The 57,671-nt window shown below is 57.2% G+C and carries 56 protein-coding genes (1 of these 56 running past the window's edge); 39 read left to right on the forward strand and 17 right to left on the reverse strand.

From position 1 onward, the window contains the following. Positions 1 to 7: 7 nt before the first annotated feature. Positions 8 to 1,015 carry a DUF1646 family protein gene (locus tag C772_RS00005; protein ID WP_008296406.1) on the reverse strand — a complete coding sequence of 336 codons (1,008 nt, stop codon included), beginning with the start codon at positions 1,013 to 1,015 and terminating at the stop codon, positions 8 to 10. 139 nt (positions 1,016 to 1,154) lie between these two features. On the opposite strand from C772_RS00005, the gene C772_RS00010 reads away from it, so the two are divergent. The 5 genes from C772_RS00010 (at position 1,155) to rbsK (ending at position 5,566) form a co-directional block, all read left to right on the forward strand. Further along, positions 1,155 to 1,709: a chromate transporter gene (locus tag C772_RS00010; RefSeq protein WP_008296407.1), complete on the forward strand. Its 555-nt coding sequence runs from the start codon at positions 1,155 to 1,157 to the stop codon at positions 1,707 to 1,709. Further along, entirely contained in the window at positions 1,709 to 2,242 is a 534-nt protein-coding gene (locus C772_RS00015) for a chromate transporter (RefSeq protein ID WP_035001025.1), read from the forward strand. The genes C772_RS00010 and C772_RS00015 overlap by 1 nt, the downstream gene beginning before the upstream one ends. A 35-nt stretch (positions 2,243 to 2,277) precedes the next feature. Further along, the gene (locus tag C772_RS00020; RefSeq protein WP_008296409.1) at positions 2,278 to 3,900 is read left to right on the forward strand and encodes a gamma-glutamyltransferase family protein; all 1,623 of its coding nucleotides are present in this window, start codon (positions 2,278 to 2,280) and stop codon (positions 3,898 to 3,900) included. Positions 3,901 to 4,134: 234 nt separating this feature from the next. Next, a complete protein-coding gene (locus C772_RS00025) occupies positions 4,135 to 4,497 on the forward strand; it encodes a SpoIIAA family protein (protein WP_008296411.1) in 363 nt (120 codons plus the stop codon). A gap of 190 nt (positions 4,498 to 4,687) precedes the next feature. Beyond that, positions 4,688 to 5,566 (forward strand): ribokinase, encoded by an 879-nt coding sequence (gene rbsK / locus C772_RS00030; protein WP_008296412.1) that lies wholly within the window; start codon positions 4,688 to 4,690, stop codon positions 5,564 to 5,566. A 40-nt stretch (positions 5,567 to 5,606) separates the two neighbouring features. Here the strand turns inward: rbsK and C772_RS00035 are convergent, their stop codons facing one another. Beyond that, complete coding sequence (locus C772_RS00035; RefSeq protein ID WP_008296413.1) at positions 5,607 to 6,083, reverse strand: GNAT family N-acetyltransferase; 477 nt, start codon at positions 6,081 to 6,083, stop codon at positions 5,607 to 5,609. Positions 6,084 to 6,223: 140 nt separating this feature from the next. Here C772_RS00035 and C772_RS00040 point away from each other — a divergent pair, with 140 nt between their 5' ends. Together C772_RS00040 and C772_RS00045 are read left to right on the forward strand one after the other, a co-directional pair. Next, complete coding sequence (locus C772_RS00040) at positions 6,224 to 7,144, forward strand: patatin-like phospholipase family protein (RefSeq protein WP_008296414.1); 921 nt, start codon at positions 6,224 to 6,226, stop codon at positions 7,142 to 7,144. Between the two features lie 153 nt (positions 7,145 to 7,297). Continuing rightward, positions 7,298 to 8,689 (forward strand): YfcC family protein, encoded by a 1,392-nt coding sequence (locus C772_RS00045; protein WP_008296415.1) that lies wholly within the window; start codon positions 7,298 to 7,300, stop codon positions 8,687 to 8,689. A 57-nt stretch (positions 8,690 to 8,746) separates the two neighbouring features. Here C772_RS00045 and ggt read toward each other — a convergent pair whose 3' ends face one another. Together ggt and C772_RS00055 are read right to left on the reverse strand one after the other, a co-directional pair. Further along, entirely contained in the window at positions 8,747 to 10,489 is a 1,743-nt protein-coding gene (gene ggt / locus C772_RS00050; protein ID WP_051059380.1) for a gamma-glutamyltransferase, read from the reverse strand. A 303-nt stretch (positions 10,490 to 10,792) separates the two neighbouring features. Then, entirely contained in the window at positions 10,793 to 11,698 is a 906-nt protein-coding gene (locus tag C772_RS00055; RefSeq protein ID WP_008296417.1) for a glycerophosphodiester phosphodiesterase family protein, read from the reverse strand. 159 nt (positions 11,699 to 11,857) lie between these two features. Here C772_RS00055 and C772_RS00060 point away from each other — a divergent pair, with 159 nt between their 5' ends. The 29 genes from C772_RS00060 to C772_RS00200 all read left to right on the forward strand — a co-directional run bounded on the left by C772_RS00060 (position 11,858) and on the right by C772_RS00200 (position 43,350). Next, positions 11,858 to 12,988, forward strand: a complete 1,131-nt coding sequence (locus tag C772_RS00060; protein ID WP_008296418.1) for an ABC transporter ATP-binding protein — start codon at positions 11,858 to 11,860, stop codon at positions 12,986 to 12,988. Next, a complete protein-coding gene (locus tag C772_RS00065; protein WP_008296419.1) occupies positions 12,985 to 13,917 on the forward strand; it encodes a carbohydrate ABC transporter permease in 933 nt (310 codons plus the stop codon). Before C772_RS00060 ends, C772_RS00065 begins: the two co-directional genes overlap by 4 nt. Before the next feature lie 2 nt (positions 13,918 to 13,919). Then, entirely contained in the window at positions 13,920 to 14,732 is an 813-nt protein-coding gene (locus C772_RS00070) for a carbohydrate ABC transporter permease (RefSeq protein ID WP_035000964.1), read from the forward strand. 40 nt (positions 14,733 to 14,772) lie between these two features. Then, positions 14,773 to 16,155, forward strand: coding sequence for an ABC transporter substrate-binding protein (locus tag C772_RS00075; protein WP_035001029.1), 1,383 nt, complete (start codon positions 14,773 to 14,775; stop codon positions 16,153 to 16,155). 128 nt (positions 16,156 to 16,283) lie between these two features. Beyond that, positions 16,284 to 19,499, forward strand: coding sequence for a BTAD domain-containing putative transcriptional regulator (locus C772_RS00080; RefSeq protein ID WP_008296422.1), 3,216 nt, complete (start codon positions 16,284 to 16,286; stop codon positions 19,497 to 19,499). 728 nt (positions 19,500 to 20,227) lie between these two features. Next, on the forward strand, positions 20,228 to 21,391 hold the full coding sequence (locus C772_RS00085) for a substrate-binding domain-containing protein (protein ID WP_407637178.1): 1,164 nt from the start codon (positions 20,228 to 20,230) through the stop codon (positions 21,389 to 21,391). Positions 21,392 to 21,503: 112 nt separating this feature from the next. Next, complete coding sequence (locus tag C772_RS00090) at positions 21,504 to 22,277, forward strand: ABC transporter ATP-binding protein (RefSeq protein ID WP_008296424.1); 774 nt, start codon at positions 21,504 to 21,506, stop codon at positions 22,275 to 22,277. Further along, a complete protein-coding gene (locus C772_RS00095; RefSeq protein ID WP_008296425.1) occupies positions 22,255 to 22,962 on the forward strand; it encodes an ABC transporter ATP-binding protein in 708 nt (235 codons plus the stop codon). The genes C772_RS00090 and C772_RS00095 overlap by 23 nt, the downstream gene beginning before the upstream one ends. Before the next feature lie 15 nt (positions 22,963 to 22,977). Further along, positions 22,978 to 23,841: a branched-chain amino acid ABC transporter permease gene (locus C772_RS00100; protein WP_008296426.1), complete on the forward strand. Its 864-nt coding sequence runs from the start codon at positions 22,978 to 22,980 to the stop codon at positions 23,839 to 23,841. 3 nt (positions 23,842 to 23,844) lie between these two features. Then, a complete protein-coding gene (locus C772_RS00105; protein WP_008296427.1) occupies positions 23,845 to 24,867 on the forward strand; it encodes a branched-chain amino acid ABC transporter permease in 1,023 nt (340 codons plus the stop codon). Positions 24,868 to 24,879: 12 nt separating this feature from the next. Then, on the forward strand, positions 24,880 to 25,890 hold the full coding sequence (locus tag C772_RS00110) for a 3-oxoacyl-ACP synthase (protein ID WP_008296428.1): 1,011 nt from the start codon (positions 24,880 to 24,882) through the stop codon (positions 25,888 to 25,890). Positions 25,891 to 25,906: 16 nt separating this feature from the next. Then, the gene (phaZ, locus tag C772_RS00115; RefSeq protein ID WP_008296429.1) at positions 25,907 to 26,815 is read left to right on the forward strand and encodes an intracellular short-chain-length polyhydroxyalkanoate depolymerase; all 909 of its coding nucleotides are present in this window, start codon (positions 25,907 to 25,909) and stop codon (positions 26,813 to 26,815) included. Then, positions 26,805 to 27,545 (forward strand): 3-oxoacyl-ACP reductase FabG, encoded by a 741-nt coding sequence (fabG, locus tag C772_RS00120; RefSeq protein ID WP_008296430.1) that lies wholly within the window; start codon positions 26,805 to 26,807, stop codon positions 27,543 to 27,545. Before phaZ ends, fabG begins: the two co-directional genes overlap by 11 nt. 18 nt (positions 27,546 to 27,563) lie before the next feature. Further along, on the forward strand, positions 27,564 to 29,078 hold the full coding sequence (locus C772_RS00125) for an acyl-CoA synthetase (protein ID WP_008296431.1): 1,515 nt from the start codon (positions 27,564 to 27,566) through the stop codon (positions 29,076 to 29,078). A 296-nt stretch (positions 29,079 to 29,374) separates the two neighbouring features. Then, positions 29,375 to 30,211 carry a PHP domain-containing protein gene (locus C772_RS00130; RefSeq protein WP_008296432.1) on the forward strand — a complete coding sequence of 279 codons (837 nt, stop codon included), beginning with the start codon at positions 29,375 to 29,377 and terminating at the stop codon, positions 30,209 to 30,211. After that, a complete protein-coding gene (locus tag C772_RS00135; RefSeq protein ID WP_008296433.1) occupies positions 30,208 to 31,029 on the forward strand; it encodes a sugar phosphate isomerase/epimerase family protein in 822 nt (273 codons plus the stop codon). Before C772_RS00130 ends, C772_RS00135 begins: the two co-directional genes overlap by 4 nt. Beyond that, entirely contained in the window at positions 31,007 to 31,774 is a 768-nt protein-coding gene (surE, locus tag C772_RS00140; protein ID WP_008296434.1) for a 5'/3'-nucleotidase SurE, read from the forward strand. Before C772_RS00135 ends, surE begins: the two co-directional genes overlap by 23 nt. Next, entirely contained in the window at positions 31,771 to 32,802 is a 1,032-nt protein-coding gene (locus C772_RS00145; RefSeq protein ID WP_008296435.1) for an ABC transporter substrate-binding protein, read from the forward strand. The genes surE and C772_RS00145 overlap by 4 nt, the downstream gene beginning before the upstream one ends. Positions 32,803 to 32,815: 13 nt before the next feature. Further along, the gene (locus tag C772_RS00150; protein WP_008296436.1) at positions 32,816 to 34,513 is read left to right on the forward strand and encodes an ABC transporter permease; all 1,698 of its coding nucleotides are present in this window, start codon (positions 32,816 to 32,818) and stop codon (positions 34,511 to 34,513) included. Next, on the forward strand, positions 34,510 to 35,586 hold the full coding sequence (locus tag C772_RS00155) for an ABC transporter ATP-binding protein (RefSeq protein WP_008296437.1): 1,077 nt from the start codon (positions 34,510 to 34,512) through the stop codon (positions 35,584 to 35,586). Before C772_RS00150 ends, C772_RS00155 begins: the two co-directional genes overlap by 4 nt. A 155-nt stretch (positions 35,587 to 35,741) precedes the next feature. After that, a complete protein-coding gene (locus tag C772_RS00160; RefSeq protein WP_008296438.1) occupies positions 35,742 to 37,247 on the forward strand; it encodes a class I adenylate-forming enzyme family protein in 1,506 nt (501 codons plus the stop codon). Between the two features lie 496 nt (positions 37,248 to 37,743). Then, the gene (locus tag C772_RS00165; RefSeq protein ID WP_008296439.1) at positions 37,744 to 38,046 is read left to right on the forward strand and encodes an urease subunit gamma; all 303 of its coding nucleotides are present in this window, start codon (positions 37,744 to 37,746) and stop codon (positions 38,044 to 38,046) included. Between the two features lie 22 nt (positions 38,047 to 38,068). Then, on the forward strand, positions 38,069 to 38,392 hold the full coding sequence (locus tag C772_RS00170) for an urease subunit beta (RefSeq protein WP_008296440.1): 324 nt from the start codon (positions 38,069 to 38,071) through the stop codon (positions 38,390 to 38,392). Continuing rightward, positions 38,389 to 40,101, forward strand: a complete 1,713-nt coding sequence (gene ureC, locus C772_RS00175) for an urease subunit alpha (protein ID WP_008296441.1) — start codon at positions 38,389 to 38,391, stop codon at positions 40,099 to 40,101. Before C772_RS00170 ends, ureC begins: the two co-directional genes overlap by 4 nt. A gap of 11 nt (positions 40,102 to 40,112) precedes the next feature. Next, a complete protein-coding gene (gene ureE / locus C772_RS00180) occupies positions 40,113 to 40,568 on the forward strand; it encodes an urease accessory protein UreE (protein WP_008296442.1) in 456 nt (151 codons plus the stop codon). Continuing rightward, the gene (locus C772_RS00185) at positions 40,561 to 41,247 is read left to right on the forward strand and encodes an urease accessory protein UreF (RefSeq protein ID WP_008296443.1); all 687 of its coding nucleotides are present in this window, start codon (positions 40,561 to 40,563) and stop codon (positions 41,245 to 41,247) included. Before ureE ends, C772_RS00185 begins: the two co-directional genes overlap by 8 nt. Before the next feature lie 56 nt (positions 41,248 to 41,303). Continuing rightward, a complete protein-coding gene (gene ureG / locus C772_RS00190; protein ID WP_008296444.1) occupies positions 41,304 to 41,915 on the forward strand; it encodes an urease accessory protein UreG in 612 nt (203 codons plus the stop codon). A 2-nt stretch (positions 41,916 to 41,917) separates the two neighbouring features. Then, positions 41,918 to 42,748, forward strand: a complete 831-nt coding sequence (locus tag C772_RS00195) for an urease accessory protein UreD (protein ID WP_035001043.1) — start codon at positions 41,918 to 41,920, stop codon at positions 42,746 to 42,748. 107 nt (positions 42,749 to 42,855) lie between these two features. Next, on the forward strand, positions 42,856 to 43,350 hold the full coding sequence (locus C772_RS00200; protein ID WP_008296446.1) for a hypothetical protein: 495 nt from the start codon (positions 42,856 to 42,858) through the stop codon (positions 43,348 to 43,350). A 155-nt stretch (positions 43,351 to 43,505) separates the two neighbouring features. On the opposite strand, the gene C772_RS00205 is transcribed toward C772_RS00200, so the two are convergent. From C772_RS00205 to C772_RS00260, 12 genes are all read right to left on the reverse strand, one after another. Further along, complete coding sequence (locus tag C772_RS00205) at positions 43,506 to 45,083, reverse strand: ABC transporter substrate-binding protein (protein ID WP_008296447.1); 1,578 nt, start codon at positions 45,081 to 45,083, stop codon at positions 43,506 to 43,508. Then, positions 45,080 to 46,654 (reverse strand): ATP-binding cassette domain-containing protein, encoded by a 1,575-nt coding sequence (locus C772_RS00210; RefSeq protein WP_008296448.1) that lies wholly within the window; start codon positions 46,652 to 46,654, stop codon positions 45,080 to 45,082. The genes C772_RS00205 and C772_RS00210 overlap by 4 nt, the downstream gene beginning before the upstream one ends. Further along, positions 46,635 to 47,483, reverse strand: a complete 849-nt coding sequence (locus C772_RS00215; protein WP_035000965.1) for an ABC transporter permease — start codon at positions 47,481 to 47,483, stop codon at positions 46,635 to 46,637. Before C772_RS00215 ends, C772_RS00210 begins: the two co-directional genes overlap by 20 nt. Then, positions 47,483 to 48,445, reverse strand: coding sequence for an ABC transporter permease (locus C772_RS00220; protein ID WP_008296450.1), 963 nt, complete (start codon positions 48,443 to 48,445; stop codon positions 47,483 to 47,485). The genes C772_RS00215 and C772_RS00220 overlap by 1 nt, the downstream gene beginning before the upstream one ends. A gap of 137 nt (positions 48,446 to 48,582) precedes the next feature. Continuing rightward, entirely contained in the window at positions 48,583 to 49,206 is a 624-nt protein-coding gene (hisIE, locus tag C772_RS00225) for a bifunctional phosphoribosyl-AMP cyclohydrolase/phosphoribosyl-ATP diphosphatase HisIE (protein WP_008296451.1), read from the reverse strand. Further along, positions 49,196 to 49,984 carry an imidazole glycerol phosphate synthase subunit HisF gene (gene hisF, locus C772_RS00230; protein ID WP_008296452.1) on the reverse strand — a complete coding sequence of 263 codons (789 nt, stop codon included), beginning with the start codon at positions 49,982 to 49,984 and terminating at the stop codon, positions 49,196 to 49,198. Before hisF ends, hisIE begins: the two co-directional genes overlap by 11 nt. 101 nt (positions 49,985 to 50,085) lie before the next feature. Then, positions 50,086 to 50,790, reverse strand: a complete 705-nt coding sequence (locus C772_RS00235) for a HisA/HisF-related TIM barrel protein (protein ID WP_008296453.1) — start codon at positions 50,788 to 50,790, stop codon at positions 50,086 to 50,088. After that, a complete protein-coding gene (gene hisH, locus C772_RS00240) occupies positions 50,787 to 51,434 on the reverse strand; it encodes an imidazole glycerol phosphate synthase subunit HisH (protein WP_008296454.1) in 648 nt (215 codons plus the stop codon). The genes C772_RS00235 and hisH overlap by 4 nt, the downstream gene beginning before the upstream one ends. Then, on the reverse strand, positions 51,431 to 52,003 hold the full coding sequence (gene hisB, locus C772_RS00245; RefSeq protein WP_008296455.1) for an imidazoleglycerol-phosphate dehydratase HisB: 573 nt from the start codon (positions 52,001 to 52,003) through the stop codon (positions 51,431 to 51,433). Before hisB ends, hisH begins: the two co-directional genes overlap by 4 nt. Then, complete coding sequence (gene hisD, locus C772_RS00250; protein ID WP_008296456.1) at positions 52,003 to 53,250, reverse strand: histidinol dehydrogenase; 1,248 nt, start codon at positions 53,248 to 53,250, stop codon at positions 52,003 to 52,005. Before hisD ends, hisB begins: the two co-directional genes overlap by 1 nt. Beyond that, the gene (hisG, locus tag C772_RS00255) at positions 53,251 to 53,853 is read right to left on the reverse strand and encodes an ATP phosphoribosyltransferase (protein ID WP_008296457.1); all 603 of its coding nucleotides are present in this window, start codon (positions 53,851 to 53,853) and stop codon (positions 53,251 to 53,253) included. Positions 53,854 to 53,913: 60 nt separating this feature from the next. After that, positions 53,914 to 54,741 (reverse strand): ATP phosphoribosyltransferase regulatory subunit, encoded by an 828-nt coding sequence (locus C772_RS00260; RefSeq protein WP_008296458.1) that lies wholly within the window; start codon positions 54,739 to 54,741, stop codon positions 53,914 to 53,916. Positions 54,742 to 54,839: 98 nt separating this feature from the next. On the opposite strand from C772_RS00260, the gene hisJ reads away from it, so the two are divergent. After that, positions 54,840 to 55,616 carry a histidinol-phosphatase HisJ gene (hisJ, locus tag C772_RS00265; RefSeq protein ID WP_008296459.1) on the forward strand — a complete coding sequence of 259 codons (777 nt, stop codon included), beginning with the start codon at positions 54,840 to 54,842 and terminating at the stop codon, positions 55,614 to 55,616. Between the two features lie 52 nt (positions 55,617 to 55,668). On the opposite strand, the gene hisC is transcribed toward hisJ, so the two are convergent. Beyond that, positions 55,669 to 56,730, reverse strand: coding sequence for a histidinol-phosphate transaminase (gene hisC / locus C772_RS00270; protein ID WP_008296460.1), 1,062 nt, complete (start codon positions 56,728 to 56,730; stop codon positions 55,669 to 55,671). A 116-nt stretch (positions 56,731 to 56,846) separates the two neighbouring features. On the opposite strand from hisC, the gene C772_RS00275 reads away from it, so the two are divergent. Beyond that, entirely contained in the window at positions 56,847 to 57,281 is a 435-nt protein-coding gene (locus tag C772_RS00275; protein ID WP_008296461.1) for a hypothetical protein, read from the forward strand. Between the two features lie 259 nt (positions 57,282 to 57,540). Continuing rightward, positions 57,541 to 57,671: the 5' portion of a class I SAM-dependent DNA methyltransferase gene (locus tag C772_RS00280; RefSeq protein ID WP_008296462.1), read on the forward strand. Its footprint extends 511 nt past the window's final position; only the first 131 of its 642 coding nucleotides appear in the window; the start codon lies at positions 57,541 to 57,543; the stop codon falls past the right edge of the window.

A 57,671-nucleotide genomic window follows, 5' to 3' on the forward strand; every position in this document is an offset into this window, starting at 1 on the left:
GTTTTTATTACCAGATTCCAATGATGTAGTACACAACAAGCGCCACCAGCCCGACCGGTACACCGAACCTGGCCCATTCGCCGCTGGTGATCCGGAGTTTGCCTGCGGAGATGATGTTCGGGATGTTCCCGGGGATCAGCATCCCTCCGCTGATGAGGAGGCCGAGAAGGATTGCCCGGATGGCATCATACTGCATGAGCGGACTGATCTCGGCGGCAGCCAGCGTGGCGTTGTCGAGGACGGCGGACAGCATATTCATCCAGTAGAGCGTGCCCGGTGCGACATCGGTGAGATGCTCGCGGATCAGCGGTTCAAATCCGGCGCCAAGCATTGTCAATGCCATGATGAACACATACACTTTGAACGAGCGGGTGAAGATCGACGATACCGGCTCGGGCGGCGGAGGAGTGCCGCCCGCCTCTTTTTCCGGCGGGTCGACCCAGACGGCCGCGAGAATTCCGAACATCAGGATGGCAGTGAGAACGTCCAGGCCGATCAGATTAAAGAGAAACGAAAACTCGGCATCCAGCTTCTGCACCGTGATGGTGGAGAGGGGCTCGCCGATCGGGGTGAGTGCGGCACCGAGCCCGATCGAATAGCATGCCAGGATGACGAGCCTGATTTCGGAACGCCGGGCAAGCCCCAATGTGCCGGTCACCGTGACGAGCACAAGTGCCGCGATGATGGCGGTGATGACGCTCGAGACGAGCCCAAGCAGGATGACAAGCAGCGTATAAAGAAGCCGGTCAGGCATCACTTTCCGGAGCAAGCGGATGCCGCCCGTAAGCTGCCGGTAAAACAGGCGGAAGACGATGCCGGCGACAAGCACGGTCAGCGTGATCGGCAGCGGATCGGCAAAGGCCTGTCCGAGCAGTTCGCGATTCATCATGCCGCCTGTGATCGCCGCGGCGATTCCCATGACGAGGAGGAACAGTTCCAGCTGCCGCTCGATGGGCTTTACGGCAAACGGCAGGACAAGGACAAGCAGGAGAATGATCAGGAGGCCGGTGGTCACGTCGATTGCTCCTTTGCTTCAGGCTATTTGCCATCTTATGAAGCGGAGCGGAAGGACATGTCCGCATAAATCGACACTCCCATGTTCCGATTGCTCTGATTTTTCGTTATACTAAATACTAGTTTTGAGAAATGAGTTGATGCTGCACATGAATAAAGATCTGTTCATTGCGTTTTTCCGGGCCGGGATGCTCGGTTATGGGGGCGGCCTTTCCGCCATCCCGCTTATGAAAAGGGAAGTCGTGGACCGGTACAAATGGATGGACGACGATGAATTCTCGGACGTTCTGGCGCTGGCGAACACGCTCCCCGGACCGGTCAACACCAAGCTGTCCGGCTATATCGGCTGGCGGCTGAACCGCTGGCCGGGGATGCTGACGAGCCTGGCTGCAACGGTCCTGCCGACCGCTTTCCTGATGGTCGTTTTGCTGACGCTGCTGAATGCATTCAAGGACAAGCCGTGGGTACAGGGGATGGCAAGAGGGGTCATCCCGATCGCGGGTGTCATGATTGGGGTGCTGGCAATCGACTTCCTGAAAAAAGCAGGCGTCGGCCTCGGATGGCCGCTGACCGTGGTCCTTGTTGTGGCGAGCCTTGCGCTCACTGAGTTCGCGGGTGTCCATCCGGCGATCATCATCGCCGTCCTGATTCTGTCCGCCTTTATCCCATGGAAGAGGAAGGGGGATGCGTCATGATGCTTTACTGGCAGGTTTTCTGGGCGCACTTTACATCCAACCTTCTCGGCTACGGCGGCGGGCCCGCAACGATTCCGCTCCTGCAGCACGAGGTGGTCGACCGGTACGGCTGGATGACCAACGGGGAATTCAGCGAAATCGTGGCGCTCGGCAACGGGCTTCCCGGGCCGATTGCGACGAAGATGGCCGCGTATATCGGCTACGACGTCGCCGGAATTCCGGGTGCTTTCATTGCGCTGTTCGCAACTGTCGCCCCGTCACTGATCCTCATGGTCGTGCTTCTCGGCATCCTCATGCGGCACAAGGACGCGCCACAGGTCAAGCGGCTGACGAAAGTCGTCCGCCCGACAATTGCCGTGCTACTCGGCGTAATGACGTATGATTTCTTCTTCGACTCGTTCACCGGATCGGGCTGGATCCACACACTCATCCTGATCGTCGCAGGCTACGTCCTGCTCGAGGTCCGCAAAGTCAGCCCGACCTGGGTCGTCCTCGGCGCGCTTCTCTACGGCGCCATCTTCCTCGGCGGCTGATTCATCTGCATAATTCAAGAAGGGGGAAATGATCCATGGATTACTTGTATCATCCGTTCCGCTCACAGCGGCATACGGTATTCGCGAAAAATGGTGTGGTAGCCACAAGCCAGCCGCTTGCGGCACAGGCAGGAATTGAAATCATGCGTCGCGGAGGCAATGCGATTGATGCTGCCATCGCCTCAGCCGCGGCACTGACCGTTGTCGAGCCGACCAGCAACGGCATCGGCGGGGATGCGTTCGCACTCATCTGGACGGAAGGCAAGCTGCACGGGCTGAACGCCTCCGGCCCGGCGTCAAAGGCTGCAACCGCCGATAAGGTCAAGGCGCTCGGACACGAGAAGATGCCGGTATTCGGCGCCGTCCCGGTGACCGTCCCGGGTGCGCCTTCCGCCTGGGCGGAAGTGTCCCGCAGGTTCGGGAAACTGAGCCTATCGGAGACACTCGAGCCCGCGGTGCGGCTGGCGGAGGAAGGCTATCCGCTTACGCCGATCCTCGGAAAGTACTGGGAAGTGGCCTACAACAAGTTCAAGAACCTTTCCGAAGGCAGCGAAGAAGAGCGGAAAGCCTTCGAGGCATGGTTTGACACATTCGCCCCGGACGGCCGTCCGCCGAAGACCGGCGAGATGTGGCGTTCCCCCGGGCATGCCGACACGCTCCGGCAAATCGGAGAGACGGACGGCAGAGCATTCTACGAAGGCCCACTCGCGGAACAGATTGCCGATGCAGTGCAGGCTCACGGCGGATTCTTGAGCAAGGAAGATCTCGCAGCCTATCAGCCTGAATGGGTGGAGCCGGTGTCTGCGACCTATCGCGGCTACGACGTCTGGGAAATTCCCCCGAACGGCCAGGGCATGGTCGCCCTCATGGCGATGAACATCCACTCGGCAACCGGCAAGCAGCCGGTTTATGGGGAAGCCGAAACGCTCCACCGCCAGATCGAGGCGATGAAGCTGGCGTTCACCGACGGCAAGGCGTTCATCACCCAGCCCGACGACATGCCGGTCGAAACGGCGCACCTTCTGTCAACGGAATATGCGGAAAAACGGGCAGCCGTCATCGGCGACCGGGCGATCGATCCGGAGCCGTACGAGCTGCCGAAGGGCGGCACGGTCTATCTGGCTGCGGCCGACGGGGAAGGCAATATGGTGTCCTTTATCCAGTCCAATTACATGGGCTTCGGATCCGGGATCGTCGTGCCGGACACGGGCATCGCGCTCCAGAACCGCGGCGCCGACTTCTCGCTTGACCCGGAACACCCGAACTACCTGAAGCCGGGCAAGAAGACGTATCATACGATCATTCCCGGCTTCCTCACGAAAGACGGCGAGGCGGTCGGCCCGTTCGGCGTCATGGGCGGCTACATGCAGCCCCAGGGCCACTTCCAGGTGATCTCGAACACGGTCGACTTCGGGCTGAACCCGCAGGCTGCGCTTGACCAGCCGCGCTGGCAGTGGGTCGGCGGCAAGACCGTCCAGGTGGAACCGGACTTCCCGCTCCATCTGGCACAGGCTCTCCAGCGGAAAGGCCACGACATCCAGATCGCGACAGACTCCGGCGGCTTCGGCCGCGGCCAGATTATCTGGCGCAACCCGGAAACCGGCGTGCTTGAAGCCGGAACCGAATCCCGGACCGACGGCTCGATTGCTGTTTGGTAATTAATTTGATGAATGAGATGAACGCCGGCAATCCGCCGGCGTTTTTAATTGGGACGGAAAAGGGCTGCAGCGGCATTGAGCGGCACCCGAGGGGGAAATGAGGGCACTCGGTCCGCATTCTGGCGCATTCATCATTGCAGTGGATGCACCCGAATCGCCTCAGCACAATCTGGAGATTAGCGAAAGGAGGGGAAGGGAAGAAAAGGGGAAACGGAACATTCGGGAGGAGATCAGGTGCTGACATTCACAACGAGCATGGATGAACGGACCATCGCATTGAAGTTCGACGGAAGACTGACAAAAGAAGATGCATTGAAACTGAACGAAGTGATTGCAAGGAAATACGAAGAAGAGGGTTCTTTTAATATCTTCGCGGAGGTCGGTACGGTCGACCTCGCTTCCATTCCCGATGCGCTCAGAGGCGTTCAATTCGATATAAAACGCCTGATGAGCTTCAATAAAGTTGCCCTTATGAGCGAGCAGAACTGGCTCCAGTTTGCCGAGGGACTCGGGATGGGCGAAATCGCCAGGCTGAAGACGAGGCATTTCAATCCGGGTGAGTACGACGCGGCGTGGGAGTGGCTGGGAGACGAATAATGTGTGGTGGAGCAGCTGCAGCTAATTTGCAGCCGCTCTGCTTTATTCCGATTTGCGTCGGCACCGGTTCATTTCGCGACTGCAACAGTCGAATTCGCGACCGCAACTGCTGATTTCACGACCACGACAGTTTCAACCGGACATCCGATTCTGGTACGCTAAGAAAAAGTGGAGTAGAGAAGGTGTCATGATGATTACAGTGGTCGGCAGCATCAATATGGATCTTGTGGTGGGGACGGAGCGGTTTCCGAAACAGGGGGAGACGGTACTCGGAAATCTGCATACGACAGTCCCCGGAGGCAAGGGGGCCAATCAGGCGGTTGCGGCCTCGCGCCTCGGCGGCAAAGTCGCCATAATCGGGGCGGTCGGCACGGATCCGTTCGGGGATGAACTCGCCGCAAACCTGGAGAACGAAGGGATCGACGTCAGCGGCGTAAAGCGGGTGGAAGGCCCGAGCGGCATTGCGAATATCCTGCTTTCGGAAGGCGACAACCGGATCATCGTCGTGCCGGGTGCCAATCATGGATTGACGCCTGAGGATATCGGAAACTGCGAACAAGTTATCGGTTCAAGCAATCTGATCGTCCTGCAGCTGGAGATTCCGATTCCGTCCGTTCTCCGCACACTCGAAATCGCCCACAGAAACCGTGTTCCGGTCATCCTGAATCCCGCGCCGGCAGACGGCTTCAGTGATGAATTCCTCCAATACGAGCCGATACTCACGCCCAACGAGAGTGAAGCGGCGATGATGTTCGGTGAGAACTGGGAACGGGCGCTTGAAGCGCATCCGAACCGGCTGATCGTAACGCTCGGCCAAAACGGAGCCCGCTATTATGACGGAGAACGTCATGTCCGGGTACCGGGCATCCGGGCAGAAGCAGTCGATACGACCGGAGCCGGCGACACGTTCAACGGCGCCCTCGCTGTTGCCCTGGCGGAAGAGATGCCGATGGAAGACGCCATCCGCTTCGCCAACGCGGCTGCCTCGCTGTCCGTCGAACAGTTCGGTGCCCAGGGCGGCATGCCGGGGCGCAGGAAAACGACGGAGCGGATGAAGGACCATGCATAACCAAAAGGAGGCGGCACAGGAAATCCTGTGCCGCCTCTTTCTATAGTTCTTTTATATACCACGTATCCATCGTCCCGTGCTCGGATCCGTCAAGCGGCCGCTCCAGCTTACGGAAGCCGAGCCGCTCATAGATCCGATTGGCCACCCGGAGTTTTTCCATCGTTTCAAGGTAGCAGTGCGCATAATGCTCCTTCGCAAAGCCGAGTGCGGTTTCCATCAGCTGCTTTGACATACCCTGTCCCTGGGCTTCCGGTTTGATATACAGCTTCTGCAGCTCGCACACGCCCTCATGCTCCCCGAACGGTGCTATCCCGACGCCGCCCAGAACTTCGCCATGTTCGTCAACAACCACCCAGTATTTCGAGTCCGGCAGCTTCCGGTAATAGTCCGACAAACTGCTCAGCTGCGGATCAAAATAGGCGGTACCGGGTATGTCGAGCCCGAACGACTCCAGCGAGCGTTTGATGATTCTCTCGATGGCCGGGTTGTCTTTTGCTTCGATTTCACGGATATTCATGGATTCATCCCTCATTTTCCTGTCCTGTTTCCAATCTATCTGCTTTATTGACAACATGCAAGGCGGTTTCCGGTTCGGTTCTAATCCCGCCTCCGCATACTTACCTTATAAGAAAGACTTCCGGGAAAGGGGCGGGAGAAATGAGGGTGGATGGCGTGTTCTCGGGAGGCGGGCTCAAGGGGCTTGCGCTTGTCGGGGCTTATGAGGAACTGGAGAAGCAAGGGCTGACGTTCCGGAGGATTGCGGGCACGAGCGCGGGATCGATCCTTGCCGCGTTCATCGCGGCGGGGTTCACATCAAGGGAAATCGCGGATCTGCTTGCCGAACAGGATTTCAGCGAGCTGCTTGACCGGCGGGCCTCCCTTGTGCCGACGCGCTTCATGAAGTGGCTGAATCTGTATTGGCGGATGGGGCTTTACCAGGGGAAGGCACTCGAGGACTGGTTCACGGACCGGCTTCTCGAAAAACAGGTGTATACGTTCGGAGATCTGGAGCCGGGCAGGCTGAAGCTGGTGGCTTCGGACCTGACAAACGGCAAAATGCTTGTGCTTCCTGACGATCTGGAAAAGTACGGGATTCCGGCGGAGACGTTCCCGGTCGCCCGGGCACTCCGGATGAGCTGCGGGATTCCGTACTTTTTCGAGCCGGTCCGGCTTTTCACTTCAGGTGGCGAGGCGATTGTCGTTGACGGAGGGGTCCTGAGCAACTTCCCGATGTGGATCTTTGACGATGAAAAAGGAAAACGGGAACGTCCGGTGATCGGGCTGAAACTGAGCCGCAGCCAGGAGGAGCGGCAGCCGCACCAAATCCATAACGCGCTCGACCTGTTCGAAGCGCTTTTCTCGACGATGAAAAATGCCCACGATGAGCGGTACATCTCGAGGGAGCATGCCCGTGATGTCGTCTTCATCCCCATGGACGATGTGAAGGCGACCGACTTTGACATGGACAGGGAACAGATGGAGGCGCTAATGGAAAGGGGCCGGGACAGGACCCGTCTGTTCCTCAAAACTTGGCGTCATACATCCGTTCCGGGCCGGGCATCCGTGCGGGTGGTGTAAAAAATAACCAATCAAGACGGACGGCAAATGTGATGCGGTCCGTCTTCTATTTATGTCGGGGGAATATAGAAACTAGTTTGAAATGAATAAGAAATATGTTTATACTCATAAATATTCATTTTTATTGACATCGGAGAGGAGACAAAAGGGGAAATGGAAGAAAGTCATAAGAAAAAACGTTGGGAAATGCCTGATACATATGTCATCCTGTTCGCCGTCCTATTATTGGCGGTGGCTTTGACCTATATCGTACCGGCCGGTTCATTTGAGCGGGAAACCGTGGAGGGCGTCGAGCGGGTCGTTTCGGGGACCTACAGCCAGACGGAAGGGAATCCGGCGGGCTTTATGGATCTGTTCCTTGCGCTGCAGCAGGGGATGGTGGAGTCGGCGGACCTGATCTTCCTGGTGCTGTTTGCGGGCGGTGCCTTTGAAATCATTGAACGGAGCGGTGCCATCCGGGGTGGGATTCTCCGTGCGGTCAATGTGACCAGGGGGAAGGAGTTCTGGCTGATTGCGCTTATTTCCATCCTGTTCGCGCTTGGCGGGGCAGTCGGGGCAGTCGCAAACTCCGTCATTCCGTTTGTCGCAATCGGGCTGATCATCGCACGCGCCCTGAAGCTGGATGCGCTGGTCGCCGTTGCGATCACGTTCGGTGCGACATTCGCCGGATTTAATGTCGGCTTCCTGAACCCTTATACAGTCGGGGTGGCGCAGACAATAGCCGACGTTCCGCTGTTTTCCGGGATGGGGCTGCGAATCCTTGCGTTTGTCCTGATTGTCGGCGTGACGATCTGGTATACATGGAGGTATGCCAAGGGTGTTTTGAATGATCCGTCGAAAAGCTTGATCGGTGTCCTCGAAGATCAGAGCCAGGACGGATCTTTGGACGCGCCTTTTACAGGCAGACATAAGCTGATTTTGTCGTTCGCAGGAATCGCACTGGCGTTCTTTGTTTTTGCGACCATCAAGATGGGCTGGACAATCAATCATATGGCCGCATTCTTCATCTTTATCGGACTGGTTTCGGGTATCATTGCCGGGATGAACTATAATCAGCTGACCATGGCATTTATGGAAGGCTGCAAAAACCTGGTGTACGGCGCCCTGATCATCGGGGTGGCCAGGGCGATCCTGATCGTCATGGAGAATGCTTACATACTGGACACCCTTGTCCATGCTTTGTCGGTTCCGCTGGAAACACTGCCCCCGGTATTGGCCGCGCTCGGAATGTTCGCAGCAAACGGCGCCCTGAATTTCCTCGTGCCTTCCGGAAGCGGACAGGCGATGATCGCCATGCCAATCCTGACGCCGCTTGCCGACATGCTGGGCATCACCCGGCAAGTTGCGGTCCAGGCTTTCCAGTTTGGAGACGGATTCACCAACAGTATCTTCCCGACATCCGGACCGCTCATGGCCAGCCTGGCCGTCGCAGGTGTTGCATGGGTCAAGTGGTTTAAGTGGATGCTGCCGCTGTTCGGCATATGGGTACTGATCGCCGTCGTCATGCTAAGTGTCGGGGTTCTCATGAACTGGGGGCCCATCTGAATAGCAGGGAAGAACATAAAAGCCGGGCCGCCTCATCAGGCAGTCCGGCTTCAACTATTAGTGCTGGCCTTTCTTTTTCCCTTTTAGTTCGATTCCCGCTGCGGATCCGCTCCGGCTGGAGTCTGCGACGCCGAGGAAGGTGCCGTTCTCGTGGTCGATCCGGATGCTCTGGACGTTGCCGATCGTGACCGGAGCCTGTCCGAATCGGTGGCCCATGCTGTTGAGGTGAGCCCGGACATCTGCAGGCATGCCGTCTTCATAGCGGTACGAAGTGAGGCTGTTCGTGTAGATGCGCGGCTCCTCGACGGCGGACTTCAGGTCCATGTCATACTCGATGGCATAAAGAATGGTCTGGAGGACCGATGTGATGATTGTCGGGCCGCCCGGCGAGCCGACGGTGAGGACCGGCTTTCCGTCTTCATAGACGATTGTCGGTGTCATCGAGCTGAGCGGGCGCTTATAAGGCTGAACTTCGTTGGCACCGCCCGGAATTGCGTCAAAGTCGGTGAGTTCATTGTTCAGCACGATGCCGTAGCCCGGCACCATGATGCCCGAGCCGAAAAGCTGCTCGATCGTCGTTGTATAGGAAACAACGTTTCCGTATTTGTCGGCGACGGTGAAGTGGGTTGTCTCGCCGTACTGCGTATTTTCAGGCTGGGCAACTGCTGCGGTCGGCGTTCCCTGGGATTCATACTTCCAAGGGTCGCCTGCAGCAGGCGCCGGATTTACCCGGTCCAATGAGATCAGCGCACGGCGCTCCTCGATATAGCGAGGGTCCAGCAGGCCGTTCACCGGTACATCGACGAACTCCGGATCACCGGCATACACTGCCCGGTCGGCATAGGCCAGGTGCATCGTTTCGGCGAGCAGATGGTACTTTTCCCAAGCCTTCACGTCGTACTGCGACAGGTCAAAGCCATCCAGGATACCGAGCATCTGCAACAGGAACACCCCGCCGGAGCTTGGCGGCGGCATGCTGGCGATGTCATAGCCTTTGTATTTGCCCCAGATCGGCTCGTCAATGGTCACGTCATAGCGTGCAAGGTCATCCCGAGTCATCGAGCCCCCGAATTCCTGGACGGTTTCAGCAATGGCATCAGCGACCGGCCCTTCGTAAAAGACATCGGACCCCTTGGAGCGGATCAGCTTCAGAGTCTTGGCCAGGTCGTCCTGCACGAGCAGTTCGCCTTCTCCGAGCGGCTCTCCGCTTTCATCAAAGAACACTTCCTGCGCAGCGGAGCGCTTCAGCTTTTCTTCATTGTCCTCGATGGCATCCGCAAGGACCGGGTCGATGGCGAAGCCGTGATCGGCGAGTTTGATTGCCGGCCCGATCAGCGATTCAAGCGGACGGGAGCCCCACCGGTCAAGTGCTTCCTCGAGGCCTTTCAACGTACCCGGCACCCCGACGGATGTTCCGTGCATCACCCGCTCGGAAAACGGGATCGGATTACCGTTCTCATCCAGGAACATATCCGGTGTCGCGCCTCCCGGGGCCCGTTCACGGCTGTTCACAATTGTCGTGTCTCCGGTCGCCCCGTCATGGACCATCATGAATCCGCCGCCCCCGATGCCGGACATCATCGGCTCGGTCACGTTCAATGCGAACTGGATGGCGACCGCGGCATCAATTGCGTTGCCGCCCTTTTTCAGCACATCCCGGCCGATCTCTGTCGCCAGCGGGTGGGCAGTCGCCACCATCCCGCCGTTCGCTTCCGCGACTTCCGGAAAGCTGTCGTAGTCAATTTCCCCCTGCGGCTTTGCGTTTGCCGTCACCGGAAAGCTGCCGGCGATCAAGGTCATCCCCAGCACAAATGCAGGCCATTTCTTCTTTAACACAAACAAACCCCTCCCCCTGAACTGTACTTGGTCGTTCTTATCCACTATAGAAAAGGGGATAGGGACCTGCAATCGGATATCAGAAAATTGAATCATCCGTCATGCTGTCCGCGTGCTTTGCTAAAGCTTTAGGCCCTGCAGGACAGGGGCGTCGGCACCAGAGAACAAGCAATTAACTGGGAGGGGAAAGGCGGGAGAAATTACAGGCAAGAGCTGTGGCAGATACATGCTGAAAATGCCGGACATCCGCCCGGCATAATACGTCACTTATTCAAGACTGATTCGCCGGGAAACGTCAGGCCGGTCGGTAAATACCCCGTCGGCTCCGATGGCGATCAGTCTCCGGATATCCTGTTCTTCGTTTACCGTGAAGACATGGACATCTAGCTCCCTCCCCTTTACCTTTTCGATGAACCCGGCATGCGCGGAATCGGCCGGGATGCCGATTCCGGATGCATAACCCCGCAGTTGTTCCAGCTCTTCGGAAGAAAGGTCTGCATTCTCCTTGAATGAGTAAAGTTGGATCAGCGGAATATCCGGGCGCATTTCGTGCAGGCGCATCAGGGATTCCTTGTTAAAGGATTGCAGGATCACCGGCGGGAGCTGACGCTGTCCGCTGCTTTCAGTGATGCCATATTGCTCGAGTTCGCTGATTACGGCTTGCTCCATCCCGGCGCCTTCAGGGGGATCCTTCAGCTCAATGTAGTAATTGACCGAGGTTCCGAATCGCATGAGTACGTCCCGAAGTTCCGGGATGGTGAGTTGCTCGTAGGAGGCTTGGGCAAGCTCCGGGTTTTCCTCATTGAATGCGACTCCGGCGGACACTTTTTTCAGCTCATCCATCGACATGTCGCTCACTTTGCCGGAACCTCCCGTGATGCGCTGCAGCTCCTGATCATGAATCACCGCCAGACGTCCGTCCTTTGTCATCCGGAGATCGAGCTCGATATAGTCGGCCCCCATCTCATCGGCCAGGATGTAGGCAGGCAGGGTATGCTCCGGGCGGTAGGCGGAAGCGCCGCGGTGGGCGATTGTGAGGAACCGGTCCTCAGGAAGCGGCGCAGGCTCTGCCTGGCTGAAGCTGCCGGTCGCCGGCAGAAGTTCCTTTTCCGGAGAGCATGCAGCAAGGACGAAAAGGAGAACCGCGGATAGGAGGAGGGAGCGTCTGTTCATGGGCGGGTTCCGCCTTTCCTGTTTTCTTTCAATGTACCGGACCGGAAACGCCAAATCCATCCCGAAAACCATTGTTTTTCCATTATGGTTCCGGTACGATTAAATTAACTGATTTAAATAAAGATTCTGAGTACGGTTTGTCTAAGGGGGACTGCCTGCTTGAAGAAAGTAGAACTGATCGACGTATCCAAATCCTACGATCGGCAGAAGGATGTCATCTCGAACATCAATGTGACCATCGAGCCGGGTGAGTTTTTCGTGCTGGTCGGGCCGTCGGGATGCGGAAAAAGCACGATGCTGCGCATGATCGCAGGTCTCGAAGAAATCACAGGCGGGACTCTGAAAATCGGGGAGAAGACCGCAAATCGCCTGCCCCCGAGCAAGCGCGACCTGTCGATGGTGTTCCAGAATTATGCGCTTTACCCGCATCTGAACGTCGAGGACAACATCACGTTCGGCCTCGATGTGAAAAAAGTGCCAAAGGCGGAGCGGAAGAAGCGGGCGCATGAAACCGCGGAAATGCTTGGCCTGACCGATTACCTGAAAAGGAAGCCGCGGGAGCTTTCCGGGGGCCAGAGGCAGCGTGTGGCGCTGGCGCGTGCCATCGTGAGCGAAGCACCGATCTGTCTCATGGATGAGCCGCTTTCCAATCTGGATGCCAAACTGCGCGCCCATATGCGTTCGGAGATCCGGCGTATCCAGAAGCGCCTCGGCATCACGATGATCTATGTGACGCATGACCAGGTCGAGGCGATGACGATGGGGGACCGGATCATGATCCTTCACGACGGGAAGATCCAGCAGGTCGGGAGCCCGATCGATATCTACAACCATCCTGCAAATCCGTTCGTGGCGACATTCATCGGATCGCCGCCGATGAACCTTGCGGGAGCGGATGTCAGGAAGGAAGAAAATGTTCTGATGCTGACCAATGGAACGCAAATCGCCATGCCCGAAGGGTCGCTTGATGAGATTGCGGAAAAACGGGTGACGCTCGGCATCCGTCCGGAGTTTCTCATGCCGCCTGAAACCGGCATTGGGCTCCCGGTGTTCGAGGCTGAGGTCACCAATGTCGAGGTACTCGGGCACGAAACCGTCTTTTCTTTCATTGCAGGCGAGGGGGAATGGACGGCCAAGTGGAACGGCCAGTGGCAGATCGGGACCGGTGACCGGATTCCGATCGCCGTCGACACCGGTTCCGCCTGCTTGTTTAGCTTGGAAGACGGCCGTCTGATCAGGAAGGCGGCAGACCGGCAGCGTGCGGTACGGAAGGAAGGTGCTGCGCTGTGAGTACACTCCGGGAAGATGCTGCACCCGTCGAAGTTATAAAGCCACCCGGAGTATGGACCCGCACGAGACGCGGCAGGACAGCAATCCTGTACCTGCTGCCGTCAATCATCCTCTTTGGCGTCTTTGTCTTTTATCCGATGTTCCGCACAATCTACCTGAGCTTTTTCCTGACCGATCAGCGGGGGGAGGCTGCCGTCTTTGTCGGACTCGACAACTACCGTTACCTGCTGGAGTCCGCGGCGTTCCTTAACAGTGCAAAAGCGACGATCCTGTTCGTCCTCTATACGGTGCCCGCAGGTGTGATCCTCGCCCTGTTCCTGGCGCTGATTGCCAATGAGAAGCTGAAGGGGATCGGATTTTTCCGGACGATCTATTCGTCGACGATGGGCGTGTCGGTAGCCGCGGCCTCGGTCGTCTGGCTGTTCATGTTCCATCCGAGCATCGGGATGTTCAACCGGTTCCTGGCACTGTTTGATATCGGGCAGATCCAATGGCTATTGGATCCGGACTGGGCGCTTTTTTCTGTCGCCATCTCGACCATCTGGATGAACACCGGATTCAGCTTCCTCATTCTTCTCGGGGGATTACAGAACATCAACGAGCATCTTTATGAAAGTGCAAAGATAGACGGCGCCGGTTACTTTTATCAGCTGAGGCGGATCACGCTGCCGATGCTGTCGCCGACCCTGTTCTTCATCATTACAATCTCGCTGATCAATGCCTTCCAGTCATTCGGGCAGATCGACATCCTGACAAAGGGCGGGCCCGCACAGTCGACCAATCTGATCGTTTATTCCATCTACCGCGAGGCATTCGTGAATTATCAGTTCGGGACGGCGAGCGCGCAGGCGGTATTCCTGTTTTTATGCATCCTGGTCGTGACGATCCTGCAGTTCCGATTTGGTGAAAGGAAGGTGCATTACCAGTGACGATGAGCCTTCCGAAAAAAATGATCTTCTATACGCTCCTGACCATTTCGGCAGTTGTGCTGTTTTTCCCGATTGCCTATGCGTTCCTGATCAGCTTCATGACGGGACCCGAACTCATGCAGGGGAGATTCCTGCCGGAGTCATTCCATCTGGACAACTACATCAAGGTGTTTGACCGGCTGCCGCTCCTCAACTATCTTCTGAACAGCTTCATCGTATCGGCGGGGGTCATGCTCGGCCAGCTGGCGGTCTGTTCGCTCGCGGCCTATGCCTTTGTCTTTATCCCGTTCAAGGGCCGGGATTTCGTGTTCTTCCTGTTTATCTCAACGATGATGATCCCCTGGGAAGCAACGATGATCCCGAATTTCTTCATCATCCAGAACCTCAACTGGCTGAACACGTACCAGGGACTGACTCTGCCGTTTTTTGCGCTCGCATTTGGTACATTCTTGCTGCGCCAGCACTTCAAGACCATTCCCAAAGAGCTTCATGAGGCGGCACAGGTTGCGGGACTCGGCCCTTTTGCGTTTTTCCGGCGTGTGGTCCTGCCGGTATCCAAGACGAGTCTCGTGACACTTGGCGCGTACGGATTCCTCACCACGTGGAACATGTACCTCTGGCCGCTCCTCGTCACGACTAACGATTCGGTCCGCACGGTCCAGATCGGGCTCAAGCAGCTCCAGTCCCAGGAAGTCGCAACCGATTGGGGGGTGGTGATGGCAGGAGTCATCGTCGTGATCATTCCGACCCTTTTACTGCTGTTCCTCGGACAGAAGCAGCTGCAGAAGGGACTCACACAGGGTGCGCTCAAGTAAGGATTCATTCATTCTAAAGGGGAAGAGGGATGAGAAATTGATGAAGAAGTGGCGGTTTGGCTTATTGATGGTGGCGGCATTTGTCATGCTGATGCTGGCGGGGTGTACGAACAGTGACCCGGATGCTGCACCTGAGGCGGATGCGGATACGGGCACCCAGGAAGTAGGCGAGCAGCAGGAAGCGGCCGTGAATGAAGAAGGAAAAGTGGAAATCGAGTTCTGGCACGCAATGTCCGGCGGAGGACAGGAATCACTCGATGCCATCGCCCAAGGATTCAACGAATCCCAGGATAAATATGTGGTTAATCCTGAATTTCAGGGCACCTATGAGGAACTCCTCACGAAGCTCCGAAGCATCGGAGGCACGAAAGATGCGCCTGCTCTCATGCAGGTATTTGAAATCGGAACAAAGTACATGATCGACAGCGGCTACATCGAGCCGGTCCAGAAATTCATCGATGAGGACAGCTATGATATCTCCCAGCTTGAGGAAAACATCCTGAACTACTACATGGTGGACGGCGAGCTCTACTCGATGCCGTTCAACTCGTCGACTCCGGTCCTCCTCTACAACAAGGACGCATTCCGTGAGGCGGGCCTGGACCCGGAAAAGGCCCCTGAAACGTTCGCGGACGTGATCGCTGCCTCTTCGAAGCTGAAGACCGATGAGATGTACGGCTTCTCGATGCTGACGTACGGCTGGTTCTTTGAGGAACTGCTCGCGACACAGGGTGGCCTCTATGTAAACGAAGAAAACGGACGCGCGGGCAATGCGACCGAAGCCGTCTTTAACGGTCCGGAAGGGCTCAACGTCTTCCGCTTCCTCGATACGATGAACAAGGAAGGCACGTTCGGCAACTTCGGAACGAACTGGGATGACATCCGTGCGGCATTCTCGTCAGGTAAAGTCGCGATGTACATGGATTCGTCTGCAGGCGTGGCCAATGCAATCGAATCATCGCCGTTTGAAGTCGGTGCCGCGTACATCCCGCATGCCGATGAAGTCAAACGCCATGGCGTCATCATCGGCGGCGCCTCCCTGTGGATGTCCAAGGGAATCGCCGATGAAGAACAGCAGGCGGCATGGGAGTTTATGAAGTACCTCACGACGCCGGAAGTCCAGGCGAAATGGCACCTCGACACCGGCTACTTCGCCATCAACCCGGCTGCCTATGAGGAAGATATTGTAAAGGAAAAGTGGGCTGAATATCCTCAGTTCCAGGTAACGGTCGACCAGCTCCAGGACACGGAGCCATCCGTCGCTACGCAGGGCGCGCTCATCTCGGTCTTCCCGGAATCCCGCCAGCAGATCGTCACCGCATTGGAGAATCTTTACCAGGGAGCCGATCCGCAGCAGGTCCTCGATGAGGCGGTCGAAGGCACCAACCGTGCGATTGAAATTGCAAACCAGACCAGTCAGTAAGCAGGCAATCAAGCCGGTCCTTTCCGAAGGGCCGGCTTGATGCGTTTACACTGCCAAAAAAGATGTCATTTAATTCAAATAATTCTTATGGTACGATGAAAGGACCAAGACGAAAGGGGGAGGAGCGAATGTCGCAGCAGGAACTGATCATGACCAAGCTGATTGCTCCGGTGCCGCCGTCATCCTATATGCCGCGGGCCGGGCTGAACCGCGCGTTCCGGCGGGGGCTGGATGCACAGACGATGATTGTCCACAGCGGAGCGGGCTATGGAAAAAGCTCGGGACTGGCCAGGTTTTTTGCGGACCATCCGATCCGGTATTCCTGGTACACGGTTTCTTCCGAGGACGATGACCTGCTTCCTTTCCTGCGGCATCTGTTCCGGAGCATCCAGCTGGCCAATCCGTCATTCGATCCGGAAGCGGCCTTTGGCGGCAACGAGCCTGCTCCGGGAAGGGCCGTGGCCGGCATCCCGGGGGCGTTTGTCAATGAGCTGATGAAGATCCGGGAACCGTTCGCCATCGTCATCGACGACTTCCACCATGTCGACCATGTGTTTGAAATTGATTTCTTCATGGAGAAGGTTCTGGAATTTCTCCCTCCGCAGATCCGGATGGTCGTCGCCTCCCGGATGAAACCGAAATGGTCGGTACTGCCGAGGCTTAAGCTGTCGGGGCGCCTTTACGAAGTGGGAGAAGAGATCTTCCGTTTCTCGCGTGATGAGATCGAAGTATACTTTGAAGATTACTTCGGGCGCAGGCTCGATTCAGCGGTGGCGGACCAGATCCTGACGCTTACGGAAGGGTGGGCAATCGCCGTCCGGCTCATGGCGGATCAGATCCGGGACGGTCAGGAACGGGAGGAACCGGTCCTGAAGCCGGCTCTGGCCGATCTGTTTTCCTATCTGTCGGAGGATGTCTTTAACCTGATGCCTGCCGATGACCAGGAGGCTCTTCTTGAGTTCAGTATTTTCCCCGCATTTTCGGATTCGCTGATCCGGGCGTTTTACGGAAAGTTGCAGGCGGAGAAGCTGGAAAAGCTGTCCGGCCGGCATGTGTTCATCCAGCCGCTCGGCTCCGGTTCGTATCGGTTCCACGCATTGTTCCAGCAGTTCCTGGAGGATAAATGGAAGGATAGCCGTCCGGACAGATTTGAAGAACTGCAGAAGAAAGCTGCCCATTTCTGTGCGGATCGCGGTGATACGACGCAGGCGCTGAACCATGCGGAAAAGTCGGGAGACCCGATTTTCTTCGCGCGATTTCTTGACGCCCATGCTCACGAAGTGGTGAAGGAAGGCAAGTTCGACTGGCTGCTCGACCGGCTGAAAACGATGCCTGCCCAGGTGAAGGAAGCGTGGTACGGCCTTTATTACCATGAAGGAGAATGTTTCAGGTACCGGGCGTTTTATGAGAAGGCGAAGCAGTCATATATGCGCTGCGCCGCATTGGCCGAACGGGAGGGTGACCGTCTGATGGTCAGCCGGGCCCATGCGGGTATCGCACATATCTATCTCGACACCATCCAGCCGGGCCGTGCCGAACCGTATCTCCGGAAAGCCATCGTGGAAGCAGAAAGCGGGGACGGGACCGACCAGAAGGTGATGGCACGCCTAAAGCGGCAGTATGCGGAAAACCTGGTCAACCTCGGCAGAGCGGATGAGGCCGATCGCTGGGCGGCCGAAGCGCGGCTCGGCTCGGAAATTTTGACGGAAGGCAACCTGGATGCCCGGATCTTCCTCCGGAGGGGACGGCTTGACGAAGCGCTCGGACTTCTGGAGCGCCGGTCAGGGCACACTGACCAGCTTCCCGATTCCCACCGGGAAACCGACCTGCTCCTTTCGTTCCTTTACTCTCTGAAGGGAGAGGCAGCACGGGCGAAGGAGGCTGCCGGCAAAGGGATCCGTGGCAAGCAGTCGGCATTTGTTGGTGCGGTGGCCCGGATCCGGAAAGGGCATGCCGAATTTCTCGAGGATCCGTACGATCTCAGAACCCCTGAACGGCTGTATCTTGACGCGATCGGCATCATGGAGGAGCTGAACGTCAACCGGGGGACGGCCGAAGCGTATCTGGGCCTCGCGATCCTTAGGGCTGTTGGAGGCCAATATGACGAAGCACTTTCCTGTGCGGAAAAGGGTCTTGCGGAAACCGAATCTGTCAATGACCAGTGGCTGTCCGCAATCATCCTTACGGGCATTTCCGTGATTCGTGCCCGTATGAAGGAATGGGAAAAGTCCCGTGATGCGGCGGAAAAGGCCCGTTCGCTGTTTTTGAGGAGCGGGGATTCGTTCGGCAGGATGGCAACGGCATACTGGATGGCGCATGCGGCATTCCATTCCGGGGATGATGAACGGTTTCTGCCGGCATTCGAGGAATTCGGGAACCTTTTGACAGACAATGGCTACGACTTTTTCATCCGGCGCAGGACGCTGATGGGACCGGTCGGGATGGAAGCCGTCCGGGCCATGATTGTCCATGCATGGAAATCGGGGAGTTCTGAGGAAGCAGCACGGCTTGCGGAAATCACCGGAACTGTGGACAGCATCAGGTATCCGGCCTACAGCCTGTTTGTCCGGCTCTCAGGCCCGTTCATCCTTTACCGGGACGGCAGGGAAGTGCCGGACAAAGAGTGGAAGAGGGATAAATCGAAGGAACTTCTGGCTTATCTGTGCCTGAACCGGGACCGGTATATCCCGAAGGAGGAACTGCTTCAGGCACTTTGGCCGGAAGCGGACGAAAAGTCGGCCGACCGGGACTTCAAGGTTGCGCTGAATGCACTTCTGAAAGTGTTGGAGCCGGAGCGGAACGCGCGGGAGGAGCCTTTCTTCATCAGCCGCCACAAGACGATGTACCGGCTCAATCCCGAAAGCAGCCTGACGACGGACGTTGAGCTGTTCCAGAAATATGCGGAATCGGGCATCCGGGAGAGACACGCGGAAGAATCAAAAGAAAAGCTCCAAAAAACGCTGGAGCGGTACGGCGGGACATTGTTCGCGGAAAAACCATCGACTGACTGGATCCGAACGGAGCGGGAAGCTCATTCCCGCCTGCGGATGAACGTGATGGAACGGATGGCGCAGACCTGCACCCGGCTCGAAGAATACGATGAAGTGATCAAATGGTCCGAAAAACTACTCGAGGCCGACGAAACGAGAGAAGAGGCCTATCGCCTCCTGATCTACGCCAACTACCGGCTGGGCAGGCGGTCCCGCGCCATCCGCTGGTTTGAACTGTGCAGGGACGTCTTCGACCGCGAACTTGGCATCGAACCGATGGAGCCGACCATCCGCATGTACGAAATGGTTCTGGAAGCAACTGAAACGAATGAAGAGTTTATAGAAGAAACATGAGCATATTTGTAAAGCTGATTGAAAAGAAGGGTCCGAACCTTCTCGAATCTGCTTCGCATTAGCTTTGGGCGAAGCGAATTTGGGGAGGTTTTTAGTCATGCCGGAAAAGCGTGAACAAGGTTGCGCGATGCTGTTCCGTGCTTCGTTTTTGGATAAGCATGCCCGGCTGATGTCTATCGCGTTAGGGCGGTTTCGTCATTCGCGGTCCTAGTTTCATCATTCAAGGTTTTGATTTCGTCAATCATCCTATTGCAGGGCGCGAATGACGAGATTACCCGGTCGAATGACGAGACCGGATGGATGAATGACGAGATTACCGTCTTGTGCTCGCACGCGCCAGTCTTCGTACTGGCAGCAGCTAAAGCTGCTTGGTGCTCCGCAACGCTGGCGCTTTTGCTCGCAGGCGTCAATCTTCGTATTGGCACCGGCTAAAGCCGCTTTGTGCTCCGCAACGCTTCGCTTTTGCTCGCAGGCGTCAATCTTCGTACTGGGTGGTGCTGCTCAACGCTTTCGCTTTTGAGCGCAGCAGCCAATCTTCGTATTGGCTGTGGGTGCTCCGCAACGCTTCGCTTTTGCTCGCAGACGCCAACCTGCGTTTTGGCGTCTGCAACTCATTTGCAACTCTTCCGGACTATGATGTAGTCAGTTCAGAAAGCGTTTACAAAACAGCGGAGGAGGAGTGCAAGTTGAAGAGAGTTGCAGGTTTGCTCAGTCTCGCTTTTGTCCTGGTGTTTTCAGCAGCCTGTTCGGACAGCGGGGCCGGTGAAGTGGAAGGAAGCGGCAGCGGTGAAACGATCAAAATTGGAGTCCTGGCCTCATTGACCGGCGCGCTCGAATCGTACGGCAAGCAGACACAGCGAGGATTCGACCTCGGACTCGAATATGCGACCGACGGATCGATGGAAGTCAACGGCAAGAAAATTGAAGTGGTCTATGAGGATACCGAAACCAAACCGGAAGTGGCGGTCCAAAAGGCGACCAAACTTCTTGAAGAAGACGGCGTGGACTTCCTTGTCGGCTCGTCCAGCTCCGGTGACACGCTCGCGGTCCTGCCGCTGGCGGAAGAATACGAGAAAATCATGATCGTCGAGCCGGCGGTCGCCGACAGCATCACCGGCTCCGAGTTCAACAAGTACCTGTTCCGCACGGCGCGGAACTCCTCGCAGGATGCCGTGGCCGGAGCGGCCGCAATCGCCGGAGAAGGCGTGAAGATCGCGACATTCGCACCGGACTACTCGTTCGGCTGGGACGGCGTAAAGGCATTCAAGGACGCGGCGGAGGACCTCGGCGCGGAAATCGTCCTTGAAGAGTATGCCGATCCGGCAGCGACCGACTTCACGGCAAACCTACAGAAGATCATCGAGTCGGACCCTGACTACCTGTTCGTCGTATGGGCGGGCGCCAACTCCCCATGGAACCAGATTGCAGACATGAAGCTTCAGGATAAGGGCATCAAGATCTCCACCGGTGCTCCGGACATCCCGGCACTGTCTGTCATGGAACCGCTTGTCGGCATGGAAGGGTTCTCTGTTTACTACCACACCCTGCCTGACAATGAAGTGAACGACTGGCTCGTCAAGGAACACACGGACCGCTTTGACGGAGAAGTGCCGGATCTGTTCACGCCGGGCGGCATGTCAGCTGCGATTTCCATCGTAGAAGCACTGAAACAGACGGAAGGCGAAACGGATGCGGACCAGCTGATTGAGGTCATGGAAGGCATGTCGTTTGAAACACCGAAGGGCACGATGACCTTCCGTGAAGAAGACCACCAGGCGCTGCAGTCACTCTATGCGATCAAGCTGGAAGAGCAGGAAGGCGTCCCTTATCCGGTGCCTGTACTGATCCGGGAACTTTCGCCTGAGGAGACAGAGCCTCCGATCATGAACTGACCGGGCGGAGAAATAAGGAAAGACGGACGGCATTTGCCGTCCCGCCTTTCCGGATGCACACCGCCGGGCGTGCATCCGGAAGGGCGGAACAAATGAGGGGAGGATCCCGATAATGGAACCCATTTTAAAGACGGAAAACCTGACGATCCGATTTGGCGGCCACACCGCCGTGGACCATGTGAACTTTACCCTGCCGCCGAACGAATTCAAGTCGGTGATCGGGCCGAACGGTGCCGGCAAGACCACTTTCTTCAACCTGATCAGCGGTGAGCTGAAGCCGACAGAAGGCAATGTGTACTTCAAGGGGCGGCTGCTGGACGGACTGTCCCCTGTAGAAAGGACCAGGCTCGGCCTCGGGCGGTCATTCCAGATCACAAACGTTTTCCCGAACCTGACCGTTTTGGAGAATGTCCGCCTGGCCGTGCAGTCAAGGGAAGGCGTGCGATACAACCCGTTCCGGCACTTTAGTTCATACAAGAAGTTCACGGAGGAATCGATGGAGATCCTGGCGACTGTCCTGCTTGACGGCAAGGCGGACGCCATCGCCAGCCAGATTTCCCACGGAGAGAAGCGGAAGCTGGAAATCGCCATGCTGCTGGCACTTGACACGGAAGTGCTTCTGCTGGATGAGCCGACCGCCGGGATGTCACTGGAAGAGGTACCATCCATCCTGAATGTTATCCGGAAGATCAAGGAAGGCGGTAACAAGACCGTCCTCCTGATCGAGCACAAGATGGACATGATCCTTGATCTGTCCGATTCGATCATGGTGCTGTTCAACGGAAAGCTTCTGGCGGACGGGACACCTGAAGAAATCATGCAGAACGAAACCGTGCAAAATGCGTACCTGGGAGGGATGCCCCATGAGCAGACTGCTCACGCTTGAAAACGTCCACACCCATATCGGCCAGTATCACATCCTTCAGGGGGTCTCGCTGACCGCGGAAGAAGGGGAAGTCACCGTGCTCCTCGGCCGCAACGGCGCCGGGAAGACGACGACGCTCCGCACGATCATGGGGCTTAATCCGGCCACTTCCGGCACGATCCATTATGGCGGGCAGGACATCACGAAGCTGCCGACCTTCTCCATCGCCAACGGCGGCATCGGCTATGTGCCCGAGGACCAGGCGGTCTTTACGACGCTCACCGTAGAGGAAAACCTGAAGGTCGCGATGCGAAAAGAGGACGAAGCGGCAATGGCCCGCCAGGATTATGTGCTGACCCTGTTCCCGGACCTGAAAAAGTTCTGGAAGAAGGAAGGCGGACACCTGTCGGGCGGCCAGAAACAGATGCTCGCGATGGCAAGGGCATTCGTCAACGACAACCGGCTCATGCTGATCGACGAGCCGTCCAAGGGCCTCGCCCCGATCGTGATCGAATCCGTCATGGAGGCGATCCGGGAGATGAAAAAGCAGACGACCATCATCCTGGTCGAACAGAATTTCTCGATGGCTGCCGGTGTCGGCGACACCTACACACTGATCGATGACGGGGAAACCGTCCAGAGCGGGCGCATGGAAGACCTTGTGCGCGACGAAGAACTGAAGCGGACCTATCTGGGAATCGCCTGAAGGGAGGCCATGTAAATGGATCTATTATTGAATCTCACAGTCAACGGGCTGGCCACGGGCATGCTCATCTTCCTGCTCGCTGCAGGCCTGACCCTGATTTTCGGCCTGATGAGCGTCCTGAACTTTGCCCACGGCGGGCTGTTCGCATGGGGAGCCTTCAGCGGCGTCTTCTTCTACGGCGTGACCGGAAGCTTCCTCATCTCCGTCATCGGAGCGGTGCTGACGGGCATCGTCCTCGGCTTCATTACGGAAAAGCTGATCATCAAGCCGGTGTACGGCAACCATGTGCAGCAGATCCTGATTACGCTCGGCTTCATGCTGGTGCTGTCCGAAATGCTGAAAGTGGTCTTCGGGCCGAACCAGATCGCGGCAAAAACACCGGATTACCTGTCCGGAAGCTGGGAGGCGGGCGGTGTCATCCTGATCAAATACCGCCTGTTTATCATCCTCGTCGGGCTGCTCGTGTTCGCCGTCGTCCAGTTTATCCTGAAGCGGACAAAGATCGGGCTGATCGTCAGGGCGGGCGTCCTGAACAAGGAAATGGTGCAGGCGCTCGGCATTGACATCAACAAAGTCTTTCTCTATGTGTTCATGGCCGGCGCGGCACTAGCGGCACTTGCCGGTGCGCTCATGGCTCCGTATTCAGGTGTCGTGTATGCGGAGATGGGACTTGAATTCGCCATACTCGCCTTTATCGTCGTCGTAATCGGCGGGATGGGCAGCTTCCCGGGCTCGCTTCTCGCGGCAATCCTCGTCGGACTGGCCGGAAGCTATATGGCTTATTTCGTCCCGTCACTGTCTCTCGCGGTGAACATGATCCTGATGGCGGTCGTGCTCATCTTCAGACCACAGGGACTCTTTACGGCAAAGGAGGCATGACCGATGATATCCAAACTTCAAGGAAAAAACTTCTGGCTGATCGTCATTGCCGCGGTGCTTGCCGCGTTCCCGCTTTTCTCGGACTCCAGGACGATGACGATTCTGCTGACACAGATCTTTATTTTCTCGATCCTGGCAATGAGCTATGACATCCTGCTCGGTTACACCGGCATCGTCTCGTTTGGCCACGCGATGTTCTTCGGGGTTGGCGCCTATACGACCGCCGTCATTCTCGACCGCATGGAGCCGACGCTCGGCATGTTCCTCCTGTCGATTGCTGCAGGCATGCTGATTGCGGGCATCATCAGTTTTATCGCAGGGCTCCTCACCCTCAGGCTAAAGAGCCACTTTTATGCCATGTTCACGATGGCGCTTGCCGGCCTGTTCCTGGTCGCTGCCGAGAAATGGCGGGCGGTCACGAACGGCAATGACGGATTCACGTTCCGCGCGCCTGAGTTTTTCCAGGACCGAACGATGTTTTATCTGACGGCGCTCGGCTGCCTGATCGTTGTCTATCTGCTTTTGTCCCGCTTTGTCGCCTCGCCGATGGGCCGCGTGCTGATCGCGGTAAGGGAGAATGAGCAGCGGACGGCCTCGCTCGGGTACAAGACCCTCCACTATAAGGTGACGGCGTCTGTCGTTGCCGGTATTTTCGCAAGTCTTGCCGGGTCGCTTTATTCGGTGTCCCTCCGTTTCGTCAACACAAGCGTCATGACGATGGACATCACGCTGGATGCGCTTCTCATGACCATCATTGGAGGGGTGGGCACCCTGATCGGCCCGATCCTCGGGGCCACGGTGATTGAGTTTGCCCAGCATTATCTGTCGGGACTCGCACGGGACTATCCGATTTTCGAGCGGTGGATCATCTTCTTCGGAATTGTCTACATCCTGGCGGTTGTCTTTTTCCCGCAGGGGATCGTCGGCTGGTTCCGGCAGGTCCGGGCGAAGCGCAGCGGGAAGCGTGCGGCTGCCCTGAAGGCAAAGCAGCCGGTCCTGAAGGCGAAAGCGGAAGAGAATGGATAAAGGGGCAGAGCCATGTCAGTCGGAATCTTAAGCACGGGGATGTACATCCCGGAAACCTACTTTGATGCGGAGCAGCTGGCGGAAATGACGGGCATCCCGGAAGAGGTGGTCCGGACCAAACTCGGCATTAACCGGATTCCGGTTCCGGGAAAAGACGATCATACGGCAGCCATGGGGATCCGTGCGGCACGGGAGGCGATCCGGAAGGCCGGGATCGACGCGAAGGAAATTGATCTCATCATCTATATCGGCGAGGAGCATAAGGAATACCCGCTTTGGACCGCCGCAATCAAGATGCAGGAAGAACTCGGGGCCCACCATGCCTGGGGGTTTGACGCGGCAATGCGCTGCGGGACGACCATCATGGCAATGAAAGTGGCAACCGCGCTGATGGAAACAGATCCGGATATCCGGACGGTGCTGCTTGCCGGGGGATACCGCAACGGAGACTTTATCGACTACCGCAATGAGCGGACACGGTTCATGTTCAACCTGGCGGCGGGCGGCGGGGCGATGATCCTCCGGAAGGACCTGGGGCGCAACACCGTTCTGCAGGGAGAAATCATTACGGACGGCTCATTTTCCGAAGATGTCGTCGTGCCGGTCGGGGGAACGATGCAGCCGCTGACGGAAGAATCACTCCGTGACGGCCTGTACCGCCTTGATGTCCTGGATCCGGAAGGGATGAAGATGCGGCTGGAGCAGCGGTCGATGGAGAACTTCCTGAAGGTGATCCGGGGGTCGCTGGCGAAGAGCGGCTATACGGATGCCGATCTCGACTATCTCGGCATTCTCCATATGAAACGGTCCGCCCATGACTATGTCCTCGGCCAGCTCGGGCTGAGAGAAGAGCAGTCTGTCTACCTGAACGACTACGGCCATATCGGGCAGTTCGACCAGATTCTGTCGCTCGAGCTCGCGCAGCAGCAGGGCAGGCTCAGCGACGGGGATGTCGCTGTCCTGGTCAGTGCCGGAATCGGCTATGCCTGGGGAGCCATGACGGTCAGGTGGGGGCCGGAATGATGAGGAGGAAAATTGGATGGCGTTAAAAGAAGTGAAGCTCAAAAACGGGGAGACGATCACCTACAGGGAGCGCCCGGGTGGGGAAGAGGTCATTGTGCTGGTCCACGGCAACATGACGTCCTCAAAGCACTGGGATATCCTGATTGATGCGCTTGATCCTGCTTATACGGTCATTGCACCGGATCTGAGAGGGTTCGGCGGGTCCACTTACAACAAACGGATTACTTCGATCCGGGATTTTTCAGAGGATCTGCATGACTTCACCGGGCAGCTCGGCCTCGATGCATTCAGCCTGGTCGGCTGGTCGACAGGCGGCGCGGTGGCGATGCAGTTCGCGGCGGACCACCCGGAACCGGTCCGGAAACTGGTTCTGCTTGCGTCGGCTTCGACAAGAGGATACCCGTTTTATGGCGTAAAGCCGGACGGTACCCCTGACCCGGAAAACCGCCTGCAGACCATTGAAGAAATCGAGCAGGATGCCGGCAAGACGAAGCCGATGCAGGGGCTGTACGACTCGGGCAACCGGGAAGGGCTGAAAGCGGTCTGGAATGCGGCGATTTATACCAAGCGGCAGCCGGACCCGGATCGCTATAAAGCCTACGTGGACGATATGCTCACGCAGCGGAACCTGGCGGATGTGTACCATGCGCTCAACACATTCAACATCAGCCCCGTCCACAACGGCGTCACAGAAGGGACGGACCAGGCGAAAGATATCCGGGTGCCCGTGCTGGTCCTGCGCGGTGACCGCGACCTGGTGGTCACCCAGACAATGACGGACGAAATTATCGAGGACCTCGGGAACAACGCGGTGTTCGTTTCACTCGAAGAAAACGGGCACTCCCCGCTGATCGATGACCTCGACGGACTCAAGGAATCCATCGAAACATTTTTGTCGGGGAAGGTGAAGCAGCATGAGGCTTGAGGGAAAGACGGCCATTATCACAGGAGGGGCGAACGGGATCGGTCTTGCCGCGGGCAGGCGGTTTGCGGAAGAAGGGGCCAGGGTCATCCTGGCAGACTTTGACGAACAGGCGGGCCGTGAAGCGGAAGAACAGCTGAAGGCTGACGGCCTGGACGTCCGGTTCATCCGTGTAAATGTCGCAGACAGGGAAAGTGTCGACCGGATGGTGGAGGAGGCGCTGAACGCCACCGGCCGGATTGATGTGCTCGTCAACAACGCGGGCATCACGCGCGACGCGACGCTCATGAAGATGACGGCAGAGCAGTGGCAGCAGGTGCTCGATGTCAACCTGACCGGCGTCTTTAACTGTACCCAGGCCGTCGCTGCACATATGACGGAAAGGGGAAGCGGCAAGATCATCAATACGTCTTCGGTGAGCGGCGTCTACGGCAACTTCGGGCAGACCAACTATGCTGCAGCCAAGGCAGCCGTTGTCGGCATGACGAAGACATGGGCAAAGGAGCTCGGCCGCAAGGGCATCAACGTCAATGCCGTCGCTCCGGGATTCACGATGACGGCGATGGTCGCGAAGATGCCGGAAAAAGTGATCGAGCAGATGAAGGGCGGCATCTCCCTCAGGCGCCTTGGACAGCCGGAGGATATCGCCAATGCGTACTTGTTCCTCGCATCGGACGAATCCGCTTATGTGCACGGCCATGTCCTTCAGGTGGACGGCGGCATCATGATGTAACAAAAGGAGGAGAGCGAAATGTACACGGACCACGGATGGATCATGAAGCGGGCGGACATCACACCGGACGGAACGGCACTGATCGATGTACATACCGGGCAGCGCTGGACCTATAGGGAGCTGGCCGGGCGTACGGCTGCCTATATGGAACAGTTCCGCTCGGCCGGTCTCCGGAAGGGGGAACGGGTCGCGGTATTGTCGCATAACCGGATTGATCTGTTCGCCGTCTTGTTTGCCTGCGCGGGCAGGGGGCTGATCTATGTCCCGATGAACTGGCGGCTCAGCGAAAGTGAACTCCGGTACATCGTGTCTGACAGCGGTCCGTCGCTTTTGCTGCACGATCACGAGCACGCCGGCCGGGCAGCCGGGCTGGGCATTCCGGCCGCCCTACTTGATTCCGTTCCGGCAACATCCGTGAACCTCCGTACAGAGCAGGCAGCGGGCCGCCTTGATGATCCGTGGATGATGATTTATACGGGCGGGACGACAGGACGCCCCAAAGGCGTGGTCCTGACATTCGAATCGGTCAACTGGAACGCCATCAATACGATCATAAGCTGGAACCTGTCGGCACGCGACTGCACGCTCAACTATATGCCGCTGTTCCACACCGGCGGCCTGAATGCGCTCAGCCTCCCGATCCTCATGGCCGGGGGCACCGTCGTCATCGGCCGGAAGTTTGATCCGGAAGAGGCGATCCGTGCCCTGAATGACTACCGGACGACCATTTCGCTCTTTGTTCCGACGATGCACCAGGCGATGCTTGACACCGACCTGTTCTGGGAAAGTGATTTTCCCACCGTGGATGTTTTCCTGTCCGGCGGTGCTCCGTGCCCGCAGACGGTGTATGACGCCTACCGGAAAAAAGGCGTCCGGTTCAGGGAGGGATACGGCATGACGGAAGCCGGCCCGAACAACTTTATCATCGATCCGGACACGGCGATGAGGAAGCGGGGCGCCGTCGGGAAAAGCATGCAGTTCAATGAAGTACGCATCCTGGATGCGAAAGGGCGGCCCTGCCGGGCAGGCGAGGTCGGGGAACTCCACCTCCGGGGCCGGCATCTGTTCTCCCATTACTGGAACAACGAAGAAGCGACACAAGAGGCGCTGAAGGAAGGCTGGTTCAGCACGGGTGACCTCGCCAGCCGGGATGAAGACGGGGATTACTTTATCGTCGGCCGGAAAAAGGAAATGATCATCTCCGGGGGGGAGAACATTTACCCTCAGGAAGTCGAGCAGTGCCTGATCGGCCATGACGGGGTCAGGGAAATCGCGGTCATCGGCATCGCAGACCGGAAGTGGGGCGAACGCGTCGTGGCCTTTATCGTCGCGCAGCCCGGGAATATCCCGAAAACAGAGGAACTGCTGAAGCACTGTGCCCAGACGCTCGGCAGCTATAAAGTTCCGAAGGATTTCTTTTTCGTGCAGGAGCTTCCGATAACGGATATCGGCAAGATTGACAAAAAACAGCTGGCCATAATGGCAGAGGAATTGAAAAAAGAAGAGATGCAGCACCCGGGTCAGAGCGGCTGACCCGGGTTTTTGCTGTGCAATTAAAGGGGGCGGCTGACTAATCTTCAAACCCGGCGGTCTAATCTTCAAACTCAGGCGACTAATCTTCAAACTCAGGCGACTAATCTTCAAACTCAGGACACTAATCTTCAAACTCAGGCGACTAATCTTCAAACTCACCATTCTATCGGAAAATGGTGAAGCCCGATCGGATTCCCATCTTTACCGAGCCTTTACGAACTTCAACAGTGGCTTAACATTCCGAAAACAATCGGGCGTTACGATAAAAGCGGAGTTAATCACAGGAGGTGCTTCGGATGAAGGTGGACCTGCATATGCACTCGGTGTTTTCGGACGGAGAACGGACGCCGCGCGGACTGATGGATCTCGCGGCGATACAGGGGCTTACCTGCATCGCCATCACGGACCATGACTCGGTCGGCGCCTATACGGAAGCAAAGGCCCATGAAGAGCGCACAGGCGTCCGGGTGATTCCGGGAATCGAGCTGAACACGTACGGACCGAACGGTGAACTGCACATCCTCGGTTACGGATTTGACCCGGATCATCCGCTGATGAAGGCACACTGCGAGTGGCGCCGGCAGGAGCGGGAGTCCTGGAGCCGGAAGATTGTCCGCCGTCTGAACCGGATGGGCTACGATATCCGATGGGAAGACTGCCGTTCAAAGGCCGAGGGCGGCGTGATTGTCCGGACGCATATTGCCAAGGTCCTCGTGGAGCACCGTTATTTCCATGACGTGGAAGAAGCGTTCGACCGGCTGCTCGCATCGGGAAGCCCGGGTTATTTCGAGCGCGAAACGTTTTCATCAGCAGAGGCAATCGCGCTGATCCATGAGTGCGGCGGCTTCGCCTTCCTCGCGCATCCTGGCATTTACCGGTTCGGCTTCAGCATCGACCGTGTCGCGGATGAAGGGCTCGACGGCATCGAAGTGTATTATTCCGGTCATTCCGAACTGGAGACGGTCCAGTGGTGGGCGGAGTCGGAGCGGCTCGGCCTGCTGAAAAGTGTAGGCAGCGATTTCCACGGAGAAGCGTCACGGAACCCGCAGTTGCCGGGTTCGGTCGATTATGACCAGGAGGACGTCCACGGCTGGATCAAGCAGATCCTGCCTGGCGAGGAGGTGGCCCGATGAGCAGAGGATGGTACGGTTCATCCACACTTTTCTGGGGCGGCACGATCCGCCAGATAGTGGATAAGTTCAGCGCTGCCGGCCTTGGAGGCGTCGAACTCTGGGCGGAGCAGTTCCGCTTTTCCGGTTTCCGGGTGAATAAGGTGAAAGAAGTGCTGGAGGAAGCCGGTCTCGGGCTGACCCTGCATGCACCGAGCTGGGATCTGAACATGTGCTCGCTGAACGAGGGCATCCGTGAGCAGTCCTTATCGGAAATCGAGCGTTCCATCGCTCTTGCCGCAGACCTCGGGGCGGAGGATGTGACGATCCATCCGGGCAGGATTACGGTGAATGAACGCTGGACGGAATGGCATCTCGAGAAAATGCAGCAATCGCTTGACCGGCTGGAGCGGATCGCAATCCGGGAAGGGGTGCCCCTGTCCGTTGAGATGATGGAAGCCAGAGACGGAGAACTGGTCACCGGACCGGAGACGATGAACCGGCTCGTCCGGCATCGTTCGCCGTTTATCACGGTAACCGTCGACACCGCGCATGTGCCGTTCTCGCGTTCCCCGTTTATCGAGATGAATGCGCTCTGCCGTGTGGGCAAGCTCCATGTGAGCGACGCCACGGCCAACCGGTTCCATGTCCCGATCGGAAAGGGCAAGGTGGACGTCAAACCGGCCATCCGGTCAGCGGCCGAACGCGGAATTATCTTGGTGATCGAAGGATTCGATTATCTGGGTGAGTCGGGGATGCTCGAAGAAAACGTGGGCTATCTGAAAAAGAACGGATTGTTCGGATTGGAGGACATCACCTATGAGATTTCTCGTGACGAATGACGACGGAATCTTTGCGCCCGGCCTGGCGGCTGCCGTGGAGGTGCTCCAGCATTTCGGAAAAGTCGCGGTGGTCGCCCCTGATGGGGAACGGAGCGCGACGAGCCACTCCATCACGCTCCGGAAACCGCTGAAGGCCGAAAGGATGACGATTTTCGGCGGCAATGTCCCGGCCTATGCAATCGTCGGCGGCACGCCGGCGGACTGCGTAAAGCTGGCACTTGGCGTCCTGTTTGAAGAAAAGCCGGACTGTGTCGTTTCGGGCATCAATGCAGGTGCGAATATCGGCCGCGACATCCATTACTCCGGGACAATCGGCGGGGCGAGGGAAGGCACGTTGTCCGGAATCCCGGGTGTGGCGGTTTCGCTGGATCGCACGGATGCGGCGGAGCCTGATTTTGGTGCCGCGAAGGGCCTGTTTTATGCGGCACTGTCCAGCCTCAGAAAAGAGGAAGCGCTCGAGGGACTGATGAACATTAACCTTCCCGCCATTCCGGAATCGTCCTGCCCGGGAATCGCGGAGGCGGTACCGGACTTTTCACTCGACCGGTACCGCCATATGACGGCAGACCAGCCGGAGGGCGGGGTCCTCTACTGGCTGCGTGACCGTCAGGCATGGCTCGAACCTTCACGCCCGGACAGTGATTTCCATCTGCTCCGGGAAGGATACATCACCGTTTCGAAGATCGGTCTTGCCGCCGGTCACGAGGAAGAACAGATCACACCGATAGGGGGAAAACAGAGATGAAGATGAAAAAGACGATGCTGACGATGGGCGTTGCAGCAAGCCTGCTTCTTGCTGCGTGCTCGGGAACAGATGCCGAATCGGAGGCGGGCAGTTCAGGAGAAGACGGCGGTGCAGGCGGTACGCTCGACTTTTACACGTCCCAGCCGGACACCGATGCGACGGCATTGGTGAACGCGTTTAATGAACAGCACCCGGAAGTGGAAGTGAACGTCTTCCGGTCCGGTACGGAAGAAGTCATCGGCAAGGTACTTGCTGAGGAGCAGGCAGGCGATATCCAGGCCGATGTCCTGCTCGTTGCCGACAGTGTCACATTCGAAGGCCTGAAAGAACAGGATCTTCTGGAACCGTACGAATCGAAAGAACTCGAAGCGATTCCTGAAGACTTCGTCGATCCGGACCATACATACACGGGAACAAAAGTGATGGCGACCGTCCTCGCCGTCAATACGGACAAAGCGGAACAACTGCCGGATTCTTGGAATGTACTGACGGACACCGCGTCAGAAGAACAGGCGATCATGCCAAGCCCATTGTACAGCGGGGCAGCGGCCTACAACGCAGGGGTTTTCACCCGCCAGGACAACTTCGGATGGGACTTCTATCAAGCTCTGAAGGATAACGGCACTTCCGTCGTCCAGGGGAACGGGGCAGCGCTGAAGGCGGTCCAGAGCGGAGAGAAAACATACGGGATGGTCGTTGACTACATCGTCGCCAATGCGAAAGCGGAAGGATCGCCGGTGGACCTTGTTTATCCTAAAGAGGGCGTCCCGGTCATCACGGAGCCGATCGGCATGATCAAGGACACGGACAATGAAGAAGCGGCAAAGGCCTTCATCGATTTCGTGTTGTCGGAAGAAGGCCAGAAGCTGGCATCGGAGCTTGGATACACGCCGATCCGGACAGGCGTCGACGCACCTGAAGGGCTAAAATCCATCGACGAGATGAACGTCCTGTCCGCGCCGCTTGACGAGCTGAGCAGCGGCCGCGAAGACGATAAGCGCGAGTTCAAGGAACTGTTCGGAGAGTAATGGGGGCGGTCCGATGACACAGATCACCCTGAATGACGGAGGGCGGCAGGCGGCTGGGGCCGGACGCCGCTTTTCTCTGTTGCGTAACGTTCCTTTATGGCTGTCGGTACTGATCGTCACGCTGCTGTTCGTCGTTCCGGTCATCCGCCTGTTTTATATGAGCTTCGTGGAGGAGGGCGGGATGTCGCTCGCCCATTACCGATCGCTGCTCAGTGAATCCGGCACTTGGACGATGTTTCTGAACACGCTGATCGTCACGGCGGGTTCAACGGCTCTTTCTCTTGTGCTCGGCGTGACGACTGCGTGGCTCGCAGCCTACACGGACATCCGGCTGAAAAAGGCGCTGCAGGTGCTGATCCTTCTGCCGTTCATCATTCCCAGCTATATCGTGACGATTGCCTGGACGCAGCTGGCCTCTGACGTCCCGTTTGCGGACATCAACCTGTACAGCATGGGCGGCATCGTTTTTGTTCTTGGTATTACCCACTATCCGCTCGTCCATCTGTTCACGGCGAATGTGCTCCGGCGCATCCCGAAGGAGCAGGAATGGGCTGCCCGGGCGGGAGGGGGCGGCCGCCTCACCGTAATGCGCCGCGTGACATTGCCGCTCGCGCTGCCGGGCATTGTCGGCGGTGCAATGATCGCATTCCTGTCGAACCTCGACAACTTCGGCATTCCGGCGTTTCTGGGGATCCCGGCGAACATCACCGTCCTGAGCACGGCAATCTATCAGGAAGTCATCGGGTTCGGCCCCGGGGCATTCTCCCGGGCGGCTGCGCTGTCGGTTATCCTGGCGATTGTCGCGCTTGCCGGCACTTTGTTCCAATGGCTGCTTCTGAGGAAATCGGCAACAGACGGGACGGCAGCTCCGGACACCGAGCCGAGGGTCCGTCTTGGAAAAAACCGTCCGTTCGTGGAAGCGGTGCTCTGGCTGTTCGTACTCGGTACCGGAATCGTGCCGCTCCTGTCGATGCTGAAGACGTCGGTCATCCGGGCGTACGGTTTGCCGTTCGTGCCGGACAACCTGACGCTCGACCATTACCGGTATGTCCTGTTCGACTACGGCAAGTCGTTTGACGCCATCGGGAACAGCCTGAAGCTGGCGGTAGCCGCTTCTCTGATCTGTCTGGTCTTTGGCACGGCGATTGCCTATTTCCGGACACGCAGGCCGGGAGGGGCGTTGCGTTATATCGAGCTTTCAGTGGGCCTGCCGTATGCGCTGCCGGGCATCGTGCTCGGCCTTGCGATGATTTTCGCCTGGATGGAACCCTTACCCGGATGGAATCCGGGCATTTACGGCACCGCGTGGATCCTGCTGATCGCCTACGTCACAAGGTTCATGGTGCTCCAGATACGCGGCAGCATGACCGCGATGTCACAGGTATCGCCTGACATGGAGGAGGCTGCCCGCATCTCGGGCGCCGGTGCGCTGCAGAAGTGGCGGAAGATCCTGCTTCCGCTTTTGTCCGGCGGCATCCTGAGCGGGGCGTTGCTGGTATTGCTCACTTCGCTCACCGAACTGACCGTCTCGTCACTTCTCTGGTCAAGCGGTTCCGAGACGATCGGCATCATCATCTTCAACTTCGAGCAGGCGGGCTACACGACTCATTCGACCGCCTACTCAGCAGTTGTGCTGGTCCTGATGGGAGCGATTGCCGGACTGGCTTATCTGCTGCTGCGAATCTGGAAAAGGAGGGTGAATACACCATGAAAACAGAACTGGCCGGCATCAGGAAAACCTTCGGAGAGACGGATGCGCTGAATGGCATCAACCTGGAGATCGGCGAAGGGGAGTTTGTTGCCATCGTCGGGCCATCGGGCTGCGGCAAGACGACGCTCCTTCGCCTGATTGCGGGATTCGAGACGCCTTCCGCGGGAGAGATCCGTATGGGCGGACACACGGTCGCCGGACCGGATCACGCCACTCCGCCCGAAAAACGCGATCTTGGCATGGTGTTCCAGTCGTTCGCACTCTGGCCGCATATGACGGTCAGCGAACAGGTGGCCTTTCCGCTCCGCCATCACCGGTTCATCGACCCCGCGCTGAAGCGGGATGCAGCCGGACGGGTGCGGCAGATGCTCTCGATGGTCGGCCTGGCCCAGTACGGCAGCCGCATGCCCTCGGAGCTGTCGGGCGGCCAGAAACAGCGCGTCGCCATCGCCCGTGCGTTGGCACCGAACCCGTCCCTTTTACTCATGGACGAGCCGCTTTCAAGCCTCGATGCCCGATTGCGGCTTGAGCTGCGGAACGAAATCCAGACGATTCACCGCCAGACAGGAACCTCCATCGTCTATGTCACGCACGATCAGGATGAGGCCCTCGCGATGGCCGACCGAATCGTCGTCATGAACGGCGGCAAGATTGAACAGGCCGGGACACCGGAAGAGATCTATTCACGGCCGGATACTCCATTTGTCGCGACGTTCATCGGCAAGGCGAACCTGATACCGGGCGACTGGAGGGACGGCCGCTTCCATCCGTTCGGCAGTACGGAAGTCGCTTGGGCCGTTCCGGATGTCGCACCGGTCTTCCGCGACACCGGCCTTTGCCCGCTCCGTCCTGAACAGCTGGCATTCGGTACCGGCGAAGGCATCCGCGGAACGGTTCGGAACGTGCTTTATCAGGGAAGGGAGATCCATTATACGATCGATGTCGGTCAGCAGACGGTGGACCTGGTGACGGGCCTTGCCGGCCGGCTGTCCGCAGGCGACCCGGTCGTCCTGCAATACCGGCCCATCCCTGTGGGTTCATCCCCGGCAATAAATGAAATGGAATACCGGTGAACATAAGGGCTGTGCCGCAGAGCGGGACAGCCCTTATTTGATTATTCCAGCGAAAAGAAGGATGAGCGGGCTCAAAAGGCGGGCAAAAGGGAGGAATCCGGCATAAACATAACGAATAGTTTTAATTATCTAACAGTATAAAGGGAGCGAATGCCATGTTCTTGCCTGAAGTGGTTGTCGGATACGGAAAGTCACAGCCGGATAAAATGTATACCTCATTCCAGGGTAAACAGTGGACGTACGGGGAATTCAGGGAGAAAGCGGAGCGGGTCGCCGCTTATTTCCAGCAGCAGGGCTACCGGCCGGGTGATGTGATCGCCCTTCTTGCAGGGAACTCGGACTCATTTGTCGCCGCCTATTTTGGTGTTCAGCTCGGCGGATTCATACTTATGCCGGTCAATACGAAGCTGACGGCGAGGGAGATCGGCTACATCTTCGAGCACTCCGAGGCCAAGTCGCTGATTGTCGATGAAGCGCTCCGGAAAACGGCGGACGATACGGGCGTCTCTTTCCGGGAAGTTCTGGAGATTGGCGGCTCCGGAGAGTTCGATGCCATCCTGGAAGACCCGGCGCTCGTCCCCGGGCCGGCAGAACTGAAGTCGGACGATACGGCAGTCATTATGTACACGTCGGGCACTACGGGCAAGCCGAAGGGCGTCATGCTGACGCACCGGAACCTGCTGGAGACAGCGGAGATCTGGGCGGAAGCGATGGACGTCACGGCAGATGACCGGATGCAGATTACGACACCATTGTTCCATTGTGCAGCGAGCCATGTGTTCATGAACGCCGTGTCGGTCAGCGGCGGCTCGCTTATCATCGAGACGGCCTTCTCGCCGGACAGGACAGTCAAGACACTCGAAGAAAGCAGGGCGACAATGTTCTTCGGTGTGCCGGCGATGTTCGCGATTCTCCTCAACCGCCCGGATATCGGGGAACTCGATGTCCCGGACCTGCGCCTGTTCTGCTACGGTGCGGCACCGATGCCATACGAACTCGTGAAAAAGCTGAAGGAGATCTTCCCGGGTGTGAAGGTCCAGAACCTGTACGGCCAGACGGAAAATACGCCGGCTGCGACGACGCTGAAGGACCATTATGCCCTCGATAAGATCGGATCGGTCGGTGAGCCGCTTCCGAGAACAGAAGTGCGTGTCGTCGATGAAGAGGGGCGTACGCTGCCGCCGGGCCAGGTCGGTGAAATTGTCGTCAAGGGGCCTCAGGTCATGAAAGGCTACCTGAAAAACGAAGAAGAAACCGCCCGCACGATCCGGGACGGATGGATGTATTCGGGGGACCTCGGGCGCACCGACGAGGACGGGCTGCTGTACATCGTCGACCGCAAAAAGGACATGATCATCCGCGGCGGGGAGAACATCTATCCGCTGGAAGTGGAGGAAGTGCTGTTCCAGATCCCTGAAGTGCTTGAAGCCGCAGTTGTCGGCATTCCGCACCCGGTTTACGGTGAGGTGCCGAAAGCCTTTGTGGTGGTCAAGGAAGGAAAGAGCCTCACTGAGGAGCAGATCATCGACTACTGCGCGGAGCATCTGGCGAAATTCAAGCTCCCGGCGGAAGTGGAATTCCTGGACGTGCTCCCTCGGAATGCTTCGGGCAAGGTTCTGAAGCATACGCTCCGCCCGAAAGCGGAAGAAGCGAAAGCATAAGAGGAGATACGATGAAAAGGACCGGCGGCTGCCGGTCCTTTTTGGCTTGGATTTGCACCTTGTCAACGTCTCACTGCAGTATGTTAACGTTTCACCTTTCTCGACGTCCTGGAGTTCATCATTATCCGCTCGAGAAAAAAGCTTCCTTATTAAAATGGAACGTCTGCATCAATCCAAATCGATTAAACTCAGTGGGTATAGTTCTGTTCTTTATCTTATTCTTTACTATTGGTATAATAATAAGTTACTCGTTTTTATAATTGGTCTTTATATGGAAAAATCCTATTGTAAAGGGATTGATAGGAGCAATCAAAGCTTGATGTGTTCGAATTTACTTCCGGATTTGATTTTGCTAATATAGTTTAGAAAGTAGTTTACAGTCCGGCTCTGAAGGGAAAGCTGAAGAAGATTCGGACGAAATATTCAGAACCCTTAAAAAAGTCTCGTTGCGGGCTTTTTTTAGTTCGGACGAAATGAGGAAAGGAGGGAATAAGGGATGCACTTGCTGCCGCGTGAAGTGGACAAACTGCTAATCGTTGTGGCGGCCGACCTGGCCCGCCGGAGGAAAGATCGCGGACTGAAGCTAAACCATCCTGAGGCTGTCTCGCTGATTACCTACGAGGTGCTGGAAGGGGCGCGTGACGGAAAAAGTGTCGCCGAGCTGATGGAGTATGGAGCCAATATCCTCTCCCGGGAGGATGTCATGGAGGGCGTGCCGGAAATGATTCCGGACATCCAGGTGGAAGCGACTTTCCCGGACGGGACAAAGCTCGTCACTGTCCACAACCCGATCCGCTAATCAAGACAGGAGGAAACTGAACATGCATCCTGGACAATACGTTCTTCAAGAAGGAGACATCATCTGTAATGAGGGAAGGGAGATTACAACCATCACCGTGACAAATACGGGCGACCGCCCCGTCCAGGTCGGTTCGCATTATCACTTTTATGAAGTGAACCCTGCGATGAAGTTCGACCGGAAGCAGGCTTTTGGGAAGCGGCTGAACGTACCGGCGGGTGCCGCCGTACGCTTTGAGCCGGGTGACGAGAAGGAGATTGAACTGATCGATTTTGCGGGCAAGCGACGTGTTTACGGTTTCCATAACGAGGTTGACGGCCCGCTTGATGGGGAGGCAGAATCATGACGTTCCGGATGACGAGAAAACAGTACGCGGAAATGTTTGGCCCGACGACGGGAGATTCCATCCGTCTGGCTGATACGAATCTTTTTATCAGAATCGAAAAGGACTATACGTCATATGGTGACGAGGTAGTATTCGGGGGCGGCAAGGTCATCCGTGACGGGATGGGCCAGCACCCGCTCGCGACAAGGGCTGACGGGGCCGCGGATGTCGTGATTACGAATGCCGTGATCCTTGACTATACGGGCATCGTGAAAGCGGACATTGCCATCAAGGACGGCCGAATTGCCGGTATCGGAAAGGCCGGAAACCCGCTTGTCATGGACAATGTCGACATCATCATCGGAGCATCCACGGAAATCATCGCTGGTGAGGGCCGGATTGTGACGGCCGGTGCGATCGACACCCACGTCCACTTTATCAATCCGAAGCAAGTGCAGGTCGCCCTCTCAGCCGGAACCACAACACTGATCGGCGGGGGGACAGGTCCTGCCACGGGATCCAAGGCAACCACCGTCACTCCGGGTGAATGGAACATTCACCGGATGCTGATGGCCGCCGAAGGGCTTCCGATCAATATCGGCTTTACCGGGAAGGGGCATGCCGCGGCAAAAGAGCCGCTTGCAGAGCAAGTGCGCGCCGGCGTCATCGGCCTGAAGGTACACGAAGACTGGGGGGCGACCGGGTCCTCGCTGGACATGGCGCTGTCGGTGGCGGACGAGTACGACGTCCAGGTGGCGCTGCATGCCGATACCCTTAACGAAAGCGGATTTATGGAAGAGACAATGGCCGCTGTCAGGGACCGGGTCCTCCACATGTACCACACCGAAGGAGCCGGAGGGGGACACGCCCCGGATCTGATCAAGTCTGCAGGCTACATGAATATCCTTCCTTCATCCACTAACCCCACACTACCTTATACCGTCAATACGATTGATGAACACCTGGACATGGTCATGGTCTGCCATCACCTGAACCCGTCCGTTCCGGAGGATATCGCATTTGCGGACTCCCGGATCCGCAGGGAAACAATTGCCGCAGAAGATATTCTCCAGGATATGGGCGTCTTCAGTATGGTCAGCTCGGACTCCCAGGCCATGGGGCGTGTCGGAGAGGTGGCGATCCGTACATGGCAGGTCGCGGACAAGATGAAGATGCAGCGGGGACTCCTGAAGGGGGATACCGACTATGCCGACAACAATCGGGCCAAACGCTATATTGCGAAATACACGATCAACCCGGCAATCACCCACGGTATTTCAGAACATGTAGGATCCATCGAAGTGGGCAAAATAGCGGATCTTGTCCTATGGGACCCGGCTTTCTTCGGGGTAAAACCGGAGATGGTCCTGAAGACGGGCCTTGCCGTCGTCGGCCTGATGGGAGACGCGAACGCTTCAATCCCTACGCCACAGCCGTATATCATGCGGCCGATGTATGCCCAGTACGGAAAAGCCTTGCAGGAAAGCTCAATCACGTTTATCTCGAAGGCAGCCTATGAAGATGGCATACACGAGAAACTGGGGCTGCAGAAGCGGGTTCTTCCGGTCGGCGGCATCCGTTCTCTTACGAAAAAAGACATGAAGCTAAATTCCGAAACACCGGAGATCGAGGTCGACCCGCAAACCTATGAGGTTCATGTGAACGGTGAACATCTGACATGCGATCCGGTTGAACGAGTGCCGATGGGGCAACGATATTTCTTATTCTGAGGTGAACAAACATGATTATTGAACAGATTCTGGGCAATCTCGACGAAATGGAGCCGAATGAGATTGGTAATCGCCATAAGGAAAAGATCCTCCTCGAAAGCGACGCACTTGTCAAGCGGATCCAGCGGGTCAAAACCGATCACGGGACAGAGGTCGGAATCCGCCTGAAGGAGCCGCGTGACCTCCGGGCGGGTGATGTCCTTTATATGGATGAACGCAATATGATTGTCATCGATGTCATGACAGACGATCTGCTTGTCATCCGCCCGCGCACAATCGGTGAGATGGGGATGATTGCGCATCAGCTCGGAAACCGGCATCTTCCCGCGCAATTCGAAGGCGACGAAATGCTCGTTCAATACGATTATCTCGTAGAGGACCTTCTGAAAGAGCTGGGCATCCCATATGTGCGCGAGGACAGGAAAGTGAAGGAAGCTTTCCGGCATATCGGGCACAGCCATGACTGAGCGGCTTCTCGCCCTTTTTCAGCTTTGCGACTCGAACTTGCCGACGGGATCGTTCAGTCACTCGTTTGGGCTGGAGACCTATATCCAGGACAACACAGTGACCGACAGTGAATCGTTTGAGGAGTGGCTTTCCTGCTACCTGGAAGAGCAGCTCGCTTATACGGACGGAATCGCCTGCAGGATGGTGTATGATGCGCTGGAAACCGGTGATCTGGACACTGTCTCTGCAATCGGCGCCAGGCTGCACGTCCAGAACCTTCCGAGGGAGACGCGGCAGGGAACCCGGATGATCGGAGAAGGCATGCTGAAACTGTTCAGCCGACTCTATGATTTTCCCTTCCTGAACGAATACGCCAAACTCGTAAAGGAAAAGCGGGCCGTCCCGCACCCGGCAGTTGTCTTCGCCATCACTGCCCACGGCCTTGGATGCAGTCGCGAAGAAGCTGTTCTGTATCACTTCTACGGCACCGTGTCGGGACTGATCCAGAATGCCGTCAGGGCAATACCGCTTGGGCAGACAGCAGGCCAGATGATTCTGAATCGCATACGGCCGCTGCTGCGGCAGACGGCAGAAAAGGCCCTCGCACTTCCTGACGAGGATTTCGGCCTGGTCGCACCGGGGCTTGAACTGTCCCAGATGCAACACGAGCGGGTCAACGTCAGGATTTTCATGTCCTGAATCAGACGGGCAGCGGTACCTTTAAGAATAGTAATAAACAGAAAGGAACTGGTCAGATGGAACCCATTAAAATTGGAATCGGCGGACCGGTCGGCGCGGGCAAAACGATGCTCGTCGAGAAGCTGACACGCCGCATGAAAGACGACGTCGATATGGCGGTGGTGACGAACGACATCTATACGAAGGAAGATGCAAAATTCCTCATTGCGCACGGCGTACTCGAGGATGACCGGATCATCGGAGTGGAGACGGGCGGCTGTCCGCACACCGCTATCCGTGAAGACGCCTCCATGAACTTTGCCGCAATCGATGAACTCGTATCACGCCACCCCGACGTCGAGCTCATCTTTGTCGAAAGCGGCGGTGATAACCTGGCCGCCACGTTCAGTCCTGAGCTTGTCGACTTCTCGATCTATATCATTGACGTGGCCCAGGGGGAGAAAATTCCGCGCAAAGGCGGGCAGGGGATGATCAAATCCGACCTGTTCATCATCAACAAAACGGACCTCGCGCCTCATGTCGGGGCAAGCCTGGAGGTTATGGCGGAGGATACAAAGAAGTTCCGCGGAAACAAGCCGTTCGTTTTCACAAACCTGAAGACAGAAGAGGGCCTTGACGAAGTGATCGACTGGGTCAACAAACAGGTCCTCCTAAAAGGATTGGCTTGACCGTGACGCAATGGACGGGGGAGCTGAACCTCTCCCTTGAAGACCGGGCGGGCAAGACAGTTGCCCGGAACGTCTATTTCCAGGGCGCATTCAAAGTGATGCGCCCGATCTATCATGATGATTCCGGCAAGGTCTGCTACTACCTCCTGAATCCTGGCGGGGGTTATCTGGACGGAGACCGTTACCGCATGGACATCACGGCGGAACCGGACGCACGGGTCACGCTGACAACACAGGGCGCAACGAAAGTCTATAAGACCCCGAAAGACCATGCATACCAGGAGACGACGATGACGCTTAAGGCAGGCAGCTATCTTGAGTACCTGCCCGACCCGCTGATCGCATACAAGGATGCGGCATACCGGCAGAAAAACATCGTCCGGATGGAAAGCGGAGCGACCTTCCTCTATACGGATATCCTGACGCCGGGCTGGTCCCCGGACGGCGGACAATTTGCCTTTGATTCCGTCAGGCTCATCAATGAGATCTACGTTGACGGGGAACCTGCGGTCTTTGACAATATCCGGTTGTCCCCATCCGATCAGAAGGTCGGCGGCCTGGGATTTATGGAAGGCTATACACATCTCGGTTCAATGATTGCCATCGGTGAACAGACAACCGATGATCTGATCGATATCCTCCATGACCTGCTTGCCGGAACATTGGAGGAGGATCAAGTGAAATTCGGGATCTCCCGGCTGGCTGTCCCGGGATTCAGCATCCGGATCCTCGGCCGTTCCACAGGAAGAATCGAGAAAATGCTGAATGCATGCCACAAACGGATCAGTGAAGAATGGCTTGGCCTGACACCCGCCTCACTAAGGAAATATTAAGTTGACGAAATCCGGAGCCCTTGCGGCTCCGGATTTTATTATGGGTTGAAAATGACGGCTTATTTCGTTATCGTGGGGGGAAACTCCAACATAAGGAGGAGTCTGGCATGCAGGCAAATAACCATGGAAAAACACAACAGGAACAGGTTGTCGATACATTTGAAGTCGAGCCACTGTTCGAAGACCGGCCGCACGAACGTCTCGCATTCACATTCAAGGTAGAAGGGGACGAGTACAAAGGACATTTCCACAATGAAGAGATTCTTTGGATGCATCCCCATCCAAAGCAGCTCATCGGTGAAGAAACCGCGACAGAGATTGAAATCGTCATCCACAGGCTGATGAGCAAAGCCGGTCATACCGCCGGCGACATCGAAAAAATCGAGGTCAAGCCTGCCTTTGAGGACCGCCCGCATGAACGCCGCCAGTTCACACTGACGGTTCAGGGGGAGGAATTCAAGGGGCTTGTTCATGAAGGGGAGATCCAGTGGTTCCATCCGCAACCCCATCAGAAGCTTGAAGATGGGCATGTGGAAGAACTCGAATACCGGGTGCATGAAGAACTCGGCACACTGCAAGCGGAAACAGGAGACAAGGCCTGAAGATCACTTGCGAAGGATACAGCAGCAAAAATAAAACGGCATGGCCATCGCCTCTTTGGCGAACGGTCCATGCCGTTTTCTGTTTGTATTGTTTGTATTGCTAAAATTGTCCGTGCTGTAACTGCCAAGACAAGAGGCGGCGAAACCGGCGAAGGTCAGTCCGCCTGCTTGTCCCAGTCCTCGATGTTCCATAGGATGCCGAATCCGTGGTGACCCAGCGTCCGGTCGCTGATTCCGGTAACGTTCTCATTCACCCCGTACAGAGCATCAAGATAGACAAGGAAGGTGTAGGGCGGGTCTTCGGCCAGCACTTCCTGGAAGCGGGCATAAGCCGCTTTCCGCTTTTCCGGATCCGAGGCGGTCCGGGCTTCCGTCAGCAGGCTATCAACCTCATCATTCCGGTACTTGCCGAAATTGTATTGACTGCCTCCAATTTCACTGCTGTGGAAAAGACGGTACGTATGGTCATCGGGGTCGAACTCGCTTCCCCAGCCGATGACGAGCGCTTCTTCACCGTCGTACTTGACCGCATTCTGGTCGACCGGCTTCGGCTCCGCAATGATGCCAAGGGGTTTAAGCTGCTGGGAGACCACATTGGCGAGTGCGACACGGACCGTGTCCTGGGCAGGGGCGACGAGCTCAAAGCTCAGGAGTTTGCCGTCCTTCTCAAGAATACCGTCTCTGTTCTTTTCCCATCCGGCTTCTGCGAGCAGTTCCGCCGCGCGGCCCAAATCCGGATGATCGATGCGGCCTGCATCAGGGTTCCCCGCCCATGATTTTTGGAGCGGCCCATAAGCCGCTTCGCCTTTGCCTGCGAGGATTCCTTCGACCATAGCCTCGCGGTCGACAGCGATACTGATGGCCTTGCGGACTTTCGGGTCCCGGAAAATCTCGAGGTCAAAGTTGTACATGACGGCGCGGTAATCGGCCGTGTCAATTTCATGGATCCGGATGGGATCTGATTTTTTTACTGCTTCCATCTGGGATGGGGTGAGGCGGGCCAGGTCAATCTCGCCTGCCTTCAGTTGAACGAGCCGGGTGTTGGCATCGGGAACCGGTTTGAACACAACTTCATCCAGCTTGGGTTTTTTCCCGTAGTACTGATGATTCCGTTCCAGTACGATCGTTCCGTCGCCCTTCCATTCCTTCAGACGGAACGGCCCGTTTCCGACAGGATTCCGGTTGAAGCCGGATTCCATGAGATTTTCGCCGCTGAGGAGATGTTCCGGCACGATGCCGACTTTCAGCTGATCGAGGAGCGGGGGATACGGACGGTGCAGTATGATTTCGACTTCGTAATCGCCGGTGGCCCGGACTTCTGCAATTTCGCGGAATTCCCCGGTGATTGGTGTGTTAGTCTCGGGGTCCAATATTTTTTCAAGCGTAAAGACGACATCATCTGCTGTTACCTGTTCACCATCCTGCCAGAGGGCATCTTCCCTCAGTTTGAACGAATAGGTGAGCAGGTCGTCGCTGATCGTCCAGCTCTCGGCCAGGTCCGGGGTCACTTCGTTTTGTTCGTTGGGCTTTGTCAGGCCCCGGAACAGCAAAGCATCGATTTCCTGGCTTTCATCAAGGACCGGATTTACCCGTTCGATTTCGGCTTCCATGCCGTAGACAAGTTGCTTTTTCCCGTCATCGGCATTGTCGGCAGATTCCGCACTGCACGCGCCGGCGAGGACAGCGATGGCGGCGGCTGCAGTGATGAATAATCGTTTCTTCAGTTTCCTCATAGAGCTCCTCCTTTATGGTTGGATAGGTCAACTCCCCGTCCCGGTATGTGTTCGAGGAGGCTTTTTGTATATGGATTTCCCGATGCCTTCAGTTCTCCGGGTGATCCGCTGTCTTCAATCTGCCCATGCCGGATCACATAAATCCTGCTGCAGAGCGCGAATGCGGTCCGGATGTCATGGGTGATGAACAGGAAGGCTGTGCCTTCCCGGTCGCGGAGTGAACGGATCAGGCGGATCATCCTTGCCTGGCTGCTCATGTCGAGGCTGGCAAACGGTTCGTCGAGGACGACAAGTTCAGCGGAGACGGCAAGGGTCCTGGCAAGTGCCAGCCGCTGGTTCATGCCGCCGGAAAATTCGCCCGGGTATTGATGGGCAGTATCAGGCGGGAGCCCGACCTGTGACAGAAGATGTCTTGCCGTCTGTTCCCGTTCTGTCTGTCGGATACCCCGGTATTCCAGCCCTTCTGCGACCAGGCGCCCTGCAGTCCAGCCCGGATTGAATGAGGCGGCAGGATCCTGATGGACCCACTGGACGGCGTCCGGCCAATCTTTGGTGCCATGCCATGTAATTGTTCCGTCCTGCGCAGATTCGAGACCGGCAAGCAGCCGGGCGAGCGTGCTTTTCCCGCCACCGCTTTCACCGATCAGCCCGACAATTTCCCCCGAACCGATGGAGAGGGACACCTGATCCAATGCCTGAATTTCCTTTTTTCTGAACAGACCGCCTGTCCGGTATGACATGGACAGGCCGGATGCATCCAAAAGGAGAGGGGGTGCTGCCGCTTGATCAGCAGGAGGCACTTGACCGAGCGTCCGCCAGTCATCAAGCAGCTGCATAGCTGACAGAGAGCGGGGAGCACTAAACATTTGGCGTGCCGGCCCGTCCTCCGCAAGCCTGCCATTGTCCATGACGAGAATGCGATCCGCCATTTCACGGGCCACCCCCAGGTCATGTGTGATCAGGAGCAGCGTGCCGCCGGTCTCTTTTTTCCAATCCTTCAGAAGTTCGAGGATGTCGGCCTGAATGTTCAGGTCCAGCGCGGTTGTGGGTTCATCTGCAATGAGCAGTTCAGGCTCCAGGGACGCTGCGAGTGCAATCTGGATCCGCTGGCGCATCCCGCCTGACAGTTCGTGCGGATAAGCTGCTGCCACCCTTGCCGGATCCGCGATGCCTGCCCGTCCAATCCAGTACAGCGCACGCTGCTTTGCGTCTTGTCCTTTGAGGCCAAAATGGACTGAAAACAGTTCTGTGAAATGTTGCCCAATCGTGCGGATCGGATCAAACGTCCCGGACGAATCCTGGAAGACGATTCCGGCACCACGCCCGAGATAGGTCCGGCGCCGCCTTTCCGTCATGTGAAAGACCGATTCCCCGCGAAAGCGGAGATCACCTGACGCCTGAAGTCCATCCGGCAGAATTCCCAGCACGGCGCGTGCAGTCATGCTTTTGCCCGATCCGCTCTCTCCGATCATGACGGCGGTTTCACCTTCTTCGATGCTGAATGTCACACCGGAGATGATGTCGCCCCGTTCACCGGCAACCGTCAGCCGGTTAACCTCGAGAATGGCCATGCGGGTTTCGCTCCTTTCTTGCCGATGGACGCCGGGGACCTGTCTGCAGCCTGTCTCCCAGCACGTGCATCAGATAGATGGTCAGCGCAATGCACAACCCCGGGAACACGGCAAGCCACCATGCCCCTGACATCAGGTATCCCTGCGCCCCGGTCAGCATATTGCCCCATGACGGGATCGTTTGTGGAATGCCGAGGCCAAGGAAGCTGAGGGTTGCTTCGGCCAGGATGGCATGCCCTGCGCTGCCTGCAGCAAGCACGATAATCGATGGCATGCAGCGGGGGAGCAGGTGGCTGATAAAGCGCTGCATGGGACCGGCCCCGAGCTTCTTCGCTGCAAGCACATAAGTTTCTTTTCGGATGGCCCTAATTTCCGTACGGATGACCCGGGCGATCAGCATCCACCCGGTAAAACCGATGACCAGGATAACGGACAGGAGTCCTTGGGGTGCAATCGCCTGCAGACCGATCATGAGGAGAATTGAGGGGATGCTGAGCAGCATATCGGATGTCCGCATGATCAGCCGGTCGATGAACCCGCCGGCAAGGCCGCTTATCGTGCCGAGAATCATCCCGACTGATATGGATAGCGCCATTGCAAGAAAGCCGACTGCAAGAGAGACCCGGCCGCCGTAAAGAAGTCTTGACCATACATCCCGGCCGAGCTCATCCGTGCCGAGCGGGTGTCCGTTTCCGGGCGGCTGGAGAATCCGATCCATCCTCACTTCGGCCGGATCCGCTCCTGCGAGCAGCGGTGCAGCAGTTGAAAGGAGGGTGAGCAGGAACAATCCCGCGGCGGCCGGTGAGAGGATTACAAGCCTCATCTTCATCATTTGGACCTCCCTTGGGCACCGGACTCGCGAAGGCTGGGGTCAATCCATGCAGCCAGGAGGCTTGCAAGCAGGTTGACCAGAATGACAAAGGCCATACTCAGCAGGATGATTGCAAGCAGGACCGGATAGTCATGGGCAAGCGCAGACTTCAGCGCAAGCCGTCCCAGCCCGGGCCAGGAGAAAATCGTCTCCACTACAACGGAGCCCGCCAGCGATACGGCGAGCGATGCACCGGTATACACAATCAGCGGAGCAGCGGCATTCGGCAGGATATGGGCGAGCACAATCCGTTGGTGGGGAACACCGCGGGCGCGGAGTGCAAGAAGGTGGCCTCCAGATGAGGAAGCGGCGAAATGATTCCGGAAGAGCCGGATATAGTAGCCGGCATGGGACAGTGCGATGACGAGGGCAGGCAGGATAAGGTGACGGAGGGAAAAAGGTCCCGCACCCATGCCGGAGGACGGCAGGACGCCCAGTCGGATTGAGAAGAACAGCATCATCATAAGCCCCAGCCAGAAAGGGGGGATTGCCATCAGCATGACACTCACGGCAAGGACAATCCGGTCATACAGACCATCCTTCCGGAGTGCAGATGACAGGCCAAAGAACAGGGCCAGCCCGATCATGATGACCTGGGAGGCCACTAGCAGCACGGCGGTGGGGAGTAACGTGCGAATAATGACTTCATCTGCAGGTTCCCCCGTCAGATAGGAAGCTCCCCAATTGCCCTGAAGCACCTGGGAAGCCCAATGGATATATTGAACGGGCAGCGGCTCATCCAGCCCGAGATTTTCGGAAATCCTCAGCCGGTCCGCCTCGGTCAGCTTCTGCAGTTGATCCCCATACATGGCTGCCGCCGGATCTCCAGGGATCAAGCGGATAAATGCAAAGCAGAGCAGGCTTCCGAGAACCAGCATAAAGGCCGATTCAGCCACCCGTTTAAATAAAAACAAAGCCATTTCTGACCTTCTTTCCACAATTAAGTACCCTATTTATTTTACCATATGGGGTACCCGGTGGCATCCGGGACGCAAAGAAAAGGACCGGCGTCTGCCAGTCCTTTTTGATCGGTATGGAATCGCATTCTGTCAACGCCTCACCAGTTCTCCACGTCCTGCCGCTCTCCCTTGAAATTGTTTTTCTTGGAGTGGCGTTCGTGCAGTACTTGCTCGACTTCATTGATGCTGACACCCTGTTCATGCAACAGGACAAACAGGTGATAAAGCAGGTCGGCGGTTTCGTTTTTCAGCTCTTCACGGTCTCGCTTCATCGCCGCGATGACGACTTCGAAGCTTTCCTCGCCGAACTTCTTCGCAATCTTGTCGAGCCCCTTGCCGAGAAGGTAGTTCGTGTAGGAACCTTCATCAGCATCTGCCTGGCGGTCTCGGATCATGGCTTCGAGCGAAAGAAGGGGTGATGCGGGTTCTTCACCGAAGCAGCTTTTTGTTCCGGTGTGGCATGTAGGGCCCACCGGTTCCACTTGGATCAGGAGGGTGTCATCGTCGCAGTCAAGCGTCATCGATTTGACACGCTGGATATGTCCGCTGGATTCGCCCTTTTTCCAGAGGCGTTCCTTGCTCCGGGAGTAGAACCAGACGACGCCATCTTCAAGCGTCTTCTCATAGGCTTCCTCGTTCATGTAGCCGAGCATGAGGACGGTGTGGTCCGTCCAGTGCTGGAGCACTGCCGGGATGAGCCCCTTGGAAAAGTCAGGCTTCATTCGGCACACCTCCGGCCGTCAGGCGGACCGGAATGCCGGCATCCGATAGGAGGGACTTGACCTCGCCCACGGTCGTTTCTTCGTTGTGGAAGATGGATGCAGCAAGGCCTGCAGACACATCTGTTTCGCGGAACAGCTCGACAAAGTCATCGGCACTTCCGGCACCGCCGGATGCAATGACCGGGACGGTGACGGCTTTTTCCACGGCTTTCAAGAGGGGGAGGTCGAAACCGTCCTTCGTTCCGTCTCCTTCCATACTAGTCAGGAGGATCTCCCCGGCACCAAGCTTTTCGCCTTCGGTGACCCAGTCGAGAACGCGGATATCAGTCTTTTTCTTGCCTCCGTGGGTAAAGCAGAACCAGTCCTGCGCTTCCTCGTCCCAGCCTGCATCTACCGACAGGCAGACGCACTGGCTGCCGAAGCGGTCCGCCGCCTCGCGAATCAGTTCAGGACGGGCAAGTGCCGCGGAGTTGATGCTGACTTTGTCGGCGCCTGCCTTGAGCAGGCGCCCAATATCGTCAGCCGTACGGATTCCTCCGCCAATGGCGAGAGGGATGAACAGCACCTCCGCCGTGCGCTTGATGACGTCGAGCATGAGGTCGTGGCCTTCGTCGGTTGCGGAGACATCGAGGAAGACGAGTTCATCAGCGCCTGCCGCATTATAGCGGGCGGCCATTTCCACCGGGTCTCCAACGTCGCGGAGCCCCTTGAAGTTGATGCCCTTGACCACCCGGCCGTCTTTTACGTCGAGGCAGGGGATGATGCGTTTTTTGATCATGGTGACACTCCTTTCAGCTGCATTTTGGTACCTATTTCATTGTTAAAGAGTCCGGTTTCGTCATTCGGACCTGCAGTTTCGTCATTCAGCCTGCCGAACCCTCACCGGATACTCTCCCAAAACTCATCCGTATTCGCCGCTTTCCCGACAATCGCAGCAAAAACGCCTTCCGTTTCAAGAGCAGCGAGGTCGCTGCCGTTCCGGACTCCTCCGGATGCGGTGACCGGCCATTTCGAAGTCTTCGCCAATTTGCCGGTCATCTCCACGTTCGGGCCTTCCATGCGGCCGTCGCGGGCGATGTCGGTGTAAATGACGCCGCCGATCTCCGCGCCGTCCAGGCGTTCGAGCATTTCAAAGACGGTGGTCTCTGCGGTCTCGAGCCAGCCGTTCAGGGCCACTTTGTCGCCGCGGGCGTCCAGTCCGAGCATCAGCTTGCCCGGGTATTTCCGGCTCATTTCAATCAGCCAGTCAGGCTCGGTCAATCCTTTCGTGCCGATGATCAGATAGCCCGCGCCCATGTCGAGATACTCGCGGATCGTTTCCTCGGAGCGGATGCCGCCTCCGATTTCGACCGGGAGTTCCGTCGCCTTGATGATGTCGCGGAACAGGTCCATCTCGGCGGGCTTTTTCTCTTTCGCGCCGATCAGGTCGACGGTGTGGATGCGCCCTACACGCGGCTGTCCGGAATAAAAGGCCACCGCTTCAAGCGGGGTGCGGCCCATCGCCGCTTTTGTATCATAATCGCCTTCAGTCAGGCGGACGTTCTGTGAATCGATAATGTCTATCGCCGGCCAGATCTCGATCATTCGGATGCCTCCTCTTTCTCTCTAAACCCTCCGGTTACGGCCTGCTGCAGCAGCACGAGTCCCGCATCCCCGCTTTTTTCGGGATGGAACTGGATGCCGATCAGCTGTCCGCGCTGCACAATGGCCGTGACGGTCTCGCCGCCATAGTCGGCTGTCGCGACCGTGTCCGGACCGGGTGCCGCTTTATAGGTATGGATAAAGTACATGTCCTTGCCGTCCAGCTCAGGACGTTCGCTCACAAGTGCGTTCCAGCCGAGGTGGGGGACGGGGAGGCGGGTCTCGATCCGGGTGATGGCACCGGGGATGAACCCGAGTCCGTCCGCATCGCCTTCCTCGCTGTGCCCGAACAGAAGCTGCATGCCGAGGCAGATGCCGACAAGCGGCTTTTCCTCTTTGAGTTCGGCCAGGAGCGGGATGAGCCCGTCTGCTTCCAGACGCTTCATCGCATCGGCAAAGTGGCCGACACCCGGGAGAATCAGGACATCCGCTCTGCGGAGCACGTCAGGATCCTTCGTCAGTTCCACCCGGTGGCCGAGGAATTCCAGTGCACGCCGGACGTTTGCGACATTGCCGAGTCCGTAGTCGACGATGGCGATGCGGCGGCCATCAGTCAGGCCGGCTGTTGCTGTTTCCCGCGTGTTCATGCAAGAAGCCCCTTTGTTGAAGCGAGCCGCCCGTCGCCCGGCTGCATCGCTTCGCGCAGCGCACGGGCAAACGATTTAAAGAACGACTCGATCTCGTGATGGGCGTTGCCGCCGCGGATCAGGTCCATGTGGACGGTAAGACCGGCGTTTATGACGAGGCCCCTGAAAAATTCTTCGGTCAGCTCGGTATCGAACGAGCCGACTTTTTCGCGGGAAATCTCCGCGTTAAAGCTCAGGTACGGGCGTCCGCTGATATCGATGACGGTGCGGGTGAGTGTCTCGTCCATCGGGACATAGGATGTGCCGTAGCGGCGGATGTCGGATTTGTCGCCCATCACTTCACGGAGAAGCTTCCCGAGCACGATGCCCGTGTCCTCTGTTGTGTGGTGGTCGTCGACCTGGGTATCCCCGTTCACTTCCACGTCGATTTCCAGTCCGGAGTGGAAAGCGAACAGCGTCAGCATGTGGTCGAGGAACCCGACGCCGGTTGCGATGCTGGATTCGCCGGTTCCTTTATTGAGTTCCATGCGGATTTCGGTTTCTTTGGTCTTGCGTTCATAACTTGCCATCAGTCTTCATTTCCTCCGTTCAGTCGGGCTTCCATCGAAGCCGCGTGTGCATACAGTTCTTCGGCCCTGGCAATCGGGATTCCGGCTTCGGCATAGCGGCGGTAGTCCGCCCGGTCAACGCGGATGACCGCATTCGCCGTCAGGAAATCGTTCACGGACAGGCCCGACTGGAAGCGGGCGTTGCCGCCGGTCGGGAGCACGTGGCTCGGCCCTGCGGAATAGTCTCCGATGGCTTCCGGGGAATATCCGCCGACAAAGAGGGCGCCTGCATGGGTGACATCTTCCGCATAGCTGTCGGCATCTTCAGTCTGCACGGCCGCGTGTTCCGGAGCGATGAAATTCAGAAGTTCGACCGCTTCGCTGCGGTTTTCCGCAAGGATTGCCCAGTGGTTGTCCGCGAGGCTCTTTTTGATGATTTCGCTCCGCGGCGCTTCTTCTGCAAACTGGTCGGCGAGCCGTCCGACTTCTTCGAGCTTTTCCTGGTCCAGCGAGATCAGATAGGTGCGTGCCTGCTCGTCATGTTCGGCCTGTGCAAGCAGGTCGAGCGCCGCCCATTCGGCATTCGACGATTTGTCCACAACGATTGCGAGCTCGCTCGGTCCTGCGACGGAATCAATGCCGACGTCGCCGTAGACCAGTTTTTTTGCCATCGCGACGTAAGCATTGCCCGGTCCGCAGATTTTATCGACCCGCCCGATCGTTTCCGTACCGTACGCGAGCGCGGCGATTCCCTGGACGCCGCCGACCGTATACACATGGTCGATGCCGCACAGGTGGCACGCGGCAAGCGTAGCGGGGTTGCCCGGAGGCGGGGTGACGACGGTGATGCAACGGACACCTGCGACTTTCGCGGGGACTGCCGTCATGAGGACCGTCGACGGATAGTTCGCCTTGCCGCCGGGCACGTAGATGCCGACCCGGCCGATCGGGTGGAGCACGGGATAAAAGCCCTCGGGTTCGACCGGCTGCCATTTGATCTTGGACTGGTACGCTTCGATGTTTTCCTTGGCGGCAATGAGGGCATCCCGGAGTGCTTCCGGAATCGACTCAAATGCCGCTTTCAGTTCATCGGCGGGGATTTCACGGACTTCCGCGTTTTCACCGTCAAACTGCTTGGTATAGCGGGCAAGCGATGCGTCCCCGTTTTGCCGGACGTCCCGGATTATGTCCAGAACGCGGCCGGAAATGTCATAATCGTCCTGACCGGCAGGACGGTAGGATTGTTTGAATTGCTGTGCGGTCTGCATTCAGTTCACCTTCAATTCATTCATGAATGAGCGGATTTCGGCCGATTTTGTAAAGAACGCATGCTTGTTCGCGATCAGCCGTGCGCTGATTTCATCGAGCCGGACGCGTTCTTGGAGGCCGTTCATCCGGAGGGTCTCGCCGGATTGGACAATATCGACGATCGCATCGGCCATGCCGATGACGGCAGCAAGCTCGACCGAGCCGTTCAGCTTGATGATCTTGACGGGCTTTTCGGACCGCTCGAAGACGGAGCGGGAGTAGTTCACGTACTTTGTGGCGATCGTCCCGTATTCCGGGAGTTCTTCCTTCGAGGCAATCGCGAAGTGGCAGTAGCCGAACGGCAGTTCCAGCAGTTCGTTCACGTCCGCGTTGTATTCGGCGAGGATATCGCTTCCCGTGATGCCGAGATCCGCGATGCCTTCCTCCACGTAGGTCGGCACGTCATCACCCTTTACAAGAAGGAAGCGGATGCCGCTTGTCTCAACGAGCAGTTCGCGCTGTGCCGCCTTTAGCGCACCGTGCCAGCGCGGGTGGCCGTTTTGGTCCAGGTAAGCAAGGAAATCCTTTAGCTGGCGGCCCTTTGAAAGTGCAATGGTAATCATGGAATCATCCTTTGTCTGATTGGCTGCTTCCTGCAGGAGTCTGCGGATCGAGCCTTGAAATTAATAGAAAATCCCCATGCCGAATGCTTTTGAGCGGGCAGTGTACTGGCCGCCCGATGCAATTGGTGTCGTGCGTCCTGAGCCATAGAGCCGGATAAACACGCCGTCGTAGTACGATTGCGACGGGAGGGCGGTGATGTCGGGATAGACCGCCTCGATGCCGGCTTCACGAAGGGTTTCCTCCCAGCCGCTCAGTTCGCCCAGTACCTTCCGGATTTCCGGGAATGCAGAGCGGAGCTTATGGACCTGAGCTTCCGGCTGGTCGCTGATCAGGTCGAGCAGCGGGTGATCTCCGAGCAGTTGGCGAAGCGCGGAGGTGCTCCGCTGGGACAGCGCACGCTGGATCGCCGGGTCGGCGACCTTCTCCTCGCCGAGTATCATCGGGAGAAGCGCATAGTGACTGATGACAGCTGTCCTTGGGCGATCGTTCATTTGCTCATCCATGAAACCGATCATCAGAGACAGTCCCTCTTGCTGGCGTGCGGTGCTTTCCGAGAACACTTCCATGCCGAGCTGACGGGTCTCCGAACCGGAGTGGAATACCGGGCCGGAGTAGACCGCACGCTCCGCGTCGATCTTGTACTTATGGAGATAGCGCACAATTGCATTGGTCCAGTCATGCCGGAGCGCGTGGACGGTCCCGTTCTGTACCCAGGACTCACGCTGTGGCATGAGCCGGAGATCGTCTTCCGTCATGGCCGGCCAGTCAAACGTTTCCACGACAGGCAGGTCGATGATGTCAAAGCCGTTTCCGTGGAAAAACGACAGGAACTCGACTTCCAGCTGCTTTTGGCGGATCAGTGCGGGATTATAGATGAATGAAGTCATTCGTGGACACCTCTTCACTTCATTACTTTATCATGATAAAGTAGTAGATAGGTGAAATAATAGCATAGAGAATTCAGAATTGCAATAGGGGGATGAGCATGACGATCATTGACGGACATGTCCATTCGCCGTACTGCCCGCATGGCACGGGCGCGGCGATGGAGGAGTATGTGAATGAGGCGGAGCGGAAGGGGATTGACGTTCTCGTCTTTACCGAGCACGCACCGCTTCCGGAAGGTTTCACGGATCCGGTGCCGGAAAAAGACAGTGCGATGCGGCCGGAGGATGTCCGCGCTTATCTGGAAGAAGGTGCGAGGCTGCGCCGGGAATACGCCGGGCGGGTGGATGTGCGCTGCGGTTTCGAGGTGGATTATATAGAAGGATTCGAAGAGGAGACCCGGCGCTTTCTCGAGGAGCACAGGGAAGCCGCCGCACATTCCATCCTGAGCGTGCATTTCATTCAGGCAGGAGGCAGCTGGTTCTGCCTCGACTACAGTGCGGATGCCTTCGCTGAGAAGGCGGAGGAAGTCGGAGTGGAACATCTATACGACGCCTACGGCAAGGCAATGGAGAAGGCTGCGGAAATGCCGTTCGGCGAGGTGAACCCGCCGGTGCTCGGCCATATCAACCTGATCCACAAATTCCGTAGACGCATCAAGCCGGTGGCCGACCCTGTCAACTGGGCGGGAATCCTGGAAAAAGCGGCCGCTAGCGGATATGTGCTCGACTTTAACCACGCGGGGCTCCGGAAGCCGGATTACGCGGAGACGTATCCGGAACCGTGGATGGTGGAGGAGGCGCACCGGCTCGGACTGAACATGCAGACCGGCTCGGACGCCCATTCGCCTGAGGACGTGGGCAGCGGATTCATATGAGAATGACATGACAAAACGGCAAGGCCAGCTGGCCTTGCCGTTTGCTTTTGAGTTATTTAATCTCCAAAATTTCTTCCAGCGCTCTGAACAGTTTGTCCATCTCTTCCTCGGTTCCGACAGTGATCCGGAGATAGTCCTTGATCCTCGGCTTGCCGAAGTGGCGGACGAGGATGTTGCGGGATTTGAGGTCGGCGTACAGCACTCCGGCGTCTGCTTCCGGATACGTACAGAACAGGAAGTTAGCAGAGGACGGAAGGACGGTGAATCCGAGCTCGGCAAGGCGCATCACGGAGCGGCCCCGGGTCGCGATGATTTTTGCGGTTGTCTCTTCGAAGTAGGCCGCATCCCTGAACGCCGCCTCCGCGCCTGCCTGCGCAAGCCGGTCAGTCGTGTAGGAGTTGAACGAGTCTTTGATCCGGACAAGTCCTTCGATCAGTTCAGGCTGGCCGAGCGCGTAGCCTACACGCAGACCTGCCAGCGATCTTGACTTGGAGGTCGTCCGGACGACCAGCAGGTTATCGAATTCGCTGATCAGTGTGGCTGCCGACGGACCGGCAAAGTCGATATAGGCTTCATCAATGATGACGACGCGGTCGGGATTGCCCTGGAGGATGCGGCGGATGCCGTCAAGCGGTTCGTAAATGCCGGTCGGGGCATTCGGATTCGGCAGGATGACACCCCCATCAGCTTCAGAGAATGCCTCTGTATCCAGTGTGAAATCGTCACGGAGCGGCACTTCCTCAAATGGCACGCCGAACAGATTCGAATAGACTGGATAGAAACTGTAGGTGATATCAGGAAAGCGGATGGCTTTTCCCGGATTGAAAAAGGCCATGAAGGAAAATGCCAGGACTTCATCGGAACCGTTTGCCGTGAAGACCTGTTCCGGTTTGAGCCCTTCCGTTTCTGCGATGGCCTGCCTCAAGGAATCGGCAGTGGGGGACGGATACAGCCGAAGCCCCTGTGCCGCCTCCCGGATCGCCTCTGTAACGCCCGGCGCCGGCGGGTAGGGGTTTTCGTTTGTATTCAGCTTGATGATATCGGTCCGGTTCAGCTGCTCGCCGGGAACGTAAGGTTCCGTCCGCCGGGCCATTTCACTCCAGAATCTGCTCATTCCGATCGCTCCCTGTCACTTTAGTGATTTACTACGATAAAGTTAACGGATACTGAAGGTGTTGTCAACGGCATGACGGGGTAAAGAACAGGTTAGTGAAAGGGGGATGCCTGAAAATGAAGAAGAATCTGTTCCTCATCGGTGCCGCGGCTTTACTGCTTTCCGCCTGCACGGGGCAGGAGAACCCTGACGAGGCGGCGGTGCAGCAGGCGGCGGAGGAGAAGACGGCTGACGGCGAAGTCAGGAGCCTTGCAACTGAAGGCACGGAGAATCAGGAACGGATACCGGGAGAACACAAGATTCACGCCCAGGAAGTTGACCATGCCCAGCCGGTCAGTGATCCATCGGGATATGAAGAGCTGGAACATGCGAACGAGCACTTCACCCCGGAAGACTATGAAATCCGTGTCGCCAATGACAATCCCGGAAACCGGGTACTGCTCTTCATGGACGGGGAAAAGCCCGCCTACAAAACCGTACTGATCAAGAACCAGGGACTTTTAAAAATCATATCCGGCGACGAGGGGCTGATTGAAGAAACGAAAATCTGAGTTTCTTCATCCCCGCTCCCAATCGCGGATTCATCGCAAAGCGGAGGCCAAGCGCGGTCTCCGCTTCTTTCTATTTAGGTGAGATCCGGCTGGCCATGGTACGAATCTCTTCTGTTGCCCGGTAGGTGACCCTGAACCGTACCTTCACAAGCTTTTCCAGAAATAAATCTTTTGTCCCTCTTGCTATTTTCAGGAACAAAGGTTAAATTGTTGCCATACTATAATTCTTAGTAAAGCAATCAGAAAAGGAGGTTTGGGGATGGCATCCGAATTCACCAAGCTGTTTGATGACTGGTCCAAAACCTATGACGATACAGTGGCGGGCACTGATCCGGAGTACCGGGAGGTGTTTGCCCATTATGAGGACATTCTTCAGTCCGTCGCGGACAA

Source organism: Bhargavaea cecembensis DSE10, from assembly GCF_000348905.1.
In the GTDB taxonomy this organism is placed as follows: Bacteria; Bacillota; Bacilli; order Bacillales_A; family Planococcaceae; genus Bhargavaea; species Bhargavaea cecembensis.

Coding starts and splice junctions, on each gene's coding strand:
- C772_RS00010 (WP_008296407.1), top strand. CDS start 1,155: ATGCTGCACATGAATAAAGATCTGTTCATTGCGTTTTTCCGGGCCGGG.
- C772_RS00015 (WP_035001025.1), top strand. CDS start 1,709: ATGCTTTACTGGCAGGTTTTCTGGGCGCACTTTACATCCAACCTTCTC.
- C772_RS00020 (WP_008296409.1), top strand. CDS start 2,278: ATGGATTACTTGTATCATCCGTTCCGCTCACAGCGGCATACGGTATTC.
- rbsK (WP_008296412.1), top strand. CDS start 4,688: ATGATTACAGTGGTCGGCAGCATCAATATGGATCTTGTGGTGGGGACG.
- C772_RS00035 (WP_008296413.1), bottom strand. CDS start 6,083: ATGAATATCCGTGAAATCGAAGCAAAAGACAACCCGGCCATCGAGAGA.
- C772_RS00040 (WP_008296414.1), top strand. CDS start 6,224: ATGAGGGTGGATGGCGTGTTCTCGGGAGGCGGGCTCAAGGGGCTTGCG.
- C772_RS00045 (WP_008296415.1), top strand. CDS start 7,298: ATGGAAGAAAGTCATAAGAAAAAACGTTGGGAAATGCCTGATACATAT.
- ggt (WP_051059380.1), bottom strand. CDS start 10,489: ATGACCTTGATCGCCGGCAGCTTTCCGGTGACGGCAAACGCAAAGCCG.
- C772_RS00055 (WP_008296417.1), bottom strand. CDS start 11,698: ATGAACAGACGCTCCCTCCTCCTATCCGCGGTTCTCCTTTTCGTCCTT.
- C772_RS00070 (WP_035000964.1), top strand. CDS start 13,920: ATGAGCCTTCCGAAAAAAATGATCTTCTATACGCTCCTGACCATTTCG.
- C772_RS00075 (WP_035001029.1), top strand. CDS start 14,773: ATGAAGAAGTGGCGGTTTGGCTTATTGATGGTGGCGGCATTTGTCATG.
- C772_RS00080 (WP_008296422.1), top strand. CDS start 16,284: ATGTCGCAGCAGGAACTGATCATGACCAAGCTGATTGCTCCGGTGCCG.
- C772_RS00090 (WP_008296424.1), top strand. CDS start 21,504: ATGGAACCCATTTTAAAGACGGAAAACCTGACGATCCGATTTGGCGGC.
- C772_RS00095 (WP_008296425.1), top strand. CDS start 22,255: ATGAGCAGACTGCTCACGCTTGAAAACGTCCACACCCATATCGGCCAG.
- C772_RS00100 (WP_008296426.1), top strand. CDS start 22,978: ATGGATCTATTATTGAATCTCACAGTCAACGGGCTGGCCACGGGCATG.
- C772_RS00105 (WP_008296427.1), top strand. CDS start 23,845: ATGATATCCAAACTTCAAGGAAAAAACTTCTGGCTGATCGTCATTGCC.
- C772_RS00110 (WP_008296428.1), top strand. CDS start 24,880: ATGTCAGTCGGAATCTTAAGCACGGGGATGTACATCCCGGAAACCTAC.
- phaZ (WP_008296429.1), top strand. CDS start 25,907: ATGGCGTTAAAAGAAGTGAAGCTCAAAAACGGGGAGACGATCACCTAC.
- fabG (WP_008296430.1), top strand. CDS start 26,805: ATGAGGCTTGAGGGAAAGACGGCCATTATCACAGGAGGGGCGAACGGG.
- C772_RS00125 (WP_008296431.1), top strand. CDS start 27,564: ATGTACACGGACCACGGATGGATCATGAAGCGGGCGGACATCACACCG.
- C772_RS00130 (WP_008296432.1), top strand. CDS start 29,375: ATGAAGGTGGACCTGCATATGCACTCGGTGTTTTCGGACGGAGAACGG.
- C772_RS00135 (WP_008296433.1), top strand. CDS start 30,208: ATGAGCAGAGGATGGTACGGTTCATCCACACTTTTCTGGGGCGGCACG.
- surE (WP_008296434.1), top strand. CDS start 31,007: ATGAGATTTCTCGTGACGAATGACGACGGAATCTTTGCGCCCGGCCTG.
- C772_RS00145 (WP_008296435.1), top strand. CDS start 31,771: ATGAAGATGAAAAAGACGATGCTGACGATGGGCGTTGCAGCAAGCCTG.
- C772_RS00150 (WP_008296436.1), top strand. CDS start 32,816: ATGACACAGATCACCCTGAATGACGGAGGGCGGCAGGCGGCTGGGGCC.
- C772_RS00155 (WP_008296437.1), top strand. CDS start 34,510: ATGAAAACAGAACTGGCCGGCATCAGGAAAACCTTCGGAGAGACGGAT.
- C772_RS00160 (WP_008296438.1), top strand. CDS start 35,742: ATGTTCTTGCCTGAAGTGGTTGTCGGATACGGAAAGTCACAGCCGGAT.
- C772_RS00165 (WP_008296439.1), top strand. CDS start 37,744: ATGCACTTGCTGCCGCGTGAAGTGGACAAACTGCTAATCGTTGTGGCG.
- C772_RS00170 (WP_008296440.1), top strand. CDS start 38,069: ATGCATCCTGGACAATACGTTCTTCAAGAAGGAGACATCATCTGTAAT.
- ureC (WP_008296441.1), top strand. CDS start 38,389: ATGACGTTCCGGATGACGAGAAAACAGTACGCGGAAATGTTTGGCCCG.
- ureE (WP_008296442.1), top strand. CDS start 40,113: ATGATTATTGAACAGATTCTGGGCAATCTCGACGAAATGGAGCCGAAT.
- C772_RS00185 (WP_008296443.1), top strand. CDS start 40,561: ATGACTGAGCGGCTTCTCGCCCTTTTTCAGCTTTGCGACTCGAACTTG.
- ureG (WP_008296444.1), top strand. CDS start 41,304: ATGGAACCCATTAAAATTGGAATCGGCGGACCGGTCGGCGCGGGCAAA.
- C772_RS00200 (WP_008296446.1), top strand. CDS start 42,856: ATGCAGGCAAATAACCATGGAAAAACACAACAGGAACAGGTTGTCGAT.
- C772_RS00205 (WP_008296447.1), bottom strand. CDS start 45,083: ATGAGGAAACTGAAGAAACGATTATTCATCACTGCAGCCGCCGCCATC.
- C772_RS00210 (WP_008296448.1), bottom strand. CDS start 46,654: ATGGCCATTCTCGAGGTTAACCGGCTGACGGTTGCCGGTGAACGGGGC.
- C772_RS00215 (WP_035000965.1), bottom strand. CDS start 47,483: ATGAAGATGAGGCTTGTAATCCTCTCACCGGCCGCCGCGGGATTGTTC.
- C772_RS00220 (WP_008296450.1), bottom strand. CDS start 48,445: ATGGCTTTGTTTTTATTTAAACGGGTGGCTGAATCGGCCTTTATGCTG.
- hisIE (WP_008296451.1), bottom strand. CDS start 49,206: ATGAAGCCTGACTTTTCCAAGGGGCTCATCCCGGCAGTGCTCCAGCAC.
- hisF (WP_008296452.1), bottom strand. CDS start 49,984: ATGATCAAAAAACGCATCATCCCCTGCCTCGACGTAAAAGACGGCCGG.
- C772_RS00235 (WP_008296453.1), bottom strand. CDS start 50,790: ATGATCGAGATCTGGCCGGCGATAGACATTATCGATTCACAGAACGTC.
- hisH (WP_008296454.1), bottom strand. CDS start 51,434: ATGAACACGCGGGAAACAGCAACAGCCGGCCTGACTGATGGCCGCCGC.
- hisB (WP_008296455.1), bottom strand. CDS start 52,003: ATGGCAAGTTATGAACGCAAGACCAAAGAAACCGAAATCCGCATGGAA.
- hisD (WP_008296456.1), bottom strand. CDS start 53,250: ATGCAGACCGCACAGCAATTCAAACAATCCTACCGTCCTGCCGGTCAG.
- hisG (WP_008296457.1), bottom strand. CDS start 53,853: ATGATTACCATTGCACTTTCAAAGGGCCGCCAGCTAAAGGATTTCCTT.
- C772_RS00260 (WP_008296458.1), bottom strand. CDS start 54,741: ATGACTTCATTCATCTATAATCCCGCACTGATCCGCCAAAAGCAGCTG.
- hisJ (WP_008296459.1), top strand. CDS start 54,840: ATGACGATCATTGACGGACATGTCCATTCGCCGTACTGCCCGCATGGC.
- hisC (WP_008296460.1), bottom strand. CDS start 56,730: ATGAGCAGATTCTGGAGTGAAATGGCCCGGCGGACGGAACCTTACGTT.
- C772_RS00275 (WP_008296461.1), top strand. CDS start 56,847: ATGAAGAAGAATCTGTTCCTCATCGGTGCCGCGGCTTTACTGCTTTCC.